The sequence below is a fragment of the Enterobacter sp. HK-058-C-ECC genome, from assembly GCF_047531125.1.
GTDB lineage: Bacteria > Pseudomonadota > Gammaproteobacteria > Enterobacterales > Enterobacteriaceae > Enterobacter > Enterobacter quasiroggenkampii.
In genome coordinates, this window is the sequence record NZ_JBLKCH010000002.1 from 529,771 (window position 1) to 587,441 (window position 57,671).

The 57,671-nt window shown below is 56.9% G+C and carries 52 protein-coding genes (2 of these 52 only partly in view); 20 read left to right on the plus strand and 32 right to left on the minus strand.

The genetic code is table 11. The annotated features are described in order from the left end of the window. From ACMWJS_RS06605 to ACMWJS_RS06665, 13 genes are all read right to left on the minus strand, one after another. Positions 1-67, minus strand: the start of a protein-coding gene (locus ACMWJS_RS06605; RefSeq protein WP_045908268.1) for a T6SS amidase immunity protein Tai4 family protein. The gene continues 287 nt to the left of window position 1, outside the view; the window shows 67 of its 354 coding nt (coding positions 1-67); its start codon is at positions 65-67; its stop codon lies off the left edge, out of view. Further along, on the minus strand, positions 64-555 hold the full coding sequence (locus ACMWJS_RS06610) for a type VI secretion system amidase effector protein Tae4 (protein ID WP_032645536.1): 492 nt from the start codon (positions 553-555) through the stop codon (positions 64-66). Before ACMWJS_RS06610 ends, ACMWJS_RS06605 begins: the two co-directional genes overlap by 4 nt. Before the next feature lie 58 nt (positions 556-613). Then, on the minus strand, positions 614-1,096 hold the full coding sequence (locus ACMWJS_RS06615) for an Hcp family type VI secretion system effector (protein ID WP_008502640.1): 483 nt from the start codon (positions 1,094-1,096) through the stop codon (positions 614-616). A gap of 681 nt (positions 1,097-1,777) precedes the next feature. Next, entirely contained in the window at positions 1,778-2,443 is a 666-nt protein-coding gene (locus tag ACMWJS_RS06620) for a hypothetical protein (RefSeq protein ID WP_025913122.1), read from the minus strand. A 98-nt stretch (positions 2,444-2,541) separates the two neighbouring features. Further along, positions 2,542-4,041 carry a type VI secretion system contractile sheath large subunit gene (gene tssC / locus ACMWJS_RS06625; RefSeq protein ID WP_021240385.1) on the minus strand — a complete coding sequence of 500 codons (1,500 nt, stop codon included), beginning with the start codon at positions 4,039-4,041 and terminating at the stop codon, positions 2,542-2,544. A 3-nt stretch (positions 4,042-4,044) separates the two neighbouring features. Then, the gene (gene tssB, locus ACMWJS_RS06630) at positions 4,045-4,569 is read right to left on the minus strand and encodes a type VI secretion system contractile sheath small subunit (RefSeq protein ID WP_104950960.1); all 525 of its coding nucleotides are present in this window, start codon (positions 4,567-4,569) and stop codon (positions 4,045-4,047) included. Positions 4,570-4,644: 75 nt separating this feature from the next. After that, entirely contained in the window at positions 4,645-5,661 is a 1,017-nt protein-coding gene (gene tssA, locus ACMWJS_RS06635; protein WP_196351745.1) for a type VI secretion system protein TssA, read from the minus strand. Positions 5,662-5,672: 11 nt separating this feature from the next. Continuing rightward, positions 5,673-6,389 carry a type VI secretion system-associated protein TagF gene (gene tagF, locus ACMWJS_RS06640; RefSeq protein WP_045908265.1) on the minus strand — a complete coding sequence of 239 codons (717 nt, stop codon included), beginning with the start codon at positions 6,387-6,389 and terminating at the stop codon, positions 5,673-5,675. A gap of 16 nt (positions 6,390-6,405) precedes the next feature. Continuing rightward, positions 6,406-10,026: a type VI secretion system membrane subunit TssM gene (tssM, locus tag ACMWJS_RS06645; RefSeq protein WP_414746827.1), complete on the minus strand. Its 3,621-nt coding sequence runs from the start codon at positions 10,024-10,026 to the stop codon at positions 6,406-6,408. Between the two features lie 3 nt (positions 10,027-10,029). Further along, positions 10,030-11,268, minus strand: a complete 1,239-nt coding sequence (locus ACMWJS_RS06650) for a DotU family type VI secretion system protein (RefSeq protein WP_045908263.1) — start codon at positions 11,266-11,268, stop codon at positions 10,030-10,032. A gap of 17 nt (positions 11,269-11,285) precedes the next feature. Then, positions 11,286-12,629 carry a type VI secretion system baseplate subunit TssK gene (gene tssK, locus ACMWJS_RS06655; RefSeq protein WP_029740099.1) on the minus strand — a complete coding sequence of 448 codons (1,344 nt, stop codon included), beginning with the start codon at positions 12,627-12,629 and terminating at the stop codon, positions 11,286-11,288. A gap of 28 nt (positions 12,630-12,657) precedes the next feature. After that, positions 12,658-13,161, minus strand: coding sequence for a type VI secretion system lipoprotein TssJ (gene tssJ, locus ACMWJS_RS06660; protein WP_023618341.1), 504 nt, complete (start codon positions 13,159-13,161; stop codon positions 12,658-12,660). A gap of 23 nt (positions 13,162-13,184) precedes the next feature. Continuing rightward, complete coding sequence (locus ACMWJS_RS06665) at positions 13,185-13,679, minus strand: SH3 domain-containing protein (RefSeq protein WP_414746828.1); 495 nt, start codon at positions 13,677-13,679, stop codon at positions 13,185-13,187. Between the two features lie 1,004 nt (positions 13,680-14,683). Here ACMWJS_RS06665 and ACMWJS_RS06670 point away from each other — a divergent pair. Together ACMWJS_RS06670 and ACMWJS_RS06675 are read left to right on the plus strand one after the other, a co-directional pair. Then, positions 14,684-16,972: an FdhF/YdeP family oxidoreductase gene (locus tag ACMWJS_RS06670; RefSeq protein WP_069719015.1), complete on the plus strand. Its 2,289-nt coding sequence runs from the start codon at positions 14,684-14,686 to the stop codon at positions 16,970-16,972. 22 nt (positions 16,973-16,994) lie between these two features. Beyond that, a complete protein-coding gene (locus ACMWJS_RS06675; protein ID WP_414746829.1) occupies positions 16,995-17,891 on the plus strand; it encodes a LysR family transcriptional regulator in 897 nt (298 codons plus the stop codon). On the opposite strand, the gene ACMWJS_RS06680 is transcribed toward ACMWJS_RS06675, so the two are convergent. Together ACMWJS_RS06680 and ACMWJS_RS06685 are read right to left on the minus strand one after the other, a co-directional pair. Beyond that, complete coding sequence (locus ACMWJS_RS06680) at positions 17,870-18,628, minus strand: phosphate/phosphite/phosphonate ABC transporter substrate-binding protein (RefSeq protein ID WP_414746830.1); 759 nt, start codon at positions 18,626-18,628, stop codon at positions 17,870-17,872. The two genes, ACMWJS_RS06675 and ACMWJS_RS06680, sit on opposite strands and share 22 nt — an antisense overlap. Next, positions 18,621-19,592, minus strand: coding sequence for a fatty acid desaturase (locus ACMWJS_RS06685; protein ID WP_414746831.1), 972 nt, complete (start codon positions 19,590-19,592; stop codon positions 18,621-18,623). Before ACMWJS_RS06685 ends, ACMWJS_RS06680 begins: the two co-directional genes overlap by 8 nt. A 149-nt stretch (positions 19,593-19,741) precedes the next feature. On the opposite strand from ACMWJS_RS06685, the gene ACMWJS_RS06690 reads away from it, so the two are divergent. Together ACMWJS_RS06690 and gap are read left to right on the plus strand one after the other, a co-directional pair. Beyond that, positions 19,742-20,722: a GlxA family transcriptional regulator gene (locus tag ACMWJS_RS06690; RefSeq protein WP_167211231.1), complete on the plus strand. Its 981-nt coding sequence runs from the start codon at positions 19,742-19,744 to the stop codon at positions 20,720-20,722. Between the two features lie 78 nt (positions 20,723-20,800). After that, positions 20,801-21,811, plus strand: coding sequence for a type I glyceraldehyde-3-phosphate dehydrogenase (gap, locus tag ACMWJS_RS06695; protein ID WP_414746832.1), 1,011 nt, complete (start codon positions 20,801-20,803; stop codon positions 21,809-21,811). A gap of 40 nt (positions 21,812-21,851) precedes the next feature. Here the strand turns inward: gap and ACMWJS_RS06700 are convergent, their stop codons facing one another. Next, positions 21,852-23,039, minus strand: coding sequence for an MFS transporter (locus tag ACMWJS_RS06700; RefSeq protein WP_032675011.1), 1,188 nt, complete (start codon positions 23,037-23,039; stop codon positions 21,852-21,854). A gap of 115 nt (positions 23,040-23,154) precedes the next feature. Between ACMWJS_RS06700 and ACMWJS_RS06705 the strand changes: the two genes are divergently transcribed. Next, positions 23,155-24,111, plus strand: coding sequence for an AraC family transcriptional regulator (locus ACMWJS_RS06705; RefSeq protein ID WP_048029460.1), 957 nt, complete (start codon positions 23,155-23,157; stop codon positions 24,109-24,111). Between the two features lie 13 nt (positions 24,112-24,124). On the opposite strand, the gene ACMWJS_RS06710 is transcribed toward ACMWJS_RS06705, so the two are convergent. Beyond that, on the minus strand, positions 24,125-25,462 hold the full coding sequence (locus ACMWJS_RS06710; RefSeq protein ID WP_048029459.1) for a carbohydrate porin: 1,338 nt from the start codon (positions 25,460-25,462) through the stop codon (positions 24,125-24,127). Positions 25,463-25,887: 425 nt separating this feature from the next. Between ACMWJS_RS06710 and ACMWJS_RS06715 the strand changes: the two genes are divergently transcribed. Next, positions 25,888-27,573: an alpha,alpha-trehalase gene (locus ACMWJS_RS06715; RefSeq protein ID WP_414746833.1), complete on the plus strand. Its 1,686-nt coding sequence runs from the start codon at positions 25,888-25,890 to the stop codon at positions 27,571-27,573. Between the two features lie 64 nt (positions 27,574-27,637). On the opposite strand, the gene ACMWJS_RS06720 is transcribed toward ACMWJS_RS06715, so the two are convergent. Together ACMWJS_RS06720 and ACMWJS_RS06725 are read right to left on the minus strand one after the other, a co-directional pair. After that, positions 27,638-29,740 (minus strand): TonB-dependent siderophore receptor, encoded by a 2,103-nt coding sequence (locus ACMWJS_RS06720; protein WP_414746834.1) that lies wholly within the window; start codon positions 29,738-29,740, stop codon positions 27,638-27,640. 112 nt (positions 29,741-29,852) lie between these two features. Next, on the minus strand, positions 29,853-30,107 hold the full coding sequence (locus tag ACMWJS_RS06725; RefSeq protein WP_008502662.1) for a GlsB/YeaQ/YmgE family stress response membrane protein: 255 nt from the start codon (positions 30,105-30,107) through the stop codon (positions 29,853-29,855). A gap of 208 nt (positions 30,108-30,315) precedes the next feature. Here ACMWJS_RS06725 and ycgR point away from each other — a divergent pair, with 208 nt between their 5' ends. Next, positions 30,316-31,047 (plus strand): flagellar brake protein YcgR, encoded by a 732-nt coding sequence (gene ycgR / locus ACMWJS_RS06730; protein WP_048029456.1) that lies wholly within the window; start codon positions 30,316-30,318, stop codon positions 31,045-31,047. Positions 31,048-31,085: 38 nt separating this feature from the next. Here ycgR and emtA read toward each other — a convergent pair whose 3' ends face one another. Next, entirely contained in the window at positions 31,086-31,697 is a 612-nt protein-coding gene (emtA, locus tag ACMWJS_RS06735) for a membrane-bound lytic murein transglycosylase EmtA (protein WP_024909815.1), read from the minus strand. 106 nt (positions 31,698-31,803) lie between these two features. Between emtA and ldcA the strand changes: the two genes are divergently transcribed. Together ldcA and ACMWJS_RS06745 are read left to right on the plus strand one after the other, a co-directional pair. Next, positions 31,804-32,718 carry a muramoyltetrapeptide carboxypeptidase gene (ldcA, locus tag ACMWJS_RS06740; RefSeq protein ID WP_414746835.1) on the plus strand — a complete coding sequence of 305 codons (915 nt, stop codon included), beginning with the start codon at positions 31,804-31,806 and terminating at the stop codon, positions 32,716-32,718. A 97-nt stretch (positions 32,719-32,815) separates the two neighbouring features. Next, positions 32,816-34,549, plus strand: a complete 1,734-nt coding sequence (locus ACMWJS_RS06745) for a potassium/proton antiporter (protein WP_045908249.1) — start codon at positions 32,816-32,818, stop codon at positions 34,547-34,549. Positions 34,550-34,646: 97 nt separating this feature from the next. On the opposite strand, the gene dadX is transcribed toward ACMWJS_RS06745, so the two are convergent. Beyond that, positions 34,647-35,717, minus strand: coding sequence for a catabolic alanine racemase DadX (gene dadX, locus ACMWJS_RS06750; protein ID WP_008500515.1), 1,071 nt, complete (start codon positions 35,715-35,717; stop codon positions 34,647-34,649). Between the two features lie 9 nt (positions 35,718-35,726). Then, positions 35,727-37,025, minus strand: coding sequence for a D-amino acid dehydrogenase (locus ACMWJS_RS06755; protein ID WP_045908248.1), 1,299 nt, complete (start codon positions 37,023-37,025; stop codon positions 35,727-35,729). A 321-nt stretch (positions 37,026-37,346) separates the two neighbouring features. Here ACMWJS_RS06755 and ACMWJS_RS06760 point away from each other — a divergent pair, with 321 nt between their 5' ends. Then, positions 37,347-38,879, plus strand: a complete 1,533-nt coding sequence (locus ACMWJS_RS06760; RefSeq protein ID WP_023293929.1) for a SpoVR family protein — start codon at positions 37,347-37,349, stop codon at positions 38,877-38,879. A gap of 116 nt (positions 38,880-38,995) precedes the next feature. Here ACMWJS_RS06760 and fadR read toward each other — a convergent pair whose 3' ends face one another. Next, on the minus strand, positions 38,996-39,715 hold the full coding sequence (fadR, locus tag ACMWJS_RS06765) for a fatty acid metabolism transcriptional regulator FadR (protein ID WP_008500512.1): 720 nt from the start codon (positions 39,713-39,715) through the stop codon (positions 38,996-38,998). A gap of 201 nt (positions 39,716-39,916) precedes the next feature. Between fadR and nhaB the strand changes: the two genes are divergently transcribed. Together nhaB and dsbB are read left to right on the plus strand one after the other, a co-directional pair. Next, a complete protein-coding gene (gene nhaB / locus ACMWJS_RS06770; protein WP_229226059.1) occupies positions 39,917-41,455 on the plus strand; it encodes a Na(+)/H(+) antiporter NhaB in 1,539 nt (512 codons plus the stop codon). Positions 41,456-41,598: 143 nt separating this feature from the next. Continuing rightward, entirely contained in the window at positions 41,599-42,129 is a 531-nt protein-coding gene (gene dsbB / locus ACMWJS_RS06775; protein WP_045908244.1) for a disulfide bond formation protein DsbB, read from the plus strand. A 104-nt stretch (positions 42,130-42,233) separates the two neighbouring features. Here dsbB and ACMWJS_RS06780 read toward each other — a convergent pair whose 3' ends face one another. The 3 genes from ACMWJS_RS06780 to ACMWJS_RS06790 form a co-directional block, all read right to left on the minus strand. Continuing rightward, complete coding sequence (locus tag ACMWJS_RS06780; protein WP_045908282.1) at positions 42,234-42,674, minus strand: YcgN family cysteine cluster protein; 441 nt, start codon at positions 42,672-42,674, stop codon at positions 42,234-42,236. Positions 42,675-42,767: 93 nt separating this feature from the next. Continuing rightward, entirely contained in the window at positions 42,768-43,427 is a 660-nt protein-coding gene (locus tag ACMWJS_RS06785) for a fumarylacetoacetate hydrolase family protein (protein WP_414746836.1), read from the minus strand. A 47-nt stretch (positions 43,428-43,474) separates the two neighbouring features. Next, the gene (locus ACMWJS_RS06790; protein WP_008500507.1) at positions 43,475-43,750 is read right to left on the minus strand and encodes a YcgL domain-containing protein; all 276 of its coding nucleotides are present in this window, start codon (positions 43,748-43,750) and stop codon (positions 43,475-43,477) included. A gap of 123 nt (positions 43,751-43,873) precedes the next feature. On the opposite strand from ACMWJS_RS06790, the gene minC reads away from it, so the two are divergent. Genes minC through minE form a run of 3 tightly spaced genes read left to right on the plus strand, consistent with a single transcriptional unit; the run spans position 43,874 to position 45,690 of the window. Continuing rightward, positions 43,874-44,581 (plus strand): septum site-determining protein MinC, encoded by a 708-nt coding sequence (minC, locus tag ACMWJS_RS06795; protein ID WP_045908243.1) that lies wholly within the window; start codon positions 43,874-43,876, stop codon positions 44,579-44,581. A 23-nt stretch (positions 44,582-44,604) separates the two neighbouring features. Next, positions 44,605-45,417 carry a septum site-determining protein MinD gene (minD, locus tag ACMWJS_RS06800; RefSeq protein ID WP_008500505.1) on the plus strand — a complete coding sequence of 271 codons (813 nt, stop codon included), beginning with the start codon at positions 44,605-44,607 and terminating at the stop codon, positions 45,415-45,417. A 3-nt stretch (positions 45,418-45,420) separates the two neighbouring features. Beyond that, positions 45,421-45,690: a cell division topological specificity factor MinE gene (minE, locus tag ACMWJS_RS06805; protein ID WP_008500504.1), complete on the plus strand. Its 270-nt coding sequence runs from the start codon at positions 45,421-45,423 to the stop codon at positions 45,688-45,690. Positions 45,691-45,763: 73 nt separating this feature from the next. Here the strand turns inward: minE and rnd are convergent, their stop codons facing one another. From rnd to ACMWJS_RS06830, 5 genes are all read right to left on the minus strand, one after another. Further along, positions 45,764-46,891, minus strand: a complete 1,128-nt coding sequence (gene rnd, locus ACMWJS_RS06810) for a ribonuclease D (protein ID WP_248221750.1) — start codon at positions 46,889-46,891, stop codon at positions 45,764-45,766. Positions 46,892-46,962: 71 nt separating this feature from the next. Beyond that, positions 46,963-48,648 (minus strand): long-chain-fatty-acid--CoA ligase FadD, encoded by a 1,686-nt coding sequence (fadD, locus tag ACMWJS_RS06815; RefSeq protein ID WP_074180385.1) that lies wholly within the window; start codon positions 48,646-48,648, stop codon positions 46,963-46,965. Between the two features lie 203 nt (positions 48,649-48,851). After that, entirely contained in the window at positions 48,852-49,433 is a 582-nt protein-coding gene (locus tag ACMWJS_RS06820; RefSeq protein WP_028018678.1) for a Slp family lipoprotein, read from the minus strand. A 37-nt stretch (positions 49,434-49,470) separates the two neighbouring features. Further along, entirely contained in the window at positions 49,471-50,166 is a 696-nt protein-coding gene (tsaB, locus tag ACMWJS_RS06825) for a tRNA (adenosine(37)-N6)-threonylcarbamoyltransferase complex dimerization subunit type 1 TsaB (RefSeq protein WP_414746837.1), read from the minus strand. Positions 50,167-50,232: 66 nt separating this feature from the next. Then, complete coding sequence (locus ACMWJS_RS06830; protein ID WP_023325496.1) at positions 50,233-52,143, minus strand: ATP-dependent DNA helicase; 1,911 nt, start codon at positions 52,141-52,143, stop codon at positions 50,233-50,235. Positions 52,144-52,276: 133 nt separating this feature from the next. Here ACMWJS_RS06830 and ACMWJS_RS06835 point away from each other — a divergent pair, with 133 nt between their 5' ends. Further along, entirely contained in the window at positions 52,277-52,621 is a 345-nt protein-coding gene (locus ACMWJS_RS06835) for a RidA family protein (RefSeq protein WP_008500498.1), read from the plus strand. A gap of 6 nt (positions 52,622-52,627) precedes the next feature. Here the strand turns inward: ACMWJS_RS06835 and ACMWJS_RS06840 are convergent, their stop codons facing one another. Next, positions 52,628-52,810: a YoaH family protein gene (locus ACMWJS_RS06840; RefSeq protein ID WP_008500497.1), complete on the minus strand. Its 183-nt coding sequence runs from the start codon at positions 52,808-52,810 to the stop codon at positions 52,628-52,630. Between the two features lie 61 nt (positions 52,811-52,871). Between ACMWJS_RS06840 and pabB the strand changes: the two genes are divergently transcribed. From pabB to ACMWJS_RS06860, 4 genes are all read left to right on the plus strand, one after another. Next, complete coding sequence (pabB, locus tag ACMWJS_RS06845; protein ID WP_414746921.1) at positions 52,872-54,197, plus strand: aminodeoxychorismate synthase component 1; 1,326 nt, start codon at positions 52,872-52,874, stop codon at positions 54,195-54,197. A 6-nt stretch (positions 54,198-54,203) separates the two neighbouring features. After that, positions 54,204-54,782, plus strand: coding sequence for a CoA pyrophosphatase (locus ACMWJS_RS06850; RefSeq protein ID WP_045908238.1), 579 nt, complete (start codon positions 54,204-54,206; stop codon positions 54,780-54,782). A 185-nt stretch (positions 54,783-54,967) separates the two neighbouring features. Next, a complete protein-coding gene (gene sdaA / locus ACMWJS_RS06855) occupies positions 54,968-56,332 on the plus strand; it encodes an L-serine ammonia-lyase (protein WP_414746838.1) in 1,365 nt (454 codons plus the stop codon). A 130-nt stretch (positions 56,333-56,462) separates the two neighbouring features. Next, positions 56,463-57,671 carry the 5' portion of a cyclic diguanylate phosphodiesterase gene (locus ACMWJS_RS06860; RefSeq protein WP_216357645.1) on the plus strand. 390 nt of this gene lie beyond the right edge of the window, so only the first 1,209 of its 1,599 coding nucleotides appear in the window; its start codon is at positions 56,463-56,465; the stop codon falls past the right edge of the window.

Below are 57,671 nucleotides of genomic sequence, written 5' to 3' on the forward strand. Positions count from 1 at the left end.
CAGGCAGGGTTTGGGCATAAACAGCAGGGGCATTTATAGCCAGGATCAGCAGTAACAAACGTTTCATTTCAGGCTCCAGAATGTTGCGTTGGTCGGAATAAATGAACCATTACCCGGTGAGCCCAGAAAATGGCAATCATCAGAGCAAATATTTCCATTCCAGAGTGTGACATGCCCGGTAGCGTCGCTCCAGCCGTGCCCGGTGAAGATGATAATGCCCTGTTTGCCTGCAAATTGCGCAGGAGTGGGAGAAGAGACAGACATATCGGCATTGCCCAGTACCGTGGGTAGAAATGCAATCATATCTTTAACGCGGAACATATAGCGCTTTTTGTCGTTTCCGGTCACTGTCGCATATTTACTGTTAGAAGGAATCGGAATGCCACAGTAATTTAAAACGTAGCTCATACGAATTGGGCAGGCATTTTTAAAAATACCGGCGTCGATATTATGCTGAACTTTTCCACCCAACAATTTGCCAACCTGTTCTACGCTTACGTTCACTTCTCTGAATCTGTTCCAGGCGGCACCAAAAGCAGGACGCATTTGAGACATCTTGTTTCTCCTTGATAAGAAGCTCCGGATAAAGTGAGCCCTTTCGGGCCCACTATTATTACGCTTCTTTGTTCTCTTTGATGTTCCAGCCAGCGCTGCTTTCAGCACCTTTACCACCCGACGTGGTCTGCTCCCAGTACTGCTGTTTCACTTTCGCAGCCTGGAATGCGTAGGTCACACCAACGGTGTCGCCGTTGTCAGCACCGGTGTACTGAACAGAGGTCACCAGCACATCTTCCAGCGTGATGCGGGAGTATTCCACCTGCTGGCCGCCCGCTTTACAGACGGACAGCTCAACTTTGGTCAGGTGTTTACCGCTGGCGCAGTGTTTCAGGATAGCGGTGGTGGATTTGTCGATCAGCGCGTTAACGTGCAGGTCGTTAAAGTTAACTTTACCGGCACCGCCGCCACCGCCAACGCTCATATTACCTGGCTGGGAAGCGCCCCAGGAGAAGGAGGTAATATCAGTCCAGCCGGTGTGGTTAGAATCTTTAGATTCGCCCGTAACACCCTCGACCTTCAGAAACATATCAATAGCCATAATATCTACTCTTCGTGGATGAACAATATTGCTTTCGAAAAAGCACTTATATGGCAAACAGGAAAGCATGGGGCTGAATAAAACCGTCCATATTTTACCTCTGCCTCTAGCCTGACGAATTCGTACTTCGTACAGACTCTTCAGAGTGCCTGCAATTGCAACCACCCTAAATTTTGTTAGTTACACTTCATGGTAACTAAGCGCTAGACAATCATTCACTGTATCATCTAGAATATTTTCAATCGTCTATCATTCATCAAAGGCAACATAACATGAAGAAAATATTGTTATTAATACTTACCATTGTATTTTTAATTATCGCAATTTTCACAACTGTAGATCTTTTTCAGTCCGCCTGGTATGTATTTTCATTAGAAAAAGTCACTACAACTTCTGCAGGTTTACTTTTTGGAAAATTACTTTTCCTGCTGGTCATACTTTTAGCATTTTACTTCTCGCTAAGATTTTTGCGCAAATCAAAGCCTTGATTTTAATTTTTCCGCAAAATAGTAAATAGCGATAGATGCAACTAAGAGAATGATTAATAGAGCGGCATTTATCGTTATTTCCAAGATGGTTACCGACCAATCAAAAACAAAAATATAATAGCCAAGAGTTGAGAAAAAAAGCATAAACGAAACAATAAGCATGAGATAGACTATAACGTACTTTGATGCTCTTTCAAACACGAGTAGCTCCTGCTAAAAACTGACTAAAAATCTCTTTATCTATGGCACCATGACTCTGTTGGAAATTTATAGCTTCAATAAATGGCTTAACATTATCTTCAACGAGAAAATATAACAAATCTAAATCGCCCGCACCACGCAACTCATAGTAAACATTTTTGTTTAATTTTAATAGATCGTATGAGGCATAAACTGAGCGAGAAATTGAAGCCCCCACACTTAATACACCAGTAAGCCCTGCAGAAACAAGAAATCGCGGCACAATTTTTGAAACGAATAGCGTAATTAATTCATTTACGAAAACCATTTTAAAGGCTATACCACCTACTTGCGACCCACCGACTTTTAGGAGGAGTTCCTTAGATTGTTCTTCAGATAAACCAGACAGATATCGTTTGACCACTGTATTGATTAACCGACGCACATCTTCTGATGTAAGCCCTTTTTTTATTAAAGTTAACAATCTAATTTTATCTGTTTCATTTCGCCACCGATGGTCTGTATCCAGAAAATCTTTTGTTAACATCCATAAGTCTTCTGGAATTGACATAAAACCATCGACCGCGCTGCGAGCGAAAATTTCTGGGCCACTTTGTTTACGCGTATCAAAAATTTTCAGCATGCCATCTGCAATTTCTTTTGGTGAACTCGTTCCCAAAGTTGATTCCTCCTGAGGTTCATGAATGTCGATGGCTTTCTAGATGAATTTTGCCAATGTAGTTTACTTTGCCGGCCCTCCAGGGCCGGCACTCTTCATCACGCGTCTTTCGTCTTCAGCGACGGCAGCTTAGATACCAGACGCAGAGAGACGGTCAGACCTTCCAGCTGGTAGTGAGGACGCAGGAAGAACTTCGCGGCATAGTAGCCTGGGTTGTCCTCAATCTCCTGCACCTGCACTTCCGCAGCGGCCAGCGGTTTACGGGACTTGGTCTCCTGGGAGGAGTTCGCCGGGTCACCGTCGACGTAGTTCATGACCCAGTCGTTCAGCCAGCGCTCCATCTCTTCGCGCTCGCGGAAGGAGCCGATTTTGTCGCGCACGATGCACTTCAGGTAGTGAGCAAAACGGCAGCAGGCGAACAGGTACGGCAGACGTGATGCCAGACGCGCGTTAGCGGTCGCATCCGGGTCGTGGTACTCCGCCGGTTTCTGCAGGGACTGCGCGCCGATGAAGGCGGCAAAGTCGGAGTTTTTGCGGTGAACCAGCGGCATAAAGCCGTTTTTCGCCAGCTCGGCTTCACGACGATCGCTGATGGCGATCTCGGTTGGGCATTTCATATCCACGCCGCCGTCATCGCTCGGGAAGGTGTGGCACGGCAGGTTTTCCACCGCCCCGCCGGACTCCACGCCGCGAATCGAGGTGCACCAGCCGTACTCTTTGAAGGAGCGGTTGATGTTGGCGGCCATCGCATAGGCCGCGTTCGCCCAGGAGTAGCTGTTGTGGTTCGCGCCGTCGGTCTGCTCTTCAAAGTCAAAGCTGTCCACCGGGTTGGTGCGAATACCGTACGGCAGGCGCGACAGGAAGCGCGGCATCACCAGGCCCAGATAGCGGGCATCTTCCGATTCACGCAGCGAACGCCAGGCGGCGTATTCGGTGTTCTGGAAGATCTTGGTCAGGTCGCGCGGGTTGGCCAGCTCCTGCCAGGACTCCATCTGCATCACGCCCGGTGCGGTACCGGTAATGAACGGACAGTGCGCCGCAGAACCGATGCGCGCCATTTCCCCCAGCAGTTCAACATCCTGCGGGCTGTGGTCGAAGTAGTAGTCGCCGACGATGCAGCCAAACGGCTCGCCGCCGAACTGACCGTACTCCTGCTCGTAGATCTTCTTGAAGATCGGGCTCTGGTCCCAGCCCACGCCCTTGTAGCGTTTCAGGGTGCGGCCAAGCTCCTGCTTGGAGATGCTCATAAAGCGGATCTTCAGCATCTCGTCGGTTTCAGTGTTGTTCACCAGGTAGCTCAGACCGCGCCAGGCGCTCTCGAGCTTCTGAAACTCTTCGTGGTGAATGATCTGGTTCACCTGCTGCGACAGCTGTTCGTCGATACCGGCAATCAGGTTCTGAATGGTGCGGTAGGTATCGTTCGAGAAGGTGACGGTATTTTCCAGCGCCTGCTGCGCCAGGGTTTTGACCGCGCTTTCTACCGCGGAGCGGGCCTGGTCGGTTTTCGGGCGGAACTCTTTGTTCAGCAGCGCACTGAATTCATCCTGGCTGAACGCCTGACCCGCCTGCTGCTCGTGTTGTTGAGTCTGGTTGCTCATCGATTATTCCTCGCTACCTTTCGCATTTTCGTCATTTTTCGGCAACTGGCTCAGGGATTTGAGCAGCGTCGGATCCTGCAGAATTTTTGCGATCAGCTCTTCCGCACCGTTTTTACCGTCCATATAGGTCAGCAGGTTGGAGAGCTGGGTACGCGCTTCCAGCAGCTTGTTCAGCGGCTCAACCTTGCGGGCCACCGCGTCCGGCAGGAAGTCGTCCATGCTGTCGAAGGTCAGATCCACGTTAAGCTTACCTTCGCCCGTCAGAGTATTATCCACCTGGAACGCCACACGCGGCTTCAGCGCCTTCATGCGTTCGTCAAAGTTGTCGATGTCGATTTCCAGGAATTTACGCTCGTCGACGGCCGGCAGGTTTTCCACCGGTTTGCCGACCAGATCGGCCATAACGCCCATCACAAACGGCAGCTGAATTTTACGTTCTGCACCGTAGATCTCTACGTCATACTCGATCTGCACGCGGGGGGCACGGTTACGTGCGATGAATTTCTGCCCACTGTTACTCATTGCCATGATGTTCTCCATCAAAGATGCGCGGTGAAGGTGAAACGACAGGCTCCATGCCTGACGTCATAATGCCTGGACGCGCTATTCGCGGCGCCCAAAGATGTTTTCCAGTTGGTTAACGCCGTCTGGCGCCAGGTCGCGAATAATGTCCATAAAGTTAAGTTCTGACAGCCGCTGCACCCGTTCAATCATCAGCGGCGCGGGGTGGCTCGGTTCGTACTGTGCAAAATACTGCTTCGCTTTTTCCAGCATCAGCTGGGCGTCGGCGCGGCTGGTGACCTGCACGCTGCGCCAGTCGGTGACCGGCTGAACGGGCTGCGTTGCCGCTGATGGCGGCTCCGCCTGTGGGTCCGCCTGCGCCTCACGGTTCGGCAGCAGCTTGCTGATGTCGGTCACCTGACAGGCGCTGGCCACCAGCCCCACTGTTTTCAGCAGTTGCTCCATCTCGGGCACGCCGCTTTCACCGAGATGCCCGGTGAGCAGCTCGCGAATCGCCAGCAGCCGTTCGTTGATGACGATAACCGCTGCGGTTCCCGGCTGGTCGCCGCGGGAAAGCTCGTCAATCAGCCGTGGACGGCCGCCGGGATAGTCGGGACACTCCGTCTTACTGCCGTCCAGCAGGGCCTGGGCATCCCTAAGCGAAATTTCATCACCGTTTGAACGCAGCAGCGAGGCGTTACGCACGGCGACAGTGAGGTCAGACTTATCGCTCAGCCCTGCCAGGGCATTAATGCGGTAGAACGGATCGGTTTCGCCATACTCTTCCAGCAGCGGATAGAGCGGCTCCCAGTAACGGGCGATCGCCTCCTGCACCAGCAGTAATCCGTCCGCGTAGCCCGCCAGCCCGCGACGGCGGGTCCAGGCATGGGTTAACGCCAGCAGGACGCGAAGATCTTTGGTGCGGGTCAGCAGGCTGGTGGCGTATTTTTCGACCGTGTTCCAGTCAGCAGGCTCCGCCGGGATGATGGTGTCGCCAAACTGCTGTTCCGCTTTTCCGAGGCTTGCCTGGTTCATCGCCTGGAAGTCAGCGTCGTACTCCAGGTTTTCGCCGCAGGGCTTGTCGGCGCTTATCGGCGCGAGAAATTCTTCGATATTCATGTGATCCCTGCTTATTCAAACATAGGCGGATAGAGACCGTGACGGCCCGGACGGGCCCCCCCTGCCGGATCGAACAGCAGGGTGAAAAGCTGCCCGGTGAAGTTACCGCTGTGAACGTGGGTGTACAGCGGGTAACCATCGCAGCGGTTGGTCCACCAGTAGCTGGTCTGACGCAGAGGATCAAAACACTCTGCCGCCTGCGGCCAGCCCAGCGTGCTCTGACCGTCCTCGTCATAGCCAATCACATCCAGGATGTCGGAGCGCTTTTGCGGCTCGACCGGCTGCGGCGCCGGAATGGTCATCAACATCTCATCCAGCTGCGAGGCGGAAAAACTGTTGCGCACCGCGTGCAGCCCCAGGCGCCCAATCTGCTGATACCAGCTTTCGGCCTGGCTCAGCAGGCTGGTCGACCATTCGGACGGCGCGAAGCTCAGCTGAAGGCAAACCGGATATTGTCGGCCAACGCTGTCGCGGCCGGGCAGCAGACAGCCCATCTGGATCATCTGGCTGCCCAGCATGGGTGGTACCACAAAATTCCAGACTGGCGCTTTCTGAAACGGGCGCTCGCCGCTGCGCTGCTCTTCCTGCTGCCAGGCCAGCAGACCGACCTGGAACCAGTGCGACCACTGGCGCTGTAAGGTGTCAGGAAAGCGACGCTGCAAAAAATCTCCGGCGCTGGGTAACTTGCCATACCAGCTGTAGCGGTTCATCGCAGGGGTATTCGTCATACGGCTGTCCTTGCGGTTATGGGCATGAGAAACGAGGAAGCTGGAACGGGTTACGAATGCTGTTCGGCGCAAACTCCAGCGTGACCTGATGTCCGTCGACGTTGAAGGTGGCCTGGCGGCTCAGGCTACCCGAGCCCGGACTGGTGCTCGCTTTATCGAAAAAGCGGTTCAGCGCCCAGGCGCCGTTGGTGACCAGCGTCGCCGTACTGCCGTTCGCCAGCCCCAGCTGCATACGGACCTGGTTGGTGCCGCCCGGCCCCGGCCAGTTCATGATCTGCACGGCCTGCGGGCCGTGGCTGTAGCGCAGCAGCTGACCGTCAACGTCCAGGGTCAGATTCAGAATGGTGTTATCCATTCGCACGGTGCGAACCGTCACCTTGAAAGACGGCGTGGTTGCGCCGTTAGCAAAGAAGGCGTCGCGAATCGACTGGGCCTGCTGGAACGGTCTCAGCAGCCCTTCACTTCCCGGCAGCGTTTTTCCGTCAATCCCCGGCATAAAGCGCCAGTTGGCCTGGGTGGTATCCACCTTGTTGGTCAGATTGTCGCGGAAGAAGGCGTCCATCAGCCCGGTTCCCGGCGCAAACATGCGCGCGAGATCGTCCGGCGTCACCTCGGTGCTGGCGCTGCGCACCAGCGGGTAGCGACCGGCAATTGCCTGACGGCAGAAACCACCCACTTCAACGTTAATGCGCTTACGAACGTTTTCCAGGTCACGACGCTGGGTATCGCTGCTGGCGCCCACCGCCATGTTGCTGAACATGGTTTGCAGCCCGCCCGGCAGACGACCGGCGCTGGCCTGCAGACGGCTGATCGCCTCCCCGCCCGGCGCAGGCATGCCGCTGTTGGCCGCATCCTGAACGGCGGTCAGGTAGCGATAGAGTTCATCCACCTGCTTGAGAAAATCATCAAACACGATGGTCTTTCCGCCCTTCTCCAGCGGCTGCGCCAGCTCAATCATCGGCGCATAGTGGTCGGTCACCAGTTGTTCCGGTGCCTGCGTAACCACCGCGGCCTGCGTCGGTGCAGCGTCGTTGTTGCTGAACAGGGCTTCCAGCGTACGGGTGGCGCGGTTGCTTTGATCCTGCGCTTTACCCGCATCTTCCGGCGCTGGCGCATTGCGTGACAGCGTCAGGACCTGGCTCAGGTTCTGCACCAGACGGCGCAGCGGCGAGTTGGCGCCGGAGAGCAGGCGCGCGGTGTTGATGCGCTGGGAAAGGTCGGCGCTGTTATTGAGCTGGATGTCGGCGAGGAAGCGATCCCAGTTGGCGATAAAGTCGCGCATATAGAGCTGGCGCACGGCGTTATCGATCTGCTGCTTATCCTCCTGCGCGGTGGCGGCCCCCAGCACCCAGGCGTCGTCCTCGTGCAGCGCCGTGGTGACGCTGTCAATCTGGCCGTTAAAGCTTTTCCAGTAGCCGTCCGGCGTATAGAGACCCGGTACGCCCTCGCTCACCGGCTTGCCGCTTTTGCGCGAAAACACCAGCTCGCTCTGCGGTCCGCCGAGGTCGGAAAGGGAGACCGGCTTCAGGTTGTCATCATGTTCCAGCAGGCGCTTGAGGCGGCCATAGACGCGCGTGGAAAGCGGCTGCTGGTTGATCATCGCTCTTTGGCGTGCGACCAGGGATTCGTCCTGCGCGTACGGCGAGGCCTGAATTTTCGGTTCCAGAAGCTGCGTCAGATGCCATTCAAGCTGCTGCAGCTGCGCCTTCGTGACGTTCTGCGGCAGGTTACGCTGCAGGTTGAGCATCACCCATGAATGCAGGAATTTGCCGTCATAGTGTTTCGGCTGATACAGCATCTGATAGGCTTTCAGCGCTTCATAGCTGTATTCCACATCGCTGCCGTTGTCGTTGCGCAGCCAGGTGGTGATGTGCATGGCGACGGCAGGCAGCAGCATCTGATCCAGCGCTTTCTGGTACAGGGACTGGGAGGCGTCGCTAACGTCATCCCCGCGATAAAGCCCCATGCGGCGGGAGATCGGCGGATCGTTGACATCAAAGGCGTCGCTTTTCGGCAGATCCACCAGGCTATTCAGCAGCGGCAGCAGTTCGAACAGGTCACGCTGAGTCTGGTTCTGTAGGGCTTTGCTCTGCTGGTCGAGCAGCGGAACCTTCGCATCCACTTCTTCCAGATAGGCCTTGTTTTTGGCATAGCTGGTGAACCACAGCCCGCCCAGGATCGCGAGCAGAGCCAGCAGCGCCGCATAGCCTGACCAGATCACCGCCCGGTTGCGCAGCTCCCACCAGCGGTTTTCCCCGGCGATCCCAGCTTCCTGGAAGATGACGTTTTGCAGCAGGTTCTTGATGAAGAAACTCTGGCCTTTTGCGCCCGGGATTGGCGCTTCTTTGCTGACCGAATCCCAGTTATCGCTCTCTGCCCCTTCCGGCAGCGACAGGGCGCGGTTCAGTTCGCCCATCACGCGGTCGAACGGCATGCCTTCCTGCGTCCCGCTGGCGAAGTAGATCCCGCGCGGGGAGAATTCGGTTTCGAAGTTGGAGCGGGCGAAGACCGTGCTCAGATAATCCGCCAGCAGCGGACGCAGCGCGGCGAACTCCTGCGGGAAGAGATACGCTTCTGCGCGGGTTTTCGCGTCATGCTCTTTGAGCATGGTTTCCGGCAGCCCGGCGTCGAGGCGCTGCTGCAGCAGCGAAAACTCCTGCTGGAAGTTGCCCATCAGGTCGTAATCGGCGTGTTTGGTTTGTTCCCACGGCAGCGTAAAGCCCCAGATCTGGTCGCGCTGCGCTTTATCGTAGTCGGCAAACCAGGCGCGGAAACCTTTAAGCAGGTCGGCCTTGGTCACCATCACGTAGACCGGGAAGCGGATACCCAGCTGTTCATGCAGCTCGGACAGACGCTGACGCAGGTTTACCGCCTGCTGGCGGGACGCCTCGGCAGACTGGGTAAGCAGGTCAGAAATGCTGATGGTAACGATCACGCCGTTGATCGGCTGGCGGCGGCGATACTTACGCAGTAACCCCATAAACTGCAGCCATTCCCCGGCATCCTGCACCTGCTCGCTCTCCTGGGTGGTATAGCGACCCGCGGTGTCCAGCAGCACGGCCTCGTTGGTGAACCACCAGTCGCAGTTACGCGTGCCGCCAATACCCCGCAGGGCGGTCTTACCGAAACGGTCGGCCAGCGGGAACTGCAGCCCGGAGTTGACCAGCGCCGTGGTTTTACCGGATCCCGGCGCGCCGATAATGACGTACCACGGCAGCTGATAGAGGTACTGCGTGCTGAAGCGCTGCGTCCACTGGGCGCCCTGTCCCGCCTTGCTGAAGTGCGCTTTTTTCAGCATCTGCGCGGCTTCATCAAAACGGCTGGCGAGGATCTGCTCCTCGCTGTTCAGTCGCTTCTGCGGATCCGCCGCTTCCGGGCTGGCGGTATTCTCTTTGAGCTTATCCATCAGCTTGCGGTTCAGCCAGGCGTTGTACAGGCGCGGCAGAATATGGCCCTGCGCCCAGAGCAGGTAGACCACCGCGATGCTGATGATGCGGTTCTGTTCAGATTCAAGCGGTCGGGTGTCCACGATGGACAACAGCGGTCCAATCATCCAGATCACCGCCGCCAGCGCCGTGACGCCGAGGAAGCTCCACAGAATGCGGTTAGTCAGTATGGAAAGAAGAGTCGTCAGCATTCCTTAGTTTCCTTGCGGCAATCCGTTCAGCTCGGCCTGGGTATTTTCAGGCGACACCAGCAGAGTAATTTCCACACGGCGGTTACGGGCGCGGTTTTCAGGCGTCGTGTTCGGCGCCACCGGGTTAATCTCGCCCCGCCCTTCCGCTTTCACGCGGCCAGGCTGAGAGAGGCTTCCCTGCAGCATTTTCTGTACCGAGCGGGCGCGTTCCAGAGAGAGTTCATAGTTAGAGGCAAAGCGCGCGCTGCGGATCGGCACGTTGTCGCTGTAGCCCACCACCAGAATTTTGCCGCTCACGTTATTCATCGCCTGCGCGATGCGGTGGATGACCGGTTCATAGCGGTCACGCACGACGGTCGAGGCAGAGGCAAACAGCCCGTCGCCTTTCAGGATAACCACGCTGCGATCCGCTTCGTCTTTCACCGCAACGAGGCCAGCCTCGATTTCCGGTTTCAGGAAGCCGCGCAGGTTCAGCACCGCCGGAAGCTGACGCGCCGGCTGCTGAATAGTGGTTTCCGGCAGCTGGGACTGGTAAATCTTCGCCAGCACCGGGTTGGTGCTGTCGCCAAGACGCCAGTTAAGCACGATATAAAACAGGCAGGCGATAAACCCGGCCAGCGCCACGCAGGCCCACAGGGGGACCATGGGCCGCCAGAGCTTGCGCAGCACCGGACGATCTTCCGGATGAGGAGAAAGCGGCGGCGGATAGCTGCCGCGCACGCCGCGGATCATCTGCCACAGCCGCTGCTTGATGGTCTCAAGCTGGGTGCGGCCATTGTCCAGCACCCGATAGCGCCCTTCGAAACCGAGCAGCAGACAGTAGTTGATCATCTCCAGCAGCAGAATGTGCTCGCGCGGGTTTTGCGACAGGCGCGCCAGCAGCTGGAAGAACTTCTCGCCGCCCCAGGTTTCGTTATGGAACGTCACCAGCAGGCCATTGCTTGACCAGACCCCGCTGCTGCCCCAGGGGGTGAGCGCGGCAGCCTCATCGAGCGCCGTACACAGGCAGTAGCGTGCCCCGACGATCACTTCGTAGGGCAGCCCCGCCTGCTGGCAACGGACTTCGAAACGGCGAATTTCATCGATCAGGCGCTGGCGTAGCGCCACCTGATCGTCATGCGATACCGAATGACGTATCTGCGGAATCGCATTGAGCAGCGGATTGGCGGCCGCCACCAGCTGATTGTTGCTACTGGCCCCGGTGAACGCGGCATCGCTGCCGGTATCCTGTCGTTCCTGCATATTAAGCGCTCGCTTTATTATTCTGTCGGGCTACGGATGGCCCAAAACTCCATATCCAGCCCCGGGAACTCCCCTGCAAGGTGCAGGGCGAATGCGCCGGACTTATCCATCTCGTGCCACAGCTCGCTGCCCTTCTCGAGCTCGAAGTAGCTGTAGCCGGCATGCCACGGGATCTGCGGCGGTGCGACCGGCATGGCGCGCAGCATAATGCCCGGCAGCTGAAGCTGAACCAGATCGCGGATTTTCGACACCGGTGCGACCTTCATCTGCGCAGGGAAATGGGTTTGCAGGTGTTCGCCCGGCACATTGGCTTTGACCGCCAGCACGAAGCCGAACTCACGCACCATGCTGGTTTCAGGCACCGTGGCGATGTTGAGGCCGTGAGAGCGTTCGTTAAGCGGCAGCTGGATCGCGTGGTCTTCCATCACCAGCGACAGCCCCTGACGCAGCATCAGCATCAGCTTGCTGAAGCAGTTTGCCAGATCGTCATGATCGTAAATCGGCAGCACGCTTTCAGCGGTCCGCTGCGATGTCCAGGTGGCAAGTTCGGTCGCGAACGGCAGCCAGCTGCGCCAGAGCGTTTCCGGGTGCAGCAGCGGAAGGGTTTTTAAATGAGACACCTCGCCAAGGTGACGGTTAACCAGCGACAGCAGCGTGAACTCAATCAGTTCGGAGGTATTAAAGCGGCCGGGCTGGCGCAAACGGCCGCCAATTTGCTGGCTGCGCTGCACCAGCAAGCCGTGCAGATCGTTGATCATGCTGTAGATCTGCGGGCTGTTATTGGCATTCAGCATCGGCGGGATGTAGCTGTTGTCGAGCCGCACGTGGTTGTCGTTACGCTTCTCGGTCACAAACGCCACGCCGATGGCGGTCCACTCTGCCGTGAGGTCTTTTTCGAGCATCAGGGTCAGACGCAGGCGGCCAAACTGGACGGTAGCGTCCCCCACCGACATGGCGTTATCGTCTTCCACCTCTTGCTCAAACGCGATAAAGCGCGCCAGCGAGGCTGGCTCTTCGCTGAAAATCACCTCTTCTCTCTCACCCCGACGAACCGGCAGTGCGAGCACCACTTTTTCGTTGGTGAGATTGTCAGGAATTTTCAACGGTACAGGACCGTTGCGCCCGTTACGGACCTGGAAAAAGGTGCCGTCCGGCAGCAGCCCACTGCAGTAGCTCAGGGCTATGCATCCCTGACGAAGCATCGCTTCATCCAGTTCTACGTCGAGAAAGCCCCAGAGATACGATCGCTGCAGCGCGCCCCATTCACGAACATGGTTGAGCAGATAGCTTTCAGTCCGCTGAAAATGGTGTGGACGCAGGAACATGCCTTCGGTCCAGACGACCTTTTCTGCTTTCGTCATGATGATGTGTTTCCTGTTTTGAAGCGCGTTACTGGCTGATGACCCGAATGCCGTTCACGTCGAGAAAAACGTTGGCCTGAAGTTCATCTGCGGACCATTTCCAGAACTGGTAGATATGATTTTCGCCAGGCACGGGCAGAGGGAGTGAAACGCGCCATTTTTTGCCATCCAGCACCTGATACTCCGCCATCACGCCGATGTAGCGAGCCTCCGGCGAGCTTTGCCCGCTGAGGGTTTTTGACAGCTGTCCCGGCATCAGGAAGAACACATCGCTGTTCAGCAGATTCGCGCCAAGCGTAGCTGACGCGTTGTTCTGCAGGGAGTAGAAGTCGCTGGACATGAAATCCGCATCGGATTTCAGCAACAGTACCCGGACCTTAAGCGGCGCAGATTCATTGATTTGTGGATGAGCCTGAAACTGCAGATTGTAGCGGGAGGGGTCGCTGTGTGAAGACGACGTACAACCACTGACCAGCGCGAAAATCATCGCGTAAAAGGGTAACCACAGCTTATGAAAATTTTTATTATTCATAAAAATGCGCTCATGAAAGCCGTTTAGTTCAGGATCCAGGTACCGTTAGCGCTGTCTTTGCAGGCTTTGCTGTTACCGTCGACATCAACACAGGTCGCTTTTTTACGCGCCTTTGGACGAATAGCCTGTTTACGCACGGTGGCTTCGTACTGGTCGGCCTTGATAACAGCGCGCATCGGAACGTAACCAATCAGCTGTTCGTTACCTTCATCGGCAAGCGCCATCCAGTGGTGTTCAACCTGCCCCAGCACCACGTAAGTTTTTCCGGTCTCGAGAGTGCGGATAACTTTACCGCCAAAGTCAGGACGGCTCATCAGGGAGGCCGGATACATGGCACGATACGGCTCGTTAACCGGGTTGAACTCCGTCGGCGCCGTCACAGCGTGACGGTGGGTTAAGGTGACGCCGTTGACCTGGCTGGTCTCGATCGTATCGTCGTTGATCACAGGTTTCTGCGGTGCTTTACAGCCCGCCACCGCCATTACAAACAGAAGTGAAAACAGTACGCGCATTTTCATATGCTTTTCCGTAGCGATATTTCGATGATGGAGATAAGGGGATGAAGTTTGACTTAAGTGCTATTGTTAAAATAGCCAGGATATTTTCGGGGTGTTACTACTTTAAGGGCATAGCTACCGCACGAGCCTTTCAGAATAAGGCCCAGTGTCTTCCTGACATATTTTGACAAACGGTAAACAAGTTTACATGAGCTTCGTATCAATTCAATATTTACCGCCGCGTAACTGTTGGTAAATGAAGCAGTCGGAAAATTATAGGATTAATCCTATGATAAAAAACGTTATGGCCCACCCTTTCTTATTTCTTCACCACAAAACGACATAACTTTATGTTTTATATATTAAAAAACACAAAGGAGAACCACTTTCATTAACGCAATCACGCTATTATCGCCACTACCATAATTAGTAGAATTCGCGTTTTTTTGATGTCAAAGGAATATATCTCTGATGAATTATTTGTTGCACTAACAGGGTATCTTTAATATTGAAGACGCTTCATCGCCTGGGTGAGAATATTTCACTTATGCAGCAAGATGTTAATTTCATGCCGCAAAAAAAGCGTATATTTTCGGCCGTAATAATTCCACTGTCAGGTATACCTTATATCTATTATTCATTAAGCGTGAGTAAACCTTCCTGCCATTCTCTCAATTGAAAAATGCCTCGAGCAGCCCACCAGCCGCGAATCGCGGCGATATCTCCAGCGCATCAGCTTCATTCGAAGTTTTACTGGCGCTACATACTTTCCTGCTCACCGCCATCTATCTCGCCTACCGGACGATAGATAAGATTTATTATTAAAATGATAAAAATTCGTTATAATTTCTTTAAATATTTAAACACCAGACCAGATAAATTACTGTAATAAAAAGAGTTTGCGTTAAGGCACTTTTCCGTTCCGTATGTGCGTTGCCATTCGGTCGTCATTGCTTTCACCTATTGCTCTCGTCAGTGATTTTTTGAGCTCAGGCGTTGTGTGATCGAACAAATCAGGAGTGGGTATGAACAAGAAAAGACGCTCGGTGCCAGGCATCAGACACTATGACGGCCCTGCTGGCGGCTGGGGCGCATTGAAAGCAACGGCCATTGCGGTACGCACCCAAATGGATACCCTTGACGCCCCCGCGACGCTGCTGCGCACCAACCAACCTGACGGCTTCGACTGCCCGGGCTGCGCGTGGCCTGATAAAGAACACAAATCGACGTTCCAGTTCTGCGAGAACGGCGCCAAAGCGGTGACCTGGGAAGCGACCAGCAAACGCGTCACCCCCGCGTTTCTGGCCGAAAACAGCGTCTCCTCGCTGCTGGCAAAATCGGACTTTGAGCTGGAAGGCTACGGTCGACTCACGCACCCCCTGCGCTATGATCGGGCGAGCGACACCTTCCGCCCCGTCGACTGGGACGCGGCGTTTCAACGCATCGGCGAAGTATTGCGCGGGCTCGAACCGGACCAGGTCGAGTTCTATACCTCCGGACGCGCCTCTAACGAAGCGGCTTATCTGTTCCAGCTGTTTGCTCGCGAATATGGCACCAACAACTTCCCCGACTGCTCGAATATGTGTCACGAGGCCACCAGCGTCGGTTTGCCCCGTTCGATCGGGATTGGGAAAGGGACCGTCTCGCTGGATGACTTTGATAAGACTGAACTGGTGATCTCCATCGGCCATAACCCCGGCACTAACCATCCGCGCATGATGGGGACCCTCCACGAGCTGGCCCGCCGCAACGTGCCGATTATCGTCTTTAACCCGCTGCGCGAGCGCGCCCTGGAACGTTTTGCGGATCCGCAGAGCGTGATTGAAATGGCGACCTACAGCTCCACGGATATCGCCTCGACCTATTTCCAGGTGAAGGCCGGAGGCGATGCCGCCGCGCTGAAAGGGATTGCCAAACACCTGCTGGAAATGGAGGCCGAACGCGGGGACGTGCTCGATCGCGCGTTTATTGCCGAACACACCCAGGGCTTTGAGGACTTTGCCGACGATATCGCACAAACCCGCTGGGACGACATTGAGCGCGAGTCGGGTCTGAGCCAGGCGGCGCTCAAACAGGTGGCTGAGGCCTATGCGAAATCGAATGCCACCATCATTACCTACGGGATGGGCATTACCCAGCACAATAAAGGGACGGCTAACGTCCGCCTGATCGCTGACGTGCTGCTGATGCGTGGGAATATCGGCAAGCCCGGCGCGGGAATATGCCCGCTGCGCGGTCACTCAAACGTGCAGGGGAACCGTACCGTCGGGATTAGCGAGAAACCCACGCCAGCCTTCCTGAACAGTCTGAAGGATGTATTCGGCTTTGAGCCACCGTCTCACCACGGCCATGACGCGGTGCAGGCCACGCAGGCGATGATCGACGGCCGCGCAAAAGCGCTCATTTGCCTCGGCGGTAATTTTGCGGTGGCGATGCCCGATCATGAACGCGGCTTTCCGGCCATGGGCTCCCTCGATTTGAGCGTTCACGTCGGGACCAAGCTGAACCGTACCCATCTGCTGGTGGGCAAAGAGACCTTTATTTTCCCGTGTCTTGGCCGTACCGAGCTGGATATTCAGGCCACCGGCCGCCAGTCCATTACCGTCGAAGACTCGATGTCGATGGTCCATGCCTCATCCGGCAAGTTAAAACCGGCCTCGCCGTTGCTTCGGTCAGAACCCGCTATCGTCGCGGGCATGGCGAAAGCCACCCTGCCGGATACCCGCGTAGACTGGATGACGCTGGTTGAGGATTACGACCGCATCCGCGATCTGATCGAGCAGACCATTCCGGGCTTTGAGAACTACAACGCGCGGATCCGCGTTCCCGGCGGCTTCCGTATGCCGCTGCCGCCAACGCAACGTCTCTGGCCAACGGCGACGGGAAAAGCGATGTTCTCGGTCTTCGACGGCGTACATGAGAACGCCAGCGGTGAAGGTGAGCACGTTCTGCGCCTGATCACGCTGCGCAGCCACGACCAGTACAACACCACCATTTACGCGCTGGATGACCGCTACCGTGGCGTGTTTGGCCGTCGCGACGTGCTGTTTATGAACGAAGACGATATGGCGCAGTCAGGGCTGGAGCACGGCGACCGCGTGGATATCGAAACCGCCCTGCCCGGCAACGGACAGCGTCTGGAAGACATTACCGTGGTGGCGTACAACATCGCGCCGGGGACCGTGGGGGCCTATTATCCGGAGGCCAACGTGCTGGTACCGCTTGATTATCTGGATAAGGACAGCGGTACGCCGTCGTATAAATCCGTTCCGGTTCGCATCACCCTGCGCTCAAAAGAGATCCGCATGCTGTAAGGCTGTTCGCGCAGAGAAAACGATGGATATTAAACAGTTAAAATATTTAATCGCGCTCGACGAGACCCGCCATTTTGGCAAGGCGGCCTCGCAGTGCAACATCACCCAGCCGACCCTCTCCATGCGCATCCGCAGCCTGGAAGAGGAGCTGGGGCTGGTGCTGATTGTGCGCGGGCAGCGCTTTGAAGGGTTTACGCCGGAGGGTGAACGCATCCTCGCATGGGCCCGCGCGCTGCTGGCCGCGCATGACGGGCTACAGGCGGAAGCCGCGCTGTGCAAAGGCCAGGTGGTGGGGGAACTCCGTCTGGGGATGGTGCCGCTGGCGAGTGTGGATCCGATGATCTTTATTCGCCTGCTGACGCAAAAATACCCGGAGCTGACCTATAGCCTCTATTCCATGTCCTCCGCGCAGATTGCCGACGGCGTCAGCCGCAATCAGCTTGAGCTGGGGATTTGCTATCTCAACAGCATCGACACCAGCCAGTTCGATATTATCCAGCTTCCCAAAACGAAGATGGGCCTGCTGCACGACGTCCGCCATTTCCAGCTCGGCCAGGAGAAATTGACCTGGCGTGACCTGACGGATTTTCCGCTGGGGTTCCTGACCAAAGGGATGCATTACCGGGCGCATATGGAGTCCAGCTTTCAGTCTGCTGGCATTGAACCGAGGTCCGTTTTCGAGAGCGACTCCACGTTCCAGATCATTCAGGCGGTGCAAAGCGGCGTATGCTGCGCCGTGATGCCGCTGAACAACGGACTGGAAGATCTGAACAGCCATTTCAGGATTGTCCCCATCGCCGATGCGAACATTGAGGCCCCTGTCGGCCTGATTATGCGCAGGCAAAAACCGGTCTCCTCGCTGGCGCTACGCTGCTTTACCGACGCGCAGGAGATTTATCACGCCAGCAATGAGGCGTAGGCCTGACGCGTCACGACGCTAAACCCCTCAATCAGTACCGCGTCGCAAACGGCCCGGTGTTCCGGCAAACTCACCAGCGCGTGGAGCGCATCGCGAAGGGCGTTCAGGGTGTCAGGCGAAGTGTGGGGCGAGGTAATGAGCGGCAGCCCTGGCGTCAGCGGGGTACGGTCAATGACCGCCAGCCCCGTCAGACCTTCCGGTTCGTGACGCTGCAGCAGTGCCCAGGTGACACTGTCGATGGCCGCGATATCCCCTGCTCCGCGTTTGACATCCTTCAGCGACTGGCGATGGCTGCCGCTAAAGGACGTTTGCGCGAAAAACGGACCGTCAGCCGTCAGAGGCGCTATTTTTTTTCGCAGCGCATTGTAGCCGGACTGCGAGTCCGCAGAGTTACAGACCGCCCTTCGGCCGCGAAAATCCGCCAGCGTGAGATGCCGATCCTCCTCGCGCACCACCAGAAAGCTGCGGTACTGGATCCCTTCGCAGCCCGGGGCCGCGTAGTGAAAACAGCCGACAACCTGCACGTCCGGAAGCTGCGTGACCAGCGGGTAACCGCAGGTCTGGCTGAGGATAAGCCTGGGCTGTTGCCAGTGCGTGAGCAGATCGGACTCCGGCCCGTCGGGGAGATCATCGACTGGCACACCGCGTGCGACCAGCAGCCCCTTTACCGCCAGCCAGAGCGCGCGCGTGTCGGCGCGATCCACCGCATACATGGGAAACGCCAGCAGGTTACTCATACCCTTCTCCCTGTTGCTTTCCGGGGTGAACGGTGACGTCGACGGGACTGAGCCAGAACCGGCGTAGCCATTCACCGTAGCCCCTGACCAGAAAACCGCGGTTTCGCTCCCGGTACGCCTCCCGGTTTTGCTGGTAGATCGCCTTCAGTCCGTACCACGGCACGCCCGGTAGATCATGATGTACTGAATGATAGTTGAGATTTAAAAACAGTATCCGCCAGAACAGCCCGGCCTCGTTAATGACGGAGCGCGCCAGCGGATCGTCCGCCGCACGATGTTCGAAAAACGATCGTACCTTGGTCAGCGCCAGCGCCGGATAACTGACCGCCAGCACAAACCAGACGGGTGAAAAACCAACGTGCGTCATCCAGGCGAAGAGTGCCGCCAGCAGCGTGATGTGAACCAGCCACATTGTCATCGCCCGCAGGTGAAAATGACGAAACGCCGCCACGGCGCTGCCCAGCGTCTGGACGATATCCAGCAGCGGCGCCAGCAGAAGCCGCCCGGCAAAGGTATTTCGGGCCCGAATCAGGCGCTTCTGCCAGGGGGAAAAGCGCGTCCAGCTCGCCTCGGTAAAATAGTACGACTCCGGGTCATCCACCGGATGGGTCAGGCTATCGTACCGATGGTGGGCCAGATGGGAATCCCGGTACAGGCCGTACGGGTACCAGACCGCCAGCGGGAGCGTGCCGAACAGCTGGTTAAGCCAGGCAAAACGGGTGGGATGCCCGTGGATAAGCTCATGCTGCAGGGACATATACCAGGCGGTAAACCCGATGAGCAGCAGCGTGGCGGGCAGCAGGCCGAGCGTTTGCCAGAACGCCAGCGTGGCAAACCAGCCCGCATAAATCGTGAACATTACCAGCCAGGTGGGCAGTTCGCTTCGCCACAAGACACCCGACGCGAGGCGGTGGATTTGATTGCGTTGTTGTGGATGTAAATAGAGGGAGCTTCGTTTACCCATTCCTTCAGACGCCGTTTCGCCAGAGACAGAGCCCTGAAGATCGGGGATTACGCCTGAAATAACAAAGAACTTAAATCGCTTTGCTTTGCCAGAAACACAGAGCGCACGCGTCGCTTGACTTATTCTGTATTAAAGGTACTTTTCAGGTCATGAAGAAGATCCTGATTATCGTTCCCGACGGCGGCATGCTGTTTGAAGCCGCCGGTATCGCCGACATTCTGATGCAGGCCAACCGGCTGCATCCGGAAGGGCTTGCGCAGCCCCGCTACCGGATTATCATCGCCACCACGCAGCCTCACCAGGTGATCCACGGCCAGTCCGGTCTGAACCTGCTGGCGGACTATCGGCTTCCGGAGCTGGATCCGCGCGAACCGCTGGACACCATTATCATCACCGGACGCGGTATGAACGAGCAGGAGAGCACCGCCGTAGTCGACTGGCTGCACCTCGCTGCGCCGCACGCCCGGCGGATCGCCTCTATCTGCGGCGGCGCGATGCTGCTGGCCCAGACCGGCTTGCTGGACGGTCGTCGCGCCACCACCCACTGGCGGCTGCTGGAGACCATGCAAACCCTATATCCGGCTATCACCGTCGAAGGCGGCCCACTCTACATTCAGGACGGCCCCATCTGGACCTCTGGCGGCGTGAGTTCCGGGTTCGACCTGACCCTGGCGCTGGTGGAGGACGACTACGGATTTACCCTCGCCCGCGACGTGGCGCAGGATATGGTGATGTATCTGCGACGTCCCGGCGGACAGCTGCAGTTCAGCCGCTACAGCCTGCAGCAGCCCGGCACAGCAGGACCGATAGGCGAGGTGCAAAGCTGGATCCTACAGAACCTCACCGCCGATCTGTGCGTGGAGAACCTGGCCGAGAAAGCGGCGATGAGCCCGCGTAACTTCACCCGCGTGTTTACCCGCGAGGCCGGGGTCTCGCCTGCCCGCTACGTGACCGAGGCGCGTCTGGCCGCCGCCCGCCAGCTGCTTGAACAGACCCGCGATCCCCTTGAGCGCGTTGCTGAGCAAAGCGGCTTTGGTACCAGCATTAACTTGCGCCGCATCTTTGAGAAACAGCTTCACCTCACGCCCGGCGAATACCGCCAGCGCTTTCACTGCCGCAAGATGGCGTAATCTGATCCTTTTTTGTCGTTTACGCCAAGCGACCCGACGCCTACAGTGACTCCAGACAACAGAGATAAGGAGTGCACCATGGTTAAGATCGGTATTAACGGTTTCGGCCGTATCGGACGTAATGTCCTGCGCGCGGCGCTGGGCAACCCGGCGCTTCAGATTGTGGCCATCAACGATCTGACAGACAGTAAAACCCTCGCCCATCTGCTGAAACATGATTCCCTTCTGGGCAAGCTGCCCGCGCCCGTTGAAGCGGCTGACGGCGCGCTGCAGGTAGACGGCCAGCGGATCGCCGTATTTAGCGAACGCGATCCGGCGAATATCCCGTGGCGTGATGCCGGGGTAGACATGGTGATTGAAGCCACCGGCTTCTTCACTGAACGGGAGAAAGCGGCGGTGCATATCACCCACGGCGGCGCTAAGCGCGTCATCATTTCCGCTCCCGCGAAAAACGACGACCTGACAATTGTGATGGGCGTCAACCATGACCAGTACGATCCCGACCGGCACGCGGTGGTAAGCAACGGGAGTTGCACCACGAACGGTCTGGCACCGGCCGCTCAGGTGCTGCACCAGCAGTTCGGAATTGAGCATGGCCTGATGAACACGACGCACGCCTACACCAACAGCCAGGCGCTGCACGATCAGCCGGAAAAAGATCTGCGCGGCGCCCGCGCGGCGGCGCTGTCGATTGTGCCCTACTCCAGCGGCGCGGCGAAAGCGCTGGGGAAAGTGATCCCCTCCCTGGACGGCAAGCTGACCGGGTACTCCCTGCGCGTGCCGGTGCCGGTGGTATCGATTGTCGATTTAACCGTGACGCTGAGCCGCAACGTGACCGCCGAAGAGGTGAATGACGCGTTCCGCAACGCGGCCGCCAGCGGCCCCCTGAAAGATATCCTGGGTTATAGCGATGAACCGCTGGTTTCCAGCGATTACCAGGGCGACCCGCGATCGTCAATTATCGACGGGCTTTCCACGCTGGTCATTGGCGGGAACATGGTGAAGATCCTGGCGTGGTATGACAACGAATGGGGCTTCTCTAACCGCCTGGTGGATCTGGCGGTATTGATGGATAAGAAAGGGCTGTAAACCTGAGGCCGGGTGGCACGAACGCTCACCCGGCAAAAAATCACTCCGCTTTCACTTTCACACCCATAAACACAATCACCATCGCCGTTACCAGCAGGAAACCGCTGCCCGCGAACACGCCGCTGGCGCCGTTAAGATCAAACACTGCCCCACCTCCGGCCGCACCGGCGCTTATCGCCAGCTGGATTGAGGCCACCAGCAGCCCCCCTGCACTTTCGGCTTCATCCGGAACAGTGGTCGCAAGCCAGGTGGACCAGCCCACCGGAACCAGGCCAAATGCAAAGCCCCACAGTGCGACCAGCAGCCCGTCCAGCATGGCCAGATGACCAAAGGCGACCATCATGAGCGCTAGAACGCCCATCGCAAACGGCACCAGCGCCAGCGTCAGGCGCAGATTACGTGCCAGCAGATGCCCGGCCACGGAGGTGCCCACAAAGTTGGCGATACCAAAGCCCAGCAGGATCAGTGAAATGGTCTCCACGCTCGCCTGTCCTACCGTCTCCAGGAACGGACGCAGGTAGGTAAAGAAAGCGAAATGGCCGCTGAAGATCAGGATGGTTGCCAGCATGCCGCCGATCATCCCCGGACGGCGCAGCACGCGGAACAGCGTACTCAGGCTACCGCTGCTCTCCGGCTTCATGGACGGCAGCACCCAGAGCTGCCACAGCAGCGCCAGCATGCTCGGCAGAATGCAGAGCACAAAGACGTTGCGCCAGCCGATCAGGCTGCCCAGATAGCTGCCCAGCGGCGCCGCGACTACCGTGGCAATCGATACGCTGGAGAAGATCACCGCCAGCGCTTTCGGCACTTTATCTGCCGGAACCAGACGCATCGTCGTGGCCGTCGACATCGCCCAGAATCCCCCGATCGCTATCCCCAGAAGCAGGCGCCCCATTAGCAGGACGTGCAGATTGGGCGCAAAGGCCACCAGCAGGCTGGAGATAATTTGCAGCACCGAGAAAAACATCAGAACCCAGCGGCGGTCGATACTCTTGGTTGCCGGGGTGATCAGCAGTCCGGTGACCAGCGCCACCAGCGCGGTGGCGGTGACGGCTTGTCCAGCCATCCCCTCGGTAACGCCCAGGCTCGCGGCCATGGGGGTTAACAAGCTGGCGGGCAGAAATTCGGCCGTAATCAAACCAAATACCCCCAGCCCCAGTGAATAGACGGCCCGCCAGGCGGGTTTTGCAGGCGCTACCGCCTCGCTCGCCGCGACACATGAACTCATCTGTTGATCTCCCGTTATAAAAATGTGACTAGTGTCGCAAAAGAATAGAAGGTTCACCCTGGACGATCTATGACATATAATCTCCACTTATTGATTATTCGTCCGGATTTGCGCCATGACCGTACAGTCACCCGATTTGATCAGCGAACTTTTACGCGGCATGCGCCTGTCAGGCGTGAAATACCGGCGGATTGAAGCCAGTGCGCCATTTGGCGTCGCGTTTCATCAGGCTCCCGGCAGGGCGCAGTTTCATTTTGTGAGCCACGGTAGCGCCCTGTTGCGCATGGAGAGCGGTGCAACGTTCGAACTGAGCGGTGGCGACGCCCTCTTTATTCCCGGCGGAAATTCTCATGCCCTGCTCTCTGACGAACAGGCCACCCTTACCCCTGTCAACGCCTTTCCGAGCGAGCCTATCTGCAGCTCGGTCTGTGCTATCACCTGCGAGCCCTGCCCGGAGAGCGAGAACACCCTTATCTTTAGCGGATGCATGGATTTTGAGCTGGGCGGCATGCAGCCGCTGATCAAGGCGATGCCGGAAGTGATGATGGTCAGCCGGCTGATGTCCACCTGGCCGGAAATCCATCCGCTGCTGGCGGCAATGGAGCGGGAATCCGCGGCGCGTCAGGCCGGGTATGCCGGGATCCTTGCGCGGCTGGCCGATGTGGTGGCGGCGTTAATTGTGCGGGGCTGGGTTGAAGGCGGCTGTGGCAAAGCCACCGGCTGGGTGCAGGTGCTACGCGACCCGCGCCTGAGCCGGGCCATTTACGCTATGCACCAGCAGCCAGGCCTGAACTGGAGCGTCGCCGATCTGGCAAAAGAAGCCGGGACTTCCCGATCCGTTTTCGCGGAACGGTTTCTCGCGGCGACGGGAACGACCCCGGCAAAATATCTCAGCGAGCTGAGAATGCGGCTGGCCATTCAGTATATTCGTCATGAAAACCAGCCGATCGAAACCGTCGCGCTGCGGCTGGGTTACGGATCGCTGGCGGCTTTTAGCCGGGCATTTAAGCGCATCATTGGCCATGCGCCGGGCACGCTGCGGGAAGCCAGCCAGACTCCGGAAGAAGCCTGACTGGCGTACGGCATCAGAAATAGTATTTAAAGCGTACGCGTCCGCCGTAGCGATCGTCGTTTTTATTGTCACCCTCTTTTGGAGAGGCGTTGACCCAGGACGCATACGCGCCCAGATAGATATTGAAGTTTTTCATCTTCATGACGTTCGGAATGAGGTACGACGTATGGATGGTATGAATGTCGTACTCGCCCGGGTCGCTTATCCAGCAGTCGTTTTCACACTCGGCGTCAAAGGTTGAAGTATTAAACTCGTCGATTTCGTTATGAGCATAGATATAGCCCAGCTCAAAATTACGCCAAAGGGCATTGATGCCTGAGGTAAAATCGGTTTCGCCCGTGGCGTCCAAGTAAGCCGTGTTGAAGTTCATGACCACCCCGTTTTCCGGATCGGTTTTAAGTCCGTCCCAGGTCATAGTAAACCCGTAGCCGGTCCGGTCTGACTGATCGACCCAGCGCCCGGCATCGTCACGATAGCCGTAAGCGTTGTTTACCAGGTTGGTCTCCATAGCGAACGCGGTTGAAAACGGTCCGCTCTGCCATGAGACAACCGGGCGCACGTAGGCGACGTTTTTATCGTTCTCAAGCTCCGCGCCGTGATAACGCTGATCGACGTACAGATCGCTGCCGTCCTTAAACAGGGTATTCAGTTCGAAATACCAGTTGTCCAGCGTTTTGCTCACCAGGAAGTTACCGCCGCTGTCGGTTCGGCCACGCCCCTCTTTCAGCATATAGATATAGCCGTAGCCGTCGCTGTAAAGGTCATCTGCCGTATTGCCCGAGTATTCCACAAAGGTATCCTGATTGAGCGGAAACATATCATACGCTTCGAAGCGACCAACCTTAATTTCCCAGTCTTTTTCAGAACCGAAGAAAAATACGGCGTCATCCAGATACATTTGCCCAGCAAGATCGCCGAGCGGCTGAACGGAGAATCCGGCATAATTTCCGTTATTCATTTTACGATAACCATCAAAACCCAGCAGAATACGGCCATTAATATCCCAGCGTTCTTTATCCCCGGGTGCCCAGTCGTTATTAGCGCTTTGCTTAACAGACGTCAGGCTACCCGTTTTACTGGCGGCATCCATATTAAGCTCAACGTCACCATAAAATTTAATATCGCCAAAACCCGACAGCGTCAGTTTGGGTGGCGCCTCGTTGTTGACCGGCTCCTCTGACTGCACGGTGACCGTCGCTGCCTGCTGTACCGTCGCCTGTTGCTGCTTAAGCACTTCGATTTGCGCTTCCAGCTGCGCCAGCTTTTCCTCCACGCTTGCTGAGGACTGGGCGGCTAAAAGCGCCCCGGAATAGAGCGCACCTGTCAATATGACCATTTTCTTTAATTTCATAGATTCCGTCCTGATTAAAAAGGAAATACCCAATGATTGAGTTTCGCCATTTCGTACAAATACAGTCAGGAACGCTATTATGTTTTTTGATAACTGAATTACGAATTTTAACTTGTGTGAACCGGGCAGAATAATTCATTTATTATTAACGAGAGAAACACAACCCGCCTCACATTATTATTTCATCGACTTGCCCGACGTTAATTATATAAAATACAAATATAATTATTTAAGATAATAATTAGACCGGTTTCATTCCCACAACAAATTATCAAACGTCCTGCAGCCTGCCTGAGAACGCGGTAATTTGTCTGGTTCTGCGCAAAATGGGATATTCAACACGCGAAGCGGGCAATATTCGTCTAAGGTTTTCAGGTGATTGACAACAGCGGTCACGCTGCCCGGTAAAGACAGGAGACGAAAAGATGATAAAACCTCGTACATTGCGCCCCGCTTGTTTACATCTCGCGCTGGGAGGCGCGCTGCTCGGTGTCGCAACGTTTGGCTATGCCAACGAACAGCCTGCGACTCAGACAACCCCGCCCGATATTTTACTGGGGCCCCTCTTCAATGATGTGCAAAGCGCTAAACTGTTTCCCGATCAAAAAACCTTTGCGGATGCAGTCCCCAAAAGTGACCCGCTGATGATTCTGGCGGATTACAGGATGCAGCATGCGCAGTCCAGCTTTGACCTGCGCCATTTTGTCGAGATGAATTTCACCCTCCCAGAAGAGGGAGAAAAGTATGTTCCACCGGCGGGGCAATCGTTACGTGAGCACATTGACGATCTCTGGCCCGTACTGACGCGCACCACCAATAAAGCCAGCAACAAATGGGATTCCCTTCTGCCGTTACCGAAGCCTTACGTTGTGCCCGGCGGTCGTTTCCGCGAGGTCTACTACTGGGACAGCTATTTCACCATGCTGGGCCTGGCTGAGAGCGATCATTGGGACAAAATCAGCGACATGGTGGATAACTTTGCGTATGAGATCGACACCTTCGGCCACATTCCCAACGGCAACCGCAGCTATTACCTGAGCCGCTCCCAGCCGCCGTTTTTCTCACTGATGGTTGAACTGCTGGCGACCCATGACAGCGACACGCTGAAGAAATATCGTCCGCAGATGGAGAAAGAGTATGCCTACTGGATGGACGGCGTCGATGCCCTGCAGCCGGGCCAGGCCAGCAAACGCGTGGTGAAACTGGATGACGGCGCGATCCTCAACCGCTACTGGGACGATCGCGACACCCCGCGCCCGGAGTCCTGGCTTGACGATGTGAATACCGCGAAAAGTAACCCTAACCGACCGGCAACCGAGATCTACCGTGATTTGCGTTCCGCCGCGGCCTCGGGATGGGACTTTAGCTCCCGCTGGATGGACGATCCGCAAAAACTCGGCACCATCCGGACCACCAGCATTGTGCCCGTGGACCTGAATGCCCTGATGTTCAAGATGGAAAAACTGCTGGCCCGGGCAAGCCAGGAAAGCGGCGATGCCGCCAGCGCAAACAAGTATGAGGCGCTGGCCACCGCGCGCCAGAAAGCCATCGAGAGCCACCTGTGGAATGACAAAGAGGGCTGGTACGCCGATTACGATCTGAAGAGTAAGAAGGTACGCAATCAGCTCACGGCTGCGGCCCTGTTCCCGCTTTACGTGAAGGCGGCGGCGCAGGATCGTGCCGATAAAGTCGCCGCGGCAACCTCCTCACGTCTGCTGCAGCCGGGCGGAATAGCGACCACCACCGTCAACAGCGGTCAGCAATGGGATGCGCCAAACGGCTGGGCCCCGCTGCAATGGGTGGCGGCGGAAGGGTTGCAGAATTACGGGCAAGAAAAGGTCTCAATGGATGTGACCTGGCGCTTCCTGAAAAACGTTCAGCATACTTATGACCGGGAAAAGAAACTGGTCGAGAAATACGACGTGTCGACAACCGGTACGGGCGGCGGCGGCGGCGAGTATCCGCTGCAGGACGGCTTCGGCTGGAGCAACGGGGTGACGCTGAAGATGCTGGATCGGGTCTGCCCGAAAGAGAAACCGTGCGACAGCGTGCCGGAGAATCGGCCTGCCGCGAATGATGAGGTGGCGCCGGTGAAGGCGACGGCGCAGTAAGTGAGTATTGCCGGGTGGCGGCTACGCCTTACCCGGCCTACTTTTTAAACTCACAGGGCTTTGCTTAGAAACTGTAACTCGCCCCTAACTGATACGTTCTGTCGCGCCCAATCCAGCAGTTGGTCGCGTCGTAGCAGGTCAGCGTCTCTTTGTTGGTGATGTTCTGCGCACTGGCCTTGAGCGTCAGCCCTGCCAGCGAAGGCAGGATTTCGCCCATCCGATAGGATGCCGCCAGATCGTACTGGGTGGTACCGCCCAGCTTACCCGCATCGTTAGCGGGTGAGATTTCCATCGGGCCGGTATAGCGCGCCCCCGCCCCCAGCATCAGCCCTTTCAGCGGCGTGTTCTCAAAGGTGTAATCCCCCCAGAGATTGAAGGCATTCTCCGGCACCTGCGTTGGACGTTTCCCTTTGTACTTATCATCTTCCGTATTGATCGCGTGGGTGTAGGCATAGTTAGCAATCAGCGTCAGGTTGTCCGTCGGGCGGCTGATGGCGGAGAGTTCTGCCCCTTTAGACTCCACTTCCCCGGTCTGACGATAGTTCAGGAAGCCCGGATCGGAGGTGACGACATTTTTCTGACGGATGTTGAACACCGAGGCGGTAAAGGTGGTGGCGTAGTCGGCCAGCAGATATTTCACGCCGCCCTCCACCTGCTTGCTGGTGGTCGGTTTGACGTCTTTCGCCGCGAGCGTTCCCTTCGGCGACACCGGTGCAAAGCCTTCGGAATAGCTGATAAACGGTGACAGACCATTATCAAAAGCGTAAAGCGCGCCCAGGCGTTTGGTGACGCGATCCTGAGAGACCCAGTCCTTATCACCGTTTTGCAGATAATTGGTGGTCACGGAGCGATAATCGTCGTAGCGCAGGCTGCCCAGCAGATTTAAGCCCCCCCACTCCACCTGATCCTGCAGGTAGTAGCCGTTCTGCTGATAGCTCAGACGGTTTTTCTGGGCGGTATACAGGCCCAGCGCGCTTTCGCCGATCTGCGAATAGTCAGGGTTGCGCATATCCATGCCCGGCGTGGCCGACGCGTAACGGTAGTGGAAATGGGAATTCAGCTTCTGATAGTCAAACCCGGCCAGCAGATGGTGTTGCCAGTCGCCCAGCGCCACGGTTTTCGTCACCTGGTTATCGATGTTGAAGCTCTGCAGATCTTCATCGGTGGTGTAGGCAAAGCGGTTGAGCTGATAGACCTCGCTTCCCGTGCCCGTCGCATAGACGCTGCGCTGATGCGTATCGACGTCGAAATAGCGCGCCTTCTGGTTAAAGCCCCAGCCGCTGTCGAACGCATGTTCAAAGCTGTAGCCCAGCATCCACTGGCGCTGCTTAAATCCGTTCCACTCATCACCGGCGTAGTCGCGCTTGCCCGCGTATTTCGAGCGCAGGTAGGCGAGCGGCAGCGGGTTCGACGGCGTCAGGCTTGGGGAGTTCTGCGCCAGCGCATCCAGAGTCAGGCGGGTTTTGCTGTCGGGTTGCCAGGTGACGGACGGGGCAACCAGGTAGTTTTCATACCGGGTGGTGTGCGGCTGATCGTCATTTTCCGTCGCTTTCCCCAGCAGACGGTAGTTCCAGTCGCTATCGGCGATCTGCCCGGTTGAGTCGAGATAGCCCTCTTTCAGGTTGCGGTTGCCGGTGTTAAATCCGAGTTCGGTTCGCGCTTCTCGCTGCGGCTTTTTACTCTGGATATTCACCAGCCCGCCCGGCGAGCCGCCGCCGTAGAGAACCGATGAGGGGCCTTTCAGGATATCAACGCTGTCAATCAACAGCGGATCGATGCGGGCTTTGGTATTGCCGGTGACGTTATAGGGCAGCTGCAGCCCGTTGTAGAACTCCTGGTCGACGGTAAAGCCACGAATTTTATATTCGCTCATGTAGGAGGTATTCCCCCGCACCTCGGTTGAGACCCCTGGCGCATAGCGCAGGATTTCATTCACGGAATTCGCATGGCGCTTGTCAATTTCCGGCGCAGAGAGGGTCGTGATGACCTGCGGCGTTTTACTTTCAGCAACGGCCGATTTCGTGGCGCTGTTCGTCCAGGCCGGCAGCGCACTGCCCTGCTCTGCGCCGGTGACGACGATAGTGGATTCTTCGGCGAATGCCGGAACGTGCAGTGCGAGCGAGACGGCGCCTGCCAGGGCGCATAGCGTAAAACGTGAAGGAGTCATAATGTCGTCTTGTTGTTAGATGCGATACGGAACGACAATTATTATCATTTAGATTAACAAATCAATGCGCAGGCAAAAAAACGGCCCTCCGCAGAGAGCCGTTTACGTCATGTTATGCTCGTCGCAGTAACCTGAATATGCCCAGCACCACAATGGCGCCCACGACAGCAACCAGAAAACTGTGCAGGTCAAAACCACTTATGTTGCCTCCGAAGCCAAACATCGTCGCCAGCCAGCCGCCCACAACCGCACCAACGACCCCGAGTACACAGGTCAAAATAAAGCCGCCGCCATCGTTTCCCGGCATGATCAATTTCGCGATAGCGCCAGCAATAAGACCAAAGATAATCCAGGCGATGATACCCATAGCGATGCCCTCTTGCAGGTTTAACGCATGCGCAGAAAACCTTCTGCACAGCTAACGTAAGTATAGGTCATCGCCGGAAAATCATTTTCTTCTCACCGACTTATCTTTGTCTAAACAGGCAAAAAAAACTCACCGGTTTGTATTAAGTTTCATCGCAGATTGCCGATAACGCTAAGACAGTCTGTCATCTATCAAGGAGCCATCCGGCGTGAGTCATTACAGTGAGCAGTTCCTCAAGCAAAATCCGCTGGCTGTATTAGGGGTATTACGCGACCTGCAAAAAGGTGAAGTGCCGCTGCGCATCAGCTGGTCGAATAATCAGTTCATCAGCAAGATCCTTGACGCCTCGCAGGAGCGGCTGGTGATTGATTTAGGCAGCCAGGAGTATGAAAACCGCGCGGCGCTGAAGGCGGAGAATATCGCCGTGATGGCCGAAACGCAGGGTGCCAAAGTGGAGTTTGTCCTGTCGCGACTGGAACTGAGCGAATATCAGGGGCTTCCGGCCTTTGTGACCCCCCTTCCTGGCAATCTCTGGTTTGTCCAGCGTCGCGAATATTTCCGCATCAACGCCCCGCTTCATCCCGCTTACTTCTGCAAGGCCAAAATGCCGGACAAAAAAGAGATCCGCTTCCGTCTCTTCGATCTGTCGCTGGGCGGTATGGGCGCGCTGATGGATACGCCGAAGCCTGACGGACTGGTAGAGGGCATGCGTTTCACGCAAATTGAACTGGATATGGGGGGCTGGGGGCGCTTTTATTTCGATGCGCAGCTGATTGCCATCAGCGACCGCACCGTCGTGGACAGCAAAAATGAAACCATCACCACGCCGCGTCTGAGCTTCCGTTTCCTGAATGTCGGGCCCGGCGCAGAGCGCGAGCTGCAGCGCATTATCTACTCCCTGGAGCGCGAGGCGCGGGAACGCGCAAATAAGGTTTTGTAAGGAACATCGGGCAGCGTGACCGCCGCCCGTCTGCGGCATTACATGGCATCCATCGCTTTCTGTACTTTCCAGATATAACGAGGCGCCTGTGGTGCCGGGTGATTTTTCGCCACATGCTCAAAGAATTCGTCTTTGTCCATGCCGTTAATCTCTTCTATCGCCTCTTTGCGGTCAGAGGAGAAGGTTCTCAGCAACGCGCCGGCACCGTTAACGTAAGAGACCACCAGCGCGTACTGCATCACCTCCGGATCCTTAATGCCCTTCAGCACGCCGTGCTCCATGATGCTCAGATAGGCCGTGCCCATTGAAATGTTGCGTTCCGGATTCTTCAACTCGCTGGTCGACGGCTGACCGCTCCAGCCCATATAGCGGTAAACTTCTTTCCCCGCCGTTGACGCTTTAAGCTGCATCAGCCCCACCGCGTTGGATTTGCTGACAAGCGTGGGATTACCGCCGGACTCCACCGCAATGATCGCCGTGATGAGACGCGGACTGACGCCCCAGGCTTTCCCGGCTTGTTCACTGATCGGCATCCACTGCATCGCGCGCTTCACCGGCACTTCCGGGTTCCAGGGCGGGTTTTGATAATCATGTTTTGAACTACAGCCAGCGAGCAAAACAATCAAAAAAGCAAACCATCTCAATTTCACGTCATCTATCCTTATAGCCGGTCATCGCGGTGCGCCGCTCTTGAAGCAGGCGGCGTATAAGCGGCATGATATAGACAATTAGTTTCTCATTCAGCAAGGAATTGCCATGTCTCAGTTTCATCTCATCGCGCCGTCGGGCTACTGCATTAACCAGGACGCCGCGCAGCGGGGCGTTCAGCGTTTGCTGGAGTCGGGCCACCGGGTAGAAAATCAGACGATTATCCCCCGCCGCCAGCAGCGTTTTGCCGGTACCGAAGCGCAGCGGCTGAATGATATCAACAGCCTGGTCAACCTGAAGGGTGAAAATAGCATAGTGCTGGCGGTGCGCGGCGGATATGGCGCGAGCAGGCTGCTGGAGAGCATTGACTGGCAGGGCCTGGCGCAGCGCCAGCAGCAGGATCCGCTGCTGATATGCGGCCACAGCGATTTCAGCGTCATCCAGCTTGGGCTGCTGGCGCTGCATAACGTTATCACCTTCAGCGGCCCGATGCTGGCCGGTAATTTCGGCGCCCCGGAGCTGAATGCGTTCACCGTGGAACACTTCTGGCGCGCGCTGCGCAATCCCACCTACAGCGTGGAGTGGCAGGGGAATGGACCGCACTGGGAATGTGAAGGCCAGCTCTGGGGCGGCAACCTGGCGATGCTGGTTTCGCTTATCGGCACGCCGTGGATGCCGCACATCGAGGACGGCATTCTGGTGCTGGAAGATATCAACGAACATCCGTTCCGCGTCGAGCGCATGCTGTTGCAGCTCTATCATGCCGGTATTCTTGAGCGCCAGTCCGCGATCGTGCTGGGCAGCTTCAGCGGCTCTGCCCCGAATGACTATGACGCGGGTTACTCCCTGGAAACCATGATTGAGTTCATTCGCTCGCGGCTGGATGTTCCGGTGATCGCCGGTCTGGATTTCGGCCATGAGCAGCGCACCGTCACCCTGGCGCTGGGGGCGCACGCCTCCCTGATCCATAATGAGTCCGGCTCCCGGCTGACCATCAGCGGCCATCCTGTCATAAAGGCATAAAAAAGCCGTTATACCCCCTTAATAAAACGCTGTTGCCGTCGTTAATATGTTAGGGTTTTAGTAACAGCGTTAACATTGAGGTGGGAGTAAGAGAACATTGGATGCCGCAGCGATAATCAGCCTTTTCATTCTGGGTTCGGTCCTTGTAACCAGCAGTATTTTATTAAGTTCATTTTCATCGCGTCTCGGCATACCTATTCTTGTTATTTTCCTCGCCATCGGCATGCTGGCCGGCATTGATGGCATTGGCGGTATCCCATTCGATAACTATCCTTTCGCCTACATGGTGAGTAACCTGGCGCTGGCGGTGATCCTTCTGGACGGCGGCATGCGCACCCAGGCGAGTTCCTTCCGCGTGGCCTTAGGGCCCGCGCTGTCGCTCGCGACGGTTGGCGTGTTGATAACCTCCGGCCTCACCGGAATGATGGCCGCGTGGCTCTTCCATCTCAATATCATGGAAGGTTTGCTGATTGGCGCGATTGTCGGCTCAACCGATGCGGCAGCGGTGTTTTCTCTGCTTGGTGGAAAAGGGCTCAACGAACGTGTTGGCTCCACGCTTGAGATTGAATCCGGCAGTAACGACCCGATGGCGGTGTTTCTCACCATTACGCTTATCGAGATGATTCAGCAGCACGAAAGCGGGCTGAGCTGGACGTTTGCGTGGCATATCCTGCAGCAGTTTGGCCTGGGGATTGTCATCGGCCTGGCGGGAGGCTATCTGCTTCAGCAGACAATCAACCGCATATCGCTGCCGTTGGGGCTTTACCCGTTGCTGGCGCTGAGCGGCGGCATCCTCATTTTTGCCGTTACCACTGCGCTGGACGGCAGCGGCATTCTCGCCGTCTACCTCTGCGGGTTCCTGATGGGCAACCGCCCTATTCGCAACCGGCATGCCATTTTGCAGAACTTCGACGGTCTGGCCTGGCTGGCGCAGATCGGCATGTTCCTGGTGCTGGGGCTTCTGGTCACCCCCTCAGACCTGCTGCCCATCGCGGTTCCGGCGCTGCTGCTGTCCGCGTGGATGATCTTCTTCGCCCGTCCGCTGTCGGTATTTGCAGGCCTGCTGCCGTTTCGCGGCTTCAACCTGCGCGAGCGGATATTCATCAGTTGGGTGGGCCTGCGCGGCGCGGTGCCGATTATCCTTGCCGTCTTCCCGATGATGGCGGGTCTGGATAACGCCCGGCTGTTCTTTAACGTGGCGTTCTTCGTGGTGCTGATTTCGCTGCTGTTCCAGGGAACGTCCCTCGGGTGGGCGGCGAAAAAAGCCAAAGTGGTGGTGCCTCCCGTGGGCTGGCCGGTTTCCCGGGTGGGGCTCGACATCCATCCGGAAAACCCGTGGGAACAGTTCGTTTATCAGCTAAGCGCCGACAAATGGTGCGTGGGGGCTTCGCTGCGCGATTTGCACATGCCGGCCGAAACGCGCATTGCCGCCCTGTTCCGCGACAATGTTCTGCTGCACCCTACCGGCAGCACCCGCCTGCGCGAAGGGGACATTCTCTGCGTAATTGGCCGCGAGCGCGACCTGCCCGCGCTGGGCAAGCTGTTCAGCCAGTCGCCTCCGGTGGCGCTGGACCAGCGTTTCTTCGGCGATTTTATTCTGGAAGCCAGCGCCAGGTTTGCCGATGTGGCGCTGATTTACGGTCTGGATGAAGGTGCTGAAGACGGAGATAGCCAGCAAACGCTGGGCGAAATCATCCAGCAGCGGCTTGGCGCTGCCCCGGTCGTGGGCGATCAGGTAGAGTTTGCCGGGATGATCTGGACGGTAGCAGAGAAAGAAGATAACGCTGTGAGGAAAGTCGGTTTGAGGCCGATGGAAGAGGAAGCGGAGTAGCGGTTTTTTTGCCGGGTGGCGCTAACGCTTACCCGGCCTATACTCGAGGATTTTGTAGGTCGGGTAAGGCGAAGCCGCCACCCGACGCAAACATTTGTTACACTGTCACAACCGGCACCCTTGGTGCCAGAGCACACATCAGTTCATACCCTACCGTCCCTGCTGCGGCCGCAACGTCATCAATTTTGATTTCGTTACCCCACAGCTCAACCGGCGAACCGATACCCGCCTGCGGGCAGGGCGTCAGGTCAACGGCCAGCATATCCATTGATACGGTACCTACCGTCCCCGTGCGGACACCATCGACCCACACAGGCGTGCCGGTCGGCGCAATGCGCGGGTAGCCGTCGGCATAGCCGCCCGCCACGATACCAATCCGCTGCTCGCCCTTTGCCCGATAGCGGCTGCCGTAGCCCACCGTGTCGCCAGCCTTCAGGGTTTGCACACCAATGATTTCGCTGCGCAGGGTCATTACCGGCTTCAGGCCGCTGTTGGCGATGTCCTGCCACTGGCCCGAGGGCGACGCGCCGTACAGAACGATCCCCGGACGCACCCAGTTGTAGTGCGCCTCGGGATGCCAGAGCGTGGCCGCCGAGTTGGACAGCGAGCGCGGACAGTCCAGCCCTTCTGCCGCCTGCTCAATGCGGACCATGGCATCGGCAATGCCGTCCGGTTTTTCCGCGTCGGCAAAATGCGCCATCAGCGTCATTTCACCCACGTTCTTCAGCGCACGCAGCTGCTGCCAGACCGTATGCACCCGCTCAGGCTGGAAGCCCAGGCGGTTCATGCCGCTGTTCACCTTGAGATAGATATCCAGCGGAGCATGGAGCTTCGCATCCTGAATCGCTTTGATCTGCCAGTTGCTGTGAACGCTGGTGGTCAGCCGGTACTTATCCAGCAGCGGCAGATCGTCGGCGTGGAAAAAGCCCTCAAGCAGCAGTATGGGCCCTTTCCAGCCGCGCTCGCGCAGCAGAATGGCCTCTTCCAGATTAAGTAACGCAAAGCCATCGGTGGCGCTCAGCGCGCTCCAGATACGGTCAATGCCGTGGCCGTAGGCATTCGCTTTCACGACCGACCACACGCGTGCGCCAGGTGCCGCCCGGCGAACAATCTGCAGGTTATCCTTCAGGGCCTGCAGGTTCAGCTGAGCCAGAACAGGACGGGACATGACAACTCCTTAGTTATGCGCGCCGTGCAGGTGCTGTGGACGCGACGGCGTAAACCCCGATTGATAGCGCGCGGCGCTTAAATCGTCAAACGGAATGGCTGGCGTGCGTCCGGAAATCAGGTCGCTCAGCAGCTGGCCGGAGCCACAGGCCATCGTCCAGCCAAGCGTGCCGTGTCCGGTATTGGTCCACAGGTTTTTGAACGGCGTGCGCCCCACAATCGGCGTACCGTCCGGCGTCATCGGACGCAGGCCGGTCCAGAACGTCGCCTGCTCGACAAAGCCACCGCGCGGGAAGAGATCCCCCACCACCATCTCCAGCGTTTCACGACGCGGTTTCAGCAGCTCGGTATTGAAGCCGACGATCTCCGCCATGCCGCCTACGCGGATGCGGTTATCGAAGCGGGTAATGGCGATTTTGTAGGTTTCATCCAGAATGGTAGAAACCGGTGCGCCGCTCTCCTCTTTTACCGGAATGGTCAGCGAGTAGCCTTTTAGCGGGTAGACCGGAATATCGAGAATGCCCTTCAGCATGGCGGTGGAGTACGAGCCAAACGCCATGACGTAAGCATCCGCTTTGATGACCTCTTCGCCACACTTCACGCCGTAAATTTTTTCCCCTTCCGACAGCAGCTTGTCGACAGCGGTGTTAAAGCGGAACTTCACCCCCGCCTGCTCGCACATCTGCGCCAGACGCTGCGTAAAGAGCTGGCAGTCGCCGGTTTCGTCATTCGGCAGGCGCAGGCCGCCCGTCAGCTTATGCGCTACTTCCGCCAGCGCCGGTTCAACCTGACCAAGCTGGCTGGCTTCCAGGAGCTGGTACGGTACGCCGGCATCTTCCAGCACGGCGATATCGCGGGTGGCATTTTCGTACTGCTGCGCCGTGCGGAACAGCTGCAGCGTTCCGCCCTGACGGCCTTCGTACTCAATCCCCGTCGACGCGCGCAGCGCTTTCAGGCAGTCGCGGCTGTATTCCGCCAGGCGCACCATGCGCCCTTTATTCTCCATGTAGTGGCGGGTGTCGCAGTTGCGCAGCATCTGCCACATCCACTTCAGCTGGAACTGCGTGCCGTCAAGGCTGATGGCCAGCGGCGCGTGGCGCTGGAACATCCATTTAATCGCTTTCAGCGGAACACCCGGCGCTGCCCACGGTGCCGCATAGCCGGGAGAGATTTGCCCGGCGTTCGCCGCGCTGGTTTCCAGCGCAGGGCCTGACTCACGATCGATAACGGTGACGTCATGTCCCGCCTGACTTAAATACCAGGCGCTGGTTACCCCAACGACACCACTTCCCAGTATGACAACACGCATAGCCACTCCATTATGTGCAAAAGAACAATCTTCTAATTACAGATTGATAACCTAGTTGAAAATATTATTCAACATACGACTTTTTTATGGTGACTTACCTCACACATCCCCCAGCATCAGGGGATAGTGCTAATTTGGGATCTCCTGCTGCGCGTTATTTTTAACCAGCATAATATGCTGAGGGACGCTCGTTTTTTGCCGTATCAAAAACGCGAAATCGCAAAGAAAAAATTTCTGCCTCAGCACGCTTTTTAACGCGTTGATCTATGCTTGAAAGGAGGCTCTCCAGACAGAGAGAGCACCCACAACGAGGGCGCGCTAATGGCTACTATTGATTCCCTGAACAAGGACAACACACGTCTGAGCGATGGACCCGACTGGACCTTCGAGCTGCTGGATGTTTACCTCGCCGAGATCGACCGGGTCGCAAAACTGTATCGCCTGGATACCTACCCCCATCAGATTGAAGTCATTACGTCCGAACAGATGATGGACGCCTACTCCAGCGTCGGGATGCCGATCAACTATCCGCACTGGTCGTTTGGTAAGAAATTTATTGAAACGGAGCGGCTGTATAAGCACGGCCAGCAGGGTCTGGCGTATGAAATCGTCATCAACTCCAATCCGTGTATCGCCTATTTAATGGAAGAGAACACCATTACCATGCAGGCGCTGGTGATGGCGCACGCCTGCTACGGGCATAACTCTTTTTTCAAGAATAACTATCTGTTCCGCAGCTGGACGGATGCCAGCTCCATCGTCGATTACCTGATCTTCGCCCGTAAATACATTACCGACTGCGAAGAGCGCTACGGCGTGGACGAAGTGGAAAAACTGCTCGACTCCTGCCACGCGCTGATGAACTACGGCGTTGATCGCTACAAACGTCCGCAGAAAATCTCCCTCCAGGAGGAGAAAGCGCGGCAGAAAAGCCGCGAAGAGTATCTCCAGAGCCAGGTGAACATGCTGTGGCGCACCCTGCCGAAGCGTGAGGAGGAAAAAACGATCGCCGAAGCGCGTCGCTATCCGTCCGAGCCGCAGGAAAACCTGCTCTATTTTATGGAGAAGAACGCCCCGCTGCTGGAGCCGTGGCAGCGTGAGATCCTGCGTATCGTGCGCAAGGTGAGCCAGTATTTCTATCCGCAAAAGCAGACGCAGGTGATGAACGAAGGCTGGGCGACATTCTGGCACTACACCATCCTCAACCACCTGTATGACGAGGGGAAAGTTACCGAGCGGTTCATGATGGAGTTTCTCCACAGCCATACCAACGTGGTGTTCCAGCCGCCTTACAACAGCCCGTGGTACAGCGGCATTAACCCGTATGCGCTTGGCTTTGCCATGTTCCAGGACATCAAGCGTATCTGCCAGTCGCCGACGGAAGAAGACAAGTACTGGTTCCCGGATATCGCCGGATCTGACTGGCTGGAAACGCTGCACTTTGCGATGCGCGACTTTAAGGATGAGAGCTTCATCAGCCAGTTTATGTCGCCGAAGATCATGCGTGACTTCCGCTTCTTCACCGTGCTGGACGATGACCGCAACAACTATCTGGAGATCTCCGCAATCCACAACGAGGAGGGTTACCGTGAGATCCGCTCTCGCCTCTCTTCCCAGTACAACCTGAGTAACCTTGAACCGAATATTCAGGTCTGGAACGTGGATTTACGCGGTGACCGCTCCCTGACGCTGCGCTATATACCGCACAATCGCGCGCCGCTGGATAAAGGGCGTAAAGAGGTGCTGAAGCATGTGCATCGCCTGTGGGGCTTTGATGTGCAACTGGAGCAGCAGAATGAAGACGGGAGCGTTGAGCTGCTGGAACGCTGCCCGGCGCGGTTGAATACGCTGTAGTGCAGCCTTTTTTGCCCGGTGGCGCTACGCTTACCGGGCCTACAAGACCCGTAGGTCGGGTAAGGCGTAGCCGCCACCCGACGAAAAAAAACCTCTCATACGAGAGGTTTTTTATTTCAGCGGCTCTGAATCGCCAAATCACCCGGCAGCGTTTTCTGCATACGGTGCCAGATTTCACCAGAATCGTGACCGTAGCGGCGCACCGTCTCATAAACCTGATCGTGCAGGCCTTCAGAGCACAGCTTGCTCAGCTTATGGTAGAAGCCCAGCGCCAGGCTGCGGGCTTCTGGATTGGCAAAGTAGTGGCGGCCAATGCGGGTGTAGAGCCCTTTCATGCCGTTGAGGATCAGACCGTACACCGGGTTGCCGGAGGCAAACGCCAGCCCACGGAAGACGTTGTAATCGAGGGTGGCAAACGCGTCGGCGTGATCTTCCACTTCGTTGGCACTGGCCAGTACCGCAAGCGCATCTTCCGGATGCTGACGGAAAGCCGTACGAATGAAGATCGTCGCGATGTTGGTGCGAACGGAGAGCAGATTATCAATGAGCTGTGGCACGCTTTCATGATCGAGACGCGCCAGCGTTTCAAGAATGTTCAGCCCGGAGGTTTCCCAGAAGTTGTTCACTTTTGTTGGCTTGCCGTGTTGGATCGTCAACCAGCCATCGCGCGCCAGTCGCTGAAGCACTTCACGCAGCGTGGTGCGAGTGACGCCAATCAGTTCAGAGAGTTCGCGTTCAGCCGGAAGGATGGACCCCGCAGGGAAACGATTATTCCAGATGCTTTCAATGATGTACTCTTCCGCGAAACCCGCCGGGCTCTGCGCCTTAATGACCATAGTGAGATTTCCATTACACAGCTTTAGCAAATTGGACTCATCATACCAGAGGCACGCAGTGGCAGGTAGCGCGGCAAAGAGAGAAAAGAGGGATCGCCGTTTCATTTTTGTGAAATTTACACTGCAGCGTTATCCGCCTCCGGCCCGCGATTTTTGCGTATACTGATGTTTTGTCTTACTTGACGGGGAAGGACGTCTGTCGTGGAAATTTCATTTGGGCGCGCGCTGTGGCGCAATTTTTTAGGCCAGTCTCCTGACTGGTACAAACTTATACTTCTGGTGTTCCTGGTCGTAAACCCCCTCCTCTTTAGCGTGAACCCGTTTATGGCCGGGTGGCTGCTGGTGGCGGAATTTATCTTCACCCTGGCGATGGCGCTGAAATGTTATCCCCTTCTGCCAGGCGGACTGCTGGCGTTTGAGGCCGTCGTCATCGGCATGACCCGCGCTGAGCACGTCAAGGCCGAGCTGGCATCCAATCTTGAAGTGCTTCTGCTGCTGATGTTTATGGTGGCGGGCATCTACTTTATGAAACAGCTGCTGCTGTTTATCTTCACGCGTCTGCTGCTCAGCATTCCGTCGAAAATGTTCCTCTCGCTGGCGTTTTGCCTTGCGGCTGCCTTCCTGTCGGCCTTCCTGGACGCGCTGACGGTGGTCGCGGTAGTGATAAGCGTAGCGGTGGGGTTTTACGGTATTTATCACCGCGTGGCCTCCTCTCGTCCGGGCGAGGATTTGCAGGATGACAGCCACGTCGATGCGCATAACCGTGAGGTACTGGAGCAGTTTCGCGCCTTCCTGCGCAGCCTGATGATGCATGCCGGCGTCGGTACCGCTCTGGGGGGCGTGATGACGATGGTGGGCGAGCCGCAAAACCTGATCATTGCCAAAGCGGCGGGCTGGCACTTCGGTGATTTCTTCCTGAGAATGGCGCCGGTGAGCGTGCCGGTGCTGATCTGCGGTCTGGCGACCTGTCTGCTGGTGGAGAAGTTTCGCCTCTTTGGGTACGGAGCACAACTTCCGGAGCCGGTGCGCCAGGAGCTGCATAAATTTGATCTGCAGAGCCGACGCCAGCGGACGCGCCAGGAGACGCTGCGCCTGATTGCACAGGGGATCATCGGCGTCTGGCTGATCGCCGCGCTGGCGCTCCATCTGGCTGAAGTGGGGCTGATTGGCCTGTCGGTCATTATTCTCGCCACCACCTTTACCGGCGTAACGGATGAGCATGCCATCGGCAAAGCCTTTACCGAAGCCCTGCCGTTTACCGCCCTGCTGGCGGTCTTCTTTGCGGTCGTGGCGGTGATTATCGACCAGCATCTGTTCGCGCCGATTATTGCCTTTGTCTTAAAGGCGTCGCCGGATGCTCAACTGTCGCTGTTTTACCTGTTTAATGGCCTGCTCTCGTCGATCTCAGATAACGTCTTTGTCGGGACGGTCTACATCAACGAGGCCAAAGCGGCCATGGAGCAAGGCGTGATTAGCGCCGGACAGTTTGAGCTGCTGGCCGTGGCGATCAACACCGGTACCAACCTGCCGTCGGTGGCGACGCCAAACGGACAGGCCGCCTTCCTGTTCCTGCTGACCTCCGCCCTCGCCCCCCTCATACGTCTTTCTTATGGCCGGATGGTGTGGATGGCGCTGCCCTACACGCTGGTGCTCACGATCGTGGGATTGCTTTGCGTCAAAATTACCCTCATTCCCTGTACGCAATGGTTGATACAAGCGGGTATACTTGCGGCGCAGTAAATACTGCAACTCGGGCAGTTCGCTGCCCGTTTGCCTTTTCGCACGATAAACATCCAATTACGTTTTATTTCGCCAGGTACAGGTGGCGCGAAAAACGAATTCGTTTACACTGCGATTTCTAAGCATGTTCCAGGGAAATGATTATGTTGAGATTTTTAAACCAGTGCTCCCGCGGTCGCGGAGCGTGGTTGTTAATGGCCCTGACCGCCTTTGCGCTGGAAATGGTGGCGCTATGGTTCCAGCACGTGATGGGACTGAAACCTTGCGTACTCTGTATTTACGAACGCTGCGCCCTGTTCGGCATTATGGGTGCGGGCCTGGTGGGCGCAATTGCGCCGAAATCGCCGCTTCGCTACGCCGCTATCGCGATCTGGCTGTACAGCGCCTGGAAAGGCATTGAACTCTCCTGGCAGCACACCATGATGCAGCTGCATCCGTCACCGTTTATGACCTGCGATTTTGCCGCCCGCTTCCCGAGCTGGCTGCCGCTGGACAAATGGCTGCCGCAGGTGTTTGTTGCATCCGGTGACTGCTCAGTTCGCCAGTGGGAATTCCTGACCCTCGAGATGCCGCAGTGGCTGGTGGGCATTTTTGCCGCCTACTTCGTCGTGGCGCTGCTGGTGCTGATCGCTCAGCCGTTCAAACCGAAGAAACGCGATCTATTTGGGCGCTAATTCGCCCGGCGGCGCTTCGCTTGCGCGGGCCTACGGTTTTGTGGGCGGGTAAGCGCAGCGCCATCCGACATAATAAAAAACCCGCCGAGGCGGGTTTTTTAATCTCAGCGCGTCGGGTGGTTCATGATGTGGTCTTCCCAGTCACGCACCTCAGACTCTTTCACCGCAATGTGGCGCACGGAGATACGCTCGCCATGCATCGCCGCTTTTGAACCGGTCAGCAGCGGATGCCAGGCCGGCAGATCTTTCCCTTCCGCCAGCAGGCGATACGCGCAGGTATGCGGCAGCCATTCGAAGGTGGGCAGATTATCCCGGGTTAACTTGATGCAGTCCGGCTCAAACTCAAAGCGGCGCTCATAGTTGCGGCACTGGCAGGTCTTAATGTTGAGCTGCTTGCAGGCAACGTTGGTGAAGTAGATTTCGTCCGTGTCTTCATCCATCAGCTTATGCAGGCAGCACTGACCGCAGCCGTCGCATAAGGATTCCCATTCCGCATCAGTCATGTCGTCGAGAGTTTTGCTTTGCCAGAAAGGGATGTCGTTCATCAGGATGTCCACACGTCAAAAGAAAGCGCACCTTATAACGAGTCTGGCACGTCGTTGCAAGTTTTGCCGCCCTTTTCAGGCGGCAAGAGGAAGTTACAGCACGCGGGTTTTCAGCGACAGGCCGTTAAAACCGACCTCCAGTTCATCACCGCTCACGAGCGGACCAACGCCTTCCGGCGTGCCGGTCAGGATCACATCACCCGGCTTCAGGGTAAAGAAGCGGCTCATGTAGGCGATCAGCGGCACAATCTTATGGATCATGTCTGCCGTGGTGCCCTGCTGGCGGATTTCACCGTTAACCTTCAGGCTGAGCGGGGTGTCCTGCGGATCGCCGGTAAATTCGCTCACCGGCACAAACGCCGAAATCGGGCAGGAATTATCAAACCCTTTGGCTTTTTCCCACGGCTGTCCGGCTTTCTTCATTTTGCCCTGCACGTCGCGTAGCGTCAGATCCAGCGCCACGCCGTATCCGGCAATCGCTTTCTGAACATGCTTTTCAGAAGCCTGACGCAGCGTCGCGCCAATCAGTACGGCGAGTTCAACCTCGTGATGCACCGAGCCGAGCCCCTGCGGCAGGGCCAGCGGCTGTCGGATATCACAAAGCGCCGTTTCAGGCTTAATAAACAGAACCGGCTCTTCTGGCGTCGCACTGCCCATCTCCTGAATATGTTTTGCATAGTTGCTGCCTACGCAAACCACTTTGCTGACGGGATAATCCAGTAATGCACCTTGCCAGTTATGATGTTGATACATGGTCGACCCCTAAACGGTTGATGTGTTGTGCTCAAAAACAGTTGAGACTATTTTTTTCCGTTCGCCTCAAGATGCTGTTTTAATAAATTCTCCGGTGGCGGCGGAAGCTGTAAATAATAGCCCTGCTCGGCTAATGCCGTTTTCACTTTCTCCAGATCGGCATTCACCAGTTTCTTGCGACCATCAAGCGGCAGCAGCATCGCCATCTGCGGTCGGCCAAAGCTCTTCATTAATTCTTCAGGCACGCGTGAAAAATCGTCTTTCTTTTCGACATAAAGATAGGTCTGGTCACGGGTTGTACTTCTGTAGATCACACAAAACATGTTTTTACTCTGAATTAATGGGTGGTTGCTTGCCTCAATATACTCCTGACTATAACATGCCTGATACTCTTCGGAATATCGCAGCGAGTGGCTGCGGTTAATAGCAAATTGAGTAAGGCCAGGATGTCAAACACGCCCATCGAGCTTAAAGGCAGTAGCTTCACCTTATCAGTGGTACATTTGCATGATGCAAAACCCGAGGTTATTCGTCAGGCGTTAGAAGACAAAATCGCCCAGGCTCCCGCCTTTCTGAAGCACGCCCCTGTTGTGATCAACGTCAGCGGTCTTGAGGCGCCGGTTAACTGGAAACTTCTCCAGCAGGCCGTCTCCTCTACCGGACTGCGTATTGTCGGCATCAGCGGCTGCAAAGATACTGAACTGAAAGCGGAAATCGACCGTGCGGGGCTGCCGCTTCTGAATGAAGGCAAAGAAAAAGCCCCCCGTGCGGCCCCCGTTGCCGTCGAAACGCCCCCTCCTGCGGCGCAAAACGTTACAACCATCACAAAAACGCGAATGATTGATGTGCCGGTTCGTTCCGGTCAGCGCATTTATGCACCAAACTGTGATCTGATTGTTACAAGCCACGTCAGCGCTGGCGCTGAGCTGATTGCAGATGGCAATATTCACGTATACGGTATGATGCGTGGACGTGCGCTCGCGGGTGCAAGTGGCGATCGGGACGCGCAAATATTTTGTACTCACCTGACGGCGGAACTGGTGTCCATCGCAGGTGAATATTGGCTGAGCGACAAGATCCCAGCCGAATTTTATGGCAAAGCGGCTCGCCTGCTTCTGGCAGACGACGCGTTGACCGTTCAACCGTTGAATTGATCCCTTTTTAACAAGGAATTTCTATGGCACGCATTATTGTTGTTACTTCGGGTAAAGGAGGCGTTGGCAAGACCACCTCCAGCGCGGCCATCGCTACTGGTTTGGCCCAGAAGGGAAAGAAAACCGTCGTTATCGACTTCGATATCGGCCTGCGTAACCTCGACCTCATCATGGGATGTGAGCGTCGCGTCGTGTATGACTTCGTGAACGTCATTCAGGGCGATGCCACGCTGAACCAGGCGCTGATTAAAGACAAGCGCACCGAGAACCTCTACATTCTCCCGGCCTCTCAGACGCGTGACAAAGACGCCCTGACCCGTGAAGGGGTAGAAAAGGTGCTCGACGAGCTGAAAAAAATGGAGTTCGACTTCATCGTCTGTGACTCCCCTGCCGGTATCGAAACCGGTGCTCTGATGGCGCTTTACTTCGCTGATGAAGCGATCATCACCACCAACCCTGAAGTTTCATCCGTGCGTGACTCAGACCGTATTCTCGGGATCCTCGCCTCTAAATCCCGTCGTGCGGAAAATGGCGAAGACCCGATTAAAGAACACCTGCTGCTCACCCGCTATAACCCGGGCCGCGTGAACAAAGGTGACATGCTGAGCATGGAAGACGTGCTGGAGATCCTGCGCATTAAGCTGGTGGGCGTTATCCCGGAAGATCAGTCCGTGTTACGCGCCTCTAACCAGGGCGAGCCAGTGATCCTGGATACAATGGCAGATGCAGGTAAAGCTTACGCCGATACCGTTGACCGTCTGCTGGGAGAAGAACGTCCTTTCCGCTTCATTGAAGAAGAGAAGAAAGGTTTCCTCAAACGCCTGTTCGGAGGATAAGTTATGGCATTACTGGACTTTTTTCTCTCGCGGAAAAAGAACACCGCCAACATCGCAAAAGAACGTCTGCAAATTATCGTTGCGGAGCGTCGTCGTAGCGACGCCGAGCCTCACTACCTGCCGCAGCTGCGTAAGGACATCCTGGAAGTGATCTGTAAGTACGTGCAGATTGACCCGGAGATGGTGACGGTGCAGCTGGAACAAAAAGACGGGGATATTTCGATTCTGGAGCTGAACGTGACGCTCCCGGAAGCGGAAGAGTCGCGTCCGTAGGTTTGTGATTTCGTAGCCCCGGTAAGCGCAGCGCCACCGGGGGAATATGCCGGGTTATCCCCCGGCATATTTTTTATCGCGGATAACCTTCCAGCAACGTATTCAGGCGATCGGCCATCAATTCCCCGCGCCATCCCGCCATCATTTCCGGTACGCCATTCTGCGGCTTCAGCTTCCAGTGCCAGTTCAGCAGCTGGTTAATCTGACGGCGTGAGGCAAGCAGTTCCGCGCTCAGCTTGCTTTCCGTTGCCACCGTCTGCACCAGCGCTTTGATATCTTTAAACGCTTTGCGATAGCCCGGCATATCCATCAGATTCAGCAGCGGTTCCGGCAGCGCGTCGTCGGGTAATTCCTGCGCTTTTGCGACCAGCGCCAGCAGGGTTTTGCCGTGGAAACGGATCTCACTGCCCGAAAGCCCAATGCTGTCCAGCTCGCCGAGGCTGCCCGGCATATAGCGCGCCACCGCCCAGAGATGCTCTTCGCGGACGACAAAGTTAACGGCCAGATCGCGCTCGCGCGCTTTACGCAAGCGCCAGTCTGCCAGCAGTTGCAGGCATGCCAGCTGACGCGTGCGCAGCTGCCAGGCGTTGCTGATGTCGCGCCAGGCGTCTTTCGGATCCACCACTTCCTGACGACGCTGCTGGGTCATACGGCACTCATCCAGCGCTGCCGGGAGCCATCCGGAGGCTTCCGCCTCTTTCATCAGCTGTCCGGCGATCGGCAGCAGGTAAAACACGTCAGCCGCCGCATACTCCAGCTGACGGGCGGTAAGCGGACGCGCCAGCCAGTCGGTACGGGATTCGCTTTTATCCAGGGTCAGGCCCGTATACTCCTCCACCATGGCGGCAAAGCCCCATGAGAGCGGGCGACCGCTGAACGCCGCGAGGATCTGCGTATCAATCAGCGGCTGAGGCATGATGCCAAAGGTATTCAGAAAGACTTCCAGATCTTCACTGCCTGCATGCAGGTATTTCGTGACGGCGGTATCGAGCAGCAGGTCGCGCATCGGCGTCCAGTCGGTAATGCCGAGAGGGTCGATCAGCGACACGTTTTTACCGTCGTACATCTGAATCAACCCCAGCTGCGGATAGTACGTCCGGGTACGGACAAACTCGGTATCCAGGGCAATGGCAGGAAAGTCGCGCGTCACTTCGCACAGCGAAGCCAGCTCGTCGTTGGTCGTGATCATCTGGTAATTCAAATCGGATTCTCTTTTGTTTGCGCCCATAAAAAACGCCGGCTTAACCGGCGTCTGGGCGATTAACGTGTAGCTCAGGCCTTATTGTCTACTTTGGCACGGGCTTCGTCACGTAATTCTCGTCGTAATATCTTCCCGACGTTGGATTTCGGCAGCTCATCGCGGAATTCCACCAGCTTCGGCACTTTATAGCCCGTCAGCTGACGACGACAAAACGTTACCAGCGCTTCCTCGGTGAGAGAAGGATCTTTCTTGACCACAAATATCTTCACCGCTTCACCGCTGCTGCCGGAAGGCACGCCGACCGCTGCCACTTCGAGTACGCCGCTGTGCTGCATGACTACGTCTTCGATCTCATTCGGATAGACGTTGAAGCCGGAGACCAGGATCATATCTTTCTTGCGATCGACAATGCGCAGGAAACCCTCGTCATCCATCACTGCAATGTCACCGGTATGCAGCCAGCCATCTTTGATGATTTCGTCAGTCGCGTCGGGACGCTGCCAGTAGCCCAGCATCACCTGTGGACCTTTGACGCACAGCTCACCCGGCTCACCCGGCGCAACTTCATTATCGTTATCATCGACCAGTTTCGCTTCAGTGGAAGGAACGGGCAGACCAATGCTTCCGCTGTGGTAGTCGATGTCATGCGGGTTAACGCTGACCAGCGGCGCGCATTCCGTCAGGCCATAGCCCTCCAGCAGATACTGACCGGTGAGCTTCACCCAGCGCTCGGCCACCGCCTGCTGAACCGGCATACCGCCGCCCGCAGAGAGGTGCAGCGTGGAGAAGTCCAGCTGCTGGAACTCTTTGTTATTAAGCAGCGCGTTAAACAAGGTATTTACCCCGGTCATGGCGGTGAACGGGTATTTTGCCAGCTCTTTCACCAGCCCCGGGATATCACGCGGGTTGGTAATCAGCACGTTTTGACCGCCCAGCTCAATAAACAGCAGGCAGTTCATGGTCAGTGCGAAAATGTGGTACAGCGGCAGCGCCGTGATGACCAGCTCTTTGCCGGGATGCAGCAGCGGCCCGTAGGTTGCGTTGACCTGCTCAAGGTTCGCCAGCATGTTGCGGTGAGTCAGCATTGCGCCTTTCGCCACGCCGGTGGTGCCACCGGTATACTGCAGGAAGGCGAGATCTTCTGAGACCACTTCCGGCTTGACGTACTGCATCCGATAGCCCGCATGCAGCGCGCGGCGGAAGGAGATAGCGTCCGGCAGATGGTATTTTGGCACCAGACGTTTGACGTATTTGACGACAAAGTTAACCAGCGTGCCTTTGGCGGTAGAGAGCTGGTCCCCCATGCGCGTCAGGATGACGTGTTTCACCTGGGTTTTGTCGACCACTTTTTCCAGCGTATGGGCAAAGTTGGACACAATGACAATCGCAACCGCGCCGCTGTCGTTCAGCTGATGCTCCAGCTCGCGCGGGGTATACAGCGGGTTGACGTTGACGACGATCATCCCGGCACGCAGGATACCGAACAGCGCCACCGGGTATTGCAGCAGGTTCGGCATCATCAGCGCGACGCGATCCCCTTTTTGCAGCCCCAGCCCTTCCTGCAGATACGCCGCAAACGCCCGGCTGCGCTCCTCCAGCTTACGGAACGTCATCACCTCGCCCATATTCACAAATGCGGGCTGGTCCGCGTAGCGCCTTACCGAGTGTTCAAATAATTCCACCAGGGATTGATAACGGTCAGGATTGATCTCAGCAGGAACATCTGCGGGATAACGGTTAAGCCAAACCTTCTTCAATGCATCACCTCTGAAATGAGTGTTCGTCGTCATCACAACCCCGATAATAAACAGTTTGTTAACATTATATTAACTCAGCGTACCAGTTTATTAATTGTTCAGATTTAAGGTTGCGAAGCGCGTCACTCTTTTTTTTCGTTTTATCCGTAAAAAAACAGAGACAGCGGCTGAGCCGCTGTCTCTTTTCTAGCAATAACAGTAAGTTACTCAGTAACGATCGTCTGTACCTGTGCAGGTCCCGGGTTATACCAGCCCCAGCCCGGGTAGCCGTAGCGATAAGGATGCGGACCCCACATCCACGGATCGATCGGCTGCGGCGGCATGATCACCTGCTGGGCCAGCCGCCAGCGCTTGTATCCGTTGACCTGCATGGTCATAAATTTATACGGCGTGTTGCCGATTTTGCCCTGCACGGCGCCGGTAATCGGCCCGACGACGGTCACCAGTTGTCCGCGAAAATCGACCGGATCGAGGAACCCGCTGACGTCCGCATAGATACGTCCCCGGGAGGCCTCGCCCAGTACAGGCCGCGCGCCGCTGTCCAGCGGAACGGTGGCGATCTCCAGGCGGGTTTTCCCCTGCTGGTTTTGTACGTCAATCACCTTACCGCCAAAGCGCGCTTCCTGGCCGACGTACAGCTCAGGCGCATTCATCACCCGAACCAGATCCTGCTGTGGCGTCGGGCTGCTGCCCTTAATCGCATCAGGAACGGAAACGCATCCGCTCAGTGCTATGGCAACCGCGCCTGCCATAATAAGGCGTACTACTTTAGTCTGAACCGCCATGATGCGACTCCTTTTTCTCAGTTCCTGTTACTGAGATTCACTCGCGGCCCGGAAGTTTCTTCCACGCGACGGTGTTTCGCAAATAAACCGGTTCCGCCTGTTCAACAGCCACGGTTTTGCCTGCTGCGAGCAACTGGCTGGCAATCGGAAGCATATCTTCCGCAGCCGGCAGAAGCATGTTGCCGTCCACCAGCGTCAACCCGGTGTCGTTCGCCATCTCAGGCCACGCTGGCCAGCCCGTACCGACGGTCGCCCACTCGCCGGACAGCTGCTTCAGTCGTTCTGTCACCGCTTCTGGCTTAAGCACGCCCTCCGTCTCTTCACCGTGCCACACGCCCTGCTCGTCACGGGTGTATTCGGCCCAGTAGACTTCGCCCATGCGGGCATCAATCGCTGCCAGGACGCGCGTTGCCCCGGTCATGCGCCATGCGCCCTGCGCCATGGTGGCGAGGGTAGAGACGCCGATCATCGGCAGTTCGGCACCCAGCGCCAGCCCCTGCGCGATGCCAATCCCGATACGTACGCCCGTAAAGCTGCCGGGGCCGCGGCCAAAGGCCAGCGCGTCGAGGTCGGTTAAGGAGGTATTGCCCTGGGTTAAAATGGCTTTTACCAGGGGCAGAATGCGTTGGGTGTGTTCCCGGGGGCACTCTTCGAAATGGGCAGAAACAGCACCGTCGTTCAACAGAGCAACAGAGCAAGCCTCTGTCGCGGTATCAATAGCCAGAATTCGCATCGGTCGTCGCGCTCTCGCAAGGGTCAGTCACAAAATGGCGCGCATCTTAGCATACTCCGGGGTAAATTACTCCGCCGTTGGGTTTGCCAGGAAACGCACCGCGCGTTTTATGTCCCGCGTCCGCGGCGCAGGCGGCAGGCTTGCAAGGAAGGTTGCCCCGTAAGGACGCATCACCAGCCGGTTATCGCAGATGACCAGCACGCCGCGATCGGTGACGTCACGGATTAAGCGCCCTACCCCTTGCTTAAGCGTAATGACCGCATCCGGCAGCTGAACCTCGTCAAACGGATCGCCGCCGCGCAGGCGACAGTCTTCCATACGCGCCTTCAGCAGCGGATCGTCCGGGGAGGTAAACGGCAGCTTATCAATGATCACCAGCGAAAGCGTGTCGCCGCGCACGTCCACCCCTTCCCAGAAGCTGCTGGTTGCGACCAGCAGGGCATTACCGGCGCTGACGAACTGCTGCAGCAGCTGGCCTTTGCTGGTTTCACCCTGCAGCAGCACCGGTAGCGTCATCGTAGCGCGGAACTGCTCGGCGAGGTCGCGCATCATGGCGTGGGAGGTGCAGAGCATAAAGCAGCGGCCGTTATTGGCCTCGATCATTGGCTTCAGCATCGCCGCCAGCAGCCGGGCCGCACCCGGCTGGTTGGGAAGCGGCAAATTGCGCGGCACGCAGAGCAGCGCCTGCTTTTCGTAATCGAACGGGCTGGGCAGAAGCAGCGATTCCGCCTGCTCAATGCCGAGGCGCTCGGTGAAGTGGTGCAGATCGTCATTCACCGACAGGGTTGCCGACGTAAAGATCCAGCTGCCCGGCTTCTGCGCCATCACCTCTTTAAATTTATCCGCCACCGTCAGCGGCGTCAGCGCCAGGGTAAAGTGGCGCGAAGTGCACTCGTACCAGTAGCTGTAACCCGGCTGGTTAATCTCTTTCAGCCGTTTGAGCCGCCCGCGATAGAGCGTGGCGCGCTCGAAGGCCGCATCCAGCAGCGCGGAGCGGCCGAGTGACAGTTTTGCCACGTCGTAGCAGAGCTCAAGCGCATCATCGAGCAGCAGCAGCGCACGCTGGATGTTTTTATCCGCCAGCAGCTCGCGCAGGTTACCGCGATAGCCCGGCTCGCCGAGCTGTAAACGGAAATCCTGCGCGCTCTGCGCCAGACGGTCGGCGCACTTCTGCAACTGCTGGGTATCTTTGAGTTCGGTCCGGTAAGCAATGGTGAAATCTTTCGCCAGATCCTGCAGTTGACGGCTGGAGAGCGACTGACCAAAGTACTGGCTGGCGATGTCCGGCAGCTGGTGGGCTTCGTCGAAGATCATGACGTCCGCTTCCGGGATCAGCTCGCCGAAACCGCTATCCTTGACGACCATATCCGCAAGGAACAGATGGTGGTTCACCACCACCACATCCGCATCCATCGCCGTTTTGCGCGCTTTCACCACGAAGCAGTCTTTATACAGCGGGCAGTCGCTACCGAGGCAGTTGTCGTTGGTGCTGGTCACCAGCGGCCAGGCAGGAGAGTCTTCCGGCACGCTCGCGCAGGTGCTGATATCGCCCTCTTCGGTCTGGTTCGCCCAGGCGCGAAGGATAATGACGTCGCTCAGGGTTTGCACCGGCAGGTCGCCGCCCGCCAGCGCCTGCTGCTCAAGGCGTTCCAGACAGAGATAGTTGGAGCGCCCCTTCAGCAGGGCCAGACGGCCTTTATATTTCAGTGCTTTTGCCACGGTGGGCAAATCGCGGCTGTATAGCTGATCCTGCAGCGCCTTCGAACCGGTGGAAATAATCACCTTCTTTTTCGCCCGCAGCGCCGGCGCAAGGTAAGCATAGGTTTTACCCGTGCCGGTACCGGCTTCGACCACCAGCGGCTGAGCCTTATCGATGGCGCGTGCAACGGCGTGCGCCATCTGTCGCTGAGGCTCACGGGGTTTGAAGCCGGGGATAGCCTGCGCTAATTGACCTTCAGGGGAAAAATCGTCTGCCACGGTGCTCTCTCACTGTATTTTTGCACAGGGATTATGTCAGCCCATCCTCTCATGTGCCACCCCAAATAGTGACGACGGATGAACAATATGGCAGTCTTGCCGCCTGACGACGAAAAATAACGAGGAAACGTTTATGACAATTGTGCGCATTGATGCCGAAGCCCGCTGGTCTGATGTGGTGATCCATAACCAGACGCTCTACTACACCGGCGTCCCGGCTAACCTGGACGCGGATGCGTTCGAGCAGACGGCCAATACCCTGGCGCAGATTGACGCGGTGCTGGAAAAACAGGGCAGCGACAAATCCCGCATTCTGGATGCGACGATTTTCCTGGCAAACAAAGATGACTTCGCGGCAATGAACAAAGCCTGGGACGCGTGGGTGGTGGCGGGTCACGCGCCTGTACGTTGCACCGTACAGGCCACGCTGATGAAGCCGGAATACAAGGTAGAGATTAAGATTATCGCGGCGGTTTAAGCCCGATCACTCTTCATCTTCATCCTCGAAACGCGCCACGATCCGCTCGCCGGTATGCGTGGCGCGCAGTTCTTCCGCCACCTGGGAAATCGCCTGTCCGCTGCTCATCCCCTGGGACATCAGTTCCTGAATTCGCTCAACCGCTTTCTGCTGCTGTTCATGGCTCAGAGAAGGTAAACCTGCAAACATCGTCAACTCCTGCTAAATTATTCGCGCTAATTATTTCACGCTGCCCGGTAGTATGCCACACATGAACATGCGCTTCCCCACTGTTATTACCCTGCCCTGGCGGACAGACGCCGCTGAATACTGGTTTGCCCGCCTGAGCCATCTTCCGTTTGCGATGCTGCTGCACTCCGGCCATGCGGACCATCCCTATAGCCGCTTTGATATTCTGGTCGCCAATCCGCTGAAGACGCTGACAACCGATGACCTGTCGCTGACGGACGATCCGCTGGCGCAGCTTCAGCACGACATTAACGCGCTGGGCTTATCTGCCACCCCCAACCCGGACCTTCCTTTTCAGGGGGGCGCGCTGGGCCTGTTTGGCTACGATTTGGGTCGCCGTTTCGAAACGCTGCCCGAGCATGCGCAGGCTGATATCCCCCTGCCCGACATGGCCGTGGGGCTGTATGACTGGGCGTTAATTGTCGATCACCAGAAAAAAACGGTTTCCCTGCTGAGCCATCGTGACGTGCAGGCGCGTCTGGCCTGGCTTGAGGCGCAACAGGCTGCACCCGCAGAGACGTTCACGCTGACCTCCGGCTGGCGATCCAACATGAGCGCCGCGGAGTATGGCGAAAAATTCTCGCGCGTTCAGGCGTATCTGCAAAGCGGCGACTGCTATCAGGTTAACCTCGCCCAGCGCTTCGAGGCGACCTATCGGGGAGATGAGTGGCAGGCGTTTACCCGTCTTAATGCCAGCAATAAGGCGCCGTTCAGCGCCTTTGTGCGTCTGGAACAGGGGGCGATCCTCAGCCTGTCGCCCGAGCGCTTTATTCATCTGGCCGAGGGCACGATTCAAACCCGCCCGATTAAGGGCACGCTTCCACGCCTTGCCGATCCTGATGCCGATCGCCAGCAGGCGGAAAAACTGGCCGCCTCGCCAAAAGACCGCGCCGAAAACCTGATGATTGTCGATCTGATGCGTAACGACATTGGCCGGGTGGCCGTGCCGGGCAGCGTCCGCGTGCCGGAACTGTTTGTCGTTGAGCCTTTCCCGGCGGTGCATCATCTGGTCAGCACCATTACCGCGCGGCTGCCTGACTCGCGCACGGCCTGCGACCTGCTGCGCGCCGCGTTCCCGGGCGGCTCCATCACCGGCGCGCCGAAGGTGCGGGCAATGGAGATCATTGATGAGCTGGAGCCCCACCGCCGTAATGCCTGGTGCGGTAGCATCGGCTATATCAGCCTGTGCGGCACGCTGGATACCAGCATTACCATCCGTACGCTGACCGCCTGTAACGGAAACCTTTACTGTTCGGCCGGGGGCGGCATTGTTGCCGACAGCCAGGTCGATGCGGAATATCAGGAAACCTTTGATAAAGTTAACCGTATCCTGAAACAACTGGAGTAAACACGGGTGGAAAAAGAGAATCTGACGCTGGATGACTTTTTATCTCGCTTTCAGCTACTAAGACCGCAGGTCAACCGCGAAGCGCTGAATCAACGTCAGGCGGCCGTGCTGATCCCGGTCGTGCGTCGCGCGCAGCCGGGCCTGCTGCTCACCCAGCGTTCCGCCCATTTGCGCAAGCACGCGGGTCAGGTCGCTTTTCCGGGGGGCGCGGTAGACAGCTCCGACGCCTCGCTGATTGCCGCCGCGCTGCGCGAAGCGCAGGAAGAGGTTGCCATTCCGCCGGAGGCCGTTGAGGTCATCGGCGTGCTGCCGCCCGTCGACAGCGTCACCGGTTTTCAGGTCACGCCGGTGGTCGGCATTATCCCACCGGGCCTGCAGTATCACGCCAGCGTCGATGAAGTCTCCGCGGTGTTTGAAATGCCGCTGGATGAAGCCCTCCGACTGAGTCGTTATCACCCGCTGGATATTCAGCGTCGTGGGCATGACCATCGGGTCTGGTTGTCCTGGTATCAGCATTATTTTGTCTGGGGCATGACGGCGGGCATTATTCGTGAGCTGGCGTTGCAAATCGGCCTGAAGCCTTGACTATACTTTACATTCCGCCCTCTTCTGCCAGGTTTGCGATCTGCGTCGCGCTATTAGCAAAACCCATCGTTAACCATTAGTTTAATTCATGTGAATAGTTAAGCCGAGGTCGGTGTTCCCTCTTACACTATGCGCAGTTATAACATCGTTACTGGAACCCCGGTAACCCTGTCAGGAGTGTGAAAGTGATTAGTATATTCGACATGTTCAAAGTGGGAATTGGCCCTTCGTCTTCCCATACTGTTGGCCCGATGAAGGCCGGTAAACAGTTCGTCGATGATCTGGTCGAAAAAGGATTACTGGAAAGCGTTACCCGTGTCGCCGTGGATGTTTACGGCTCGCTGTCATTAACGGGTAAAGGCCACCACACCGATATCGCCATTATTATGGGTCTGGCAGGCAATATGCCAGATACCGTTGATATTGATGCCATCCCGGCATTCATCCGCGACGTGGAAACACGCGGCCGCCTGCTGCTGGCAAACGGCCAGCAGGAAGTTGATTTTCCGCAGGATGACGGCATGCGTTTCCGTAGCGACAACCTGCCGCTGCATGAAAACGGCATGACCATTCACGCTTTTAGCTGTGAAAAAGAGATCTACAGCAAAACGTACTACTCCATCGGCGGTGGTTTCATCGTGGATGAAGAGCATTTTGGCAAAGACAGCGTCGGCGACGTCAGCGTACCGTACCCGTTCAAATCGGCGACCGAGATGCTGGGTTACTGCAAACAGACCGGTCTTTCCCTGTCCGGCATGGTGATGCAGAACGAACTGGCCCTGCACAGTAAACAAGAGATTGAAGACTATTTTGCCAACGTCTGGCAAACCATGCGCGCCTGTATCGATCGCGGGATGAACACCGAAGGGGTTCTGCCGGGTCCGCTGCGCGTGCCGCGTCGTGCATCTGCTCTGCGCCGTATGCTGGTGACCACGGACAAATTCTCCAACGACCCGATGAACGTGGTCGACTGGGTGAATATGTTTGCACTTGCGGTTAACGAAGAGAACGCCGCCGGTGGCCGCGTCGTGACGGCGCCAACCAACGGCGCGTGCGGCATTGTTCCTGCGGTGCTGGCGTATTACGACCACTTTATTGAGCCCGTGACGCCGGACATCTATATCCGTTATTTCCTGGCAGCAGGTGCCATCGGCGCGCTGTACAAGATGAATGCCTCCATTTCCGGTGCGGAAGTGGGCTGTCAGGGTGAAGTCGGTGTAGCCTGCTCCATGGCGGCGGCAGGTCTGGCAGAACTGTTGGGTGCAAGCCCTGAGCAGGTCTGCGTGGCGGCTGAAATCGGTATGGAACATAACCTCGGTCTGACCTGCGATCCGGTCGCGGGCCAGGTGCAGGTACCGTGCATTGAGCGTAACGCGATTGCCTCGGTGAAAGCCATCAACGCCTCACGTATGGCGATGCGCCGTACCAGCGAACCTCGCGTATCGCTGGATAAGGTGATTGAAACCATGTACGAAACGGGCAAAGACATGAACGCGAAATACCGCGAGACGTCCCGTGGTGGCCTGGCCATTAAGGTGCAGTGCGACTAATACTGCCTTTCGCCCATCTGCAACGGATGGGCGAATTTCCCTCCTCTTCCTCGTCTCCTTCTGCTTTCCCCACTACACTTTCACTGTTGCGTCCGGCTTTTGTGGCTGGTGGCTTATCAGGCGACCGTTCATGCAAACTGCACAAACGATCATTAAAAACTATCGCCGAAAACGCGTTATCGTCTGTGTGACGGTTGCGCTCCTCACGCTCATCCTGACGCTGGGCATTCGCTTTATTTCCCAGCGCAACGTTAACCAACAGCGGATCCTCGATTTCACCAGCCATACCGTTCGCGCCCTTGATAACGTTCTGCTTTCGCTGGAAAACCACCGCAACGTGCTGCAGCCGCTGGTGGGGCAGCCCTGCCCACAGGTGCAGCTGGCGCTGCGACAGCAGGCAGCCATTTTGCAGACGGTACGTTCTATCGCCCTGATTAAAGACGGTATCCTGTATTGTTCGAGTATTTTCGGCAGCCGCAGCGAGCCTGTTCGTGACTTCCTTCAGGAACTCCCCGCCAGCACGGCGAAGCTGATTTTATCGACCGACCAGTGGCTGCTTAAGGGCAGCCCTATTTTGATCCAGTGGTATCCCGTCTCCCAGGACGGTGAAGAAGGCGTCGTCGAGATTATTAATATCGACCTGATCGCCAGAATGATCCTCGAGCCCCAGCGTCCGCTCATCAATGACGTGGTGCTGACAGTCGGCGATCGTTTTTTACGCTACGGTCAGCGCGTCACCGACAGCCTGACGTTTGATGAAGACAGCGCCCTTTTCCAGCAATCATCAACCCGAAATCCTTTCACCATTACGGTCAGCGGACCTGGCCCCGGTGAGTTAGCCTTAAAAAGCCTGCCCGCCCAGCTGCCGCTGGGGCTGATGCTCAGCCTGCTGCTGGGCTATCTCGCCTGGCTGGCGACGGCAAACCGGATGAGCTTTACGTGGGAGATCGATATGGGCATTGCGGCGCGGGAATTTGAGCTTTTCTGCCAGCCGCTGGTGAATGCCCGCACCCAGGCGTGCACGGGCGTTGAGATCCTGCTGCGCTGGAATAATCCCCGTCAGGGCTGGATCACCCCGGAGGTGTTTATCCCTCTGGCAGAAGAACATAACCAGATTGTCCCCCTGACCCGCTATGTCATCGCCGAAACGGTGCGCCAGATAGGCTACTTCCCGTCCAGCGCCGGTTTCCACATCGGCATTAACGTTGCAGCCAGCCATTTCCGCCACGCTGTACTGGTACAGGACCTGAATCGTCTCTGGTTCAGCGCCAATCCGCGACAGCAGCTGGTGATTGAACTCACGGAACGGGATGCGCTGCTGGACGCGGATTATCGCATC

Coding starts and splice junctions, on each gene's coding strand:
- ACMWJS_RS06840 (WP_008500497.1), bottom strand. CDS start 52,810: ATGTTTGCAGGTTTACCTTCTCTGAGCCATGAACAGCAGCAGAAAGCG.
- tssK (WP_029740099.1), bottom strand. CDS start 12,629: ATGACGAAAGCAGAAAAGGTCGTCTGGACCGAAGGCATGTTCCTGCGT.
- ACMWJS_RS06720 (WP_414746834.1), bottom strand. CDS start 29,740: ATGACTCCTTCACGTTTTACGCTATGCGCCCTGGCAGGCGCCGTCTCG.
- ACMWJS_RS06820 (WP_028018678.1), bottom strand. CDS start 49,433: ATGGCGGTTCAGACTAAAGTAGTACGCCTTATTATGGCAGGCGCGGTT.
- ACMWJS_RS06685 (WP_414746831.1), bottom strand. CDS start 19,592: ATGGGTAAACGAAGCTCCCTCTATTTACATCCACAACAACGCAATCAA.
- tssJ (WP_023618341.1), bottom strand. CDS start 13,161: ATGAATAATAAAAATTTTCATAAGCTGTGGTTACCCTTTTACGCGATG.
- ACMWJS_RS06780 (WP_045908282.1), bottom strand. CDS start 42,674: ATGAACGACATCCCTTTCTGGCAAAGCAAAACTCTCGACGACATGACT.
- ACMWJS_RS06715 (WP_414746833.1), top strand. CDS start 25,888: ATGATAAAACCTCGTACATTGCGCCCCGCTTGTTTACATCTCGCGCTG.
- dadX (WP_008500515.1), bottom strand. CDS start 35,717: ATGTCCCGTCCTGTTCTGGCTCAGCTGAACCTGCAGGCCCTGAAGGAT.
- ACMWJS_RS06835 (WP_008500498.1), top strand. CDS start 52,277: ATGACAATTGTGCGCATTGATGCCGAAGCCCGCTGGTCTGATGTGGTG.
- ACMWJS_RS06670 (WP_069719015.1), top strand. CDS start 14,684: ATGAACAAGAAAAGACGCTCGGTGCCAGGCATCAGACACTATGACGGC.
- minE (WP_008500504.1), top strand. CDS start 45,421: ATGGCATTACTGGACTTTTTTCTCTCGCGGAAAAAGAACACCGCCAAC.
- ACMWJS_RS06615 (WP_008502640.1), bottom strand. CDS start 1,096: ATGGCTATTGATATGTTTCTGAAGGTCGAGGGTGTTACGGGCGAATCT.
- ACMWJS_RS06760 (WP_023293929.1), top strand. CDS start 37,347: ATGGCTACTATTGATTCCCTGAACAAGGACAACACACGTCTGAGCGAT.
- ACMWJS_RS06665 (WP_414746828.1), bottom strand. CDS start 13,679: ATGAAAATGCGCGTACTGTTTTCACTTCTGTTTGTAATGGCGGTGGCG.
- pabB (WP_414746921.1), top strand. CDS start 52,872: ATGAACATGCGCTTCCCCACTGTTATTACCCTGCCCTGGCGGACAGAC.
- minC (WP_045908243.1), top strand. CDS start 43,874: ATGTCAAACACGCCCATCGAGCTTAAAGGCAGTAGCTTCACCTTATCA.
- ACMWJS_RS06790 (WP_008500507.1), bottom strand. CDS start 43,750: ATGTTTTGTGTGATCTACAGAAGTACAACCCGTGACCAGACCTATCTT.
- tsaB (WP_414746837.1), bottom strand. CDS start 50,166: ATGCGAATTCTGGCTATTGATACCGCGACAGAGGCTTGCTCTGTTGCT.
- minD (WP_008500505.1), top strand. CDS start 44,605: ATGGCACGCATTATTGTTGTTACTTCGGGTAAAGGAGGCGTTGGCAAG.
- ACMWJS_RS06690 (WP_167211231.1), top strand. CDS start 19,742: ATGAAGAAGATCCTGATTATCGTTCCCGACGGCGGCATGCTGTTTGAA.
- tagF (WP_045908265.1), bottom strand. CDS start 6,389: ATGACGAATACCCCTGCGATGAACCGCTACAGCTGGTATGGCAAGTTA.
- tssM (WP_414746827.1), bottom strand. CDS start 10,026: ATGCTGACGACTCTTCTTTCCATACTGACTAACCGCATTCTGTGGAGC.
- ACMWJS_RS06610 (WP_032645536.1), bottom strand. CDS start 555: ATGTCTCAAATGCGTCCTGCTTTTGGTGCCGCCTGGAACAGATTCAGA.
- ACMWJS_RS06705 (WP_048029460.1), top strand. CDS start 23,155: ATGACCGTACAGTCACCCGATTTGATCAGCGAACTTTTACGCGGCATG.
- tssB (WP_104950960.1), bottom strand. CDS start 4,569: ATGGCAATGAGTAACAGTGGGCAGAAATTCATCGCACGTAACCGTGCC.
- ACMWJS_RS06725 (WP_008502662.1), bottom strand. CDS start 30,107: ATGGGTATCATCGCCTGGATTATCTTTGGTCTTATTGCTGGCGCTATC.
- ACMWJS_RS06680 (WP_414746830.1), bottom strand. CDS start 18,628: ATGAGTAACCTGCTGGCGTTTCCCATGTATGCGGTGGATCGCGCCGAC.
- ACMWJS_RS06710 (WP_048029459.1), bottom strand. CDS start 25,462: ATGAAATTAAAGAAAATGGTCATATTGACAGGTGCGCTCTATTCCGGG.
- gap (WP_414746832.1), top strand. CDS start 20,801: ATGGTTAAGATCGGTATTAACGGTTTCGGCCGTATCGGACGTAATGTC.
- ACMWJS_RS06650 (WP_045908263.1), bottom strand. CDS start 11,268: ATGCAGGAACGACAGGATACCGGCAGCGATGCCGCGTTCACCGGGGCC.
- ACMWJS_RS06675 (WP_414746829.1), top strand. CDS start 16,995: ATGGATATTAAACAGTTAAAATATTTAATCGCGCTCGACGAGACCCGC.
- tssA (WP_196351745.1), bottom strand. CDS start 5,661: ATGAATATCGAAGAATTTCTCGCGCCGATAAGCGCCGACAAGCCCTGC.
- dsbB (WP_045908244.1), top strand. CDS start 41,599: ATGTTGAGATTTTTAAACCAGTGCTCCCGCGGTCGCGGAGCGTGGTTG.
- ACMWJS_RS06700 (WP_032675011.1), bottom strand. CDS start 23,039: ATGAGTTCATGTGTCGCGGCGAGCGAGGCGGTAGCGCCTGCAAAACCC.
- ACMWJS_RS06785 (WP_414746836.1), bottom strand. CDS start 43,427: ATGTATCAACATCATAACTGGCAAGGTGCATTACTGGATTATCCCGTC.
- tssC (WP_021240385.1), bottom strand. CDS start 4,041: ATGAGCAACCAGACTCAACAACACGAGCAGCAGGCGGGTCAGGCGTTC.
- ACMWJS_RS06755 (WP_045908248.1), bottom strand. CDS start 37,025: ATGCGTGTTGTCATACTGGGAAGTGGTGTCGTTGGGGTAACCAGCGCC.
- ldcA (WP_414746835.1), top strand. CDS start 31,804: ATGTCTCAGTTTCATCTCATCGCGCCGTCGGGCTACTGCATTAACCAG.
- fadR (WP_008500512.1), bottom strand. CDS start 39,715: ATGGTCATTAAGGCGCAGAGCCCGGCGGGTTTCGCGGAAGAGTACATC.